At 58.7% G+C, this 56,937-nt stretch carries 47 protein-coding genes, 1 pseudogene and 1 riboswitch; of the genes and pseudogenes, 16 read left to right on the top strand and 32 right to left on the bottom strand.

All coding sequences use genetic code 11. The features are described from left to right. The 4 genes and pseudogenes from HA46_RS14685 to soxR form a co-directional block, all read right to left on the bottom strand. The coding region (locus HA46_RS14685; RefSeq protein ID WP_084885083.1) for a Na+/H+ antiporter at positions 1 to 1,181 on the bottom strand (1,181 nt) is incomplete at its 3' end. A 149-nt stretch (positions 1,182 to 1,330) separates the two neighbouring features. Beyond that, entirely contained in the window at positions 1,331 to 2,680 is a 1,350-nt protein-coding gene (locus HA46_RS14680) for an NCS2 family permease (protein WP_084885080.1), read from the bottom strand. Between the two features lie 302 nt (positions 2,681 to 2,982). Further along, a pseudogene (locus HA46_RS14675) lies at positions 2,983 to 3,656 on the bottom strand (glutathione S-transferase family protein). Between the two features lie 47 nt (positions 3,657 to 3,703). Further along, complete coding sequence (soxR, locus tag HA46_RS14670; RefSeq protein ID WP_033749168.1) at positions 3,704 to 4,189, bottom strand: redox-sensitive transcriptional activator SoxR; 486 nt, start codon at positions 4,187 to 4,189, stop codon at positions 3,704 to 3,706. 83 nt (positions 4,190 to 4,272) lie between these two features. On the opposite strand from soxR, the gene soxS reads away from it, so the two are divergent. Continuing rightward, positions 4,273 to 4,698 (top strand): superoxide response transcriptional regulator SoxS, encoded by a 426-nt coding sequence (gene soxS / locus HA46_RS14665; RefSeq protein ID WP_033793204.1) that lies wholly within the window; start codon positions 4,273 to 4,275, stop codon positions 4,696 to 4,698. Positions 4,699 to 4,959: 261 nt separating this feature from the next. Then, on the top strand, positions 4,960 to 5,241 hold the full coding sequence (locus tag HA46_RS14660) for a YjcB family protein (RefSeq protein ID WP_033749166.1): 282 nt from the start codon (positions 4,960 to 4,962) through the stop codon (positions 5,239 to 5,241). A 236-nt stretch (positions 5,242 to 5,477) separates the two neighbouring features. On the opposite strand, the gene HA46_RS14655 is transcribed toward HA46_RS14660, so the two are convergent. Then, complete coding sequence (locus HA46_RS14655) at positions 5,478 to 6,428, bottom strand: ATP-grasp fold amidoligase family protein (protein WP_033749165.1); 951 nt, start codon at positions 6,426 to 6,428, stop codon at positions 5,478 to 5,480. A gap of 8 nt (positions 6,429 to 6,436) precedes the next feature. Next, positions 6,437 to 7,693: an MATE family efflux transporter gene (locus tag HA46_RS14650; RefSeq protein WP_033793203.1), complete on the bottom strand. Its 1,257-nt coding sequence runs from the start codon at positions 7,691 to 7,693 to the stop codon at positions 6,437 to 6,439. A 525-nt stretch (positions 7,694 to 8,218) separates the two neighbouring features. On the opposite strand from HA46_RS14650, the gene HA46_RS14645 reads away from it, so the two are divergent. Further along, positions 8,219 to 8,614: a transposase gene (locus HA46_RS14645; RefSeq protein ID WP_033749162.1), complete on the top strand. Its 396-nt coding sequence runs from the start codon at positions 8,219 to 8,221 to the stop codon at positions 8,612 to 8,614. A 924-nt stretch (positions 8,615 to 9,538) separates the two neighbouring features. Here the strand turns inward: HA46_RS14645 and HA46_RS14640 are convergent. Both HA46_RS14640 and HA46_RS14635 read right to left on the bottom strand, forming a co-directional pair. Continuing rightward, positions 9,539 to 10,498, bottom strand: a complete 960-nt coding sequence (locus HA46_RS14640; protein WP_033793202.1) for a DMT family transporter — start codon at positions 10,496 to 10,498, stop codon at positions 9,539 to 9,541. Between the two features lie 80 nt (positions 10,499 to 10,578). Further along, positions 10,579 to 11,406 carry an AraC family transcriptional regulator gene (locus tag HA46_RS14635; protein WP_033793288.1) on the bottom strand — a complete coding sequence of 276 codons (828 nt, stop codon included), beginning with the start codon at positions 11,404 to 11,406 and terminating at the stop codon, positions 10,579 to 10,581. Positions 11,407 to 11,532: 126 nt separating this feature from the next. Here HA46_RS14635 and HA46_RS14630 point away from each other — a divergent pair, with 126 nt between their 5' ends. Then, entirely contained in the window at positions 11,533 to 12,057 is a 525-nt protein-coding gene (locus tag HA46_RS14630) for an isochorismatase family protein (protein ID WP_084885078.1), read from the top strand. Positions 12,058 to 12,205: 148 nt separating this feature from the next. Here the strand turns inward: HA46_RS14630 and ssb1 are convergent, their stop codons facing one another. Then, the gene (gene ssb1, locus HA46_RS14625; protein WP_033749160.1) at positions 12,206 to 12,760 is read right to left on the bottom strand and encodes a single-stranded DNA-binding protein SSB1; all 555 of its coding nucleotides are present in this window, start codon (positions 12,758 to 12,760) and stop codon (positions 12,206 to 12,208) included. Positions 12,761 to 12,985: 225 nt separating this feature from the next. Here ssb1 and uvrA point away from each other — a divergent pair, with 225 nt between their 5' ends. Next, positions 12,986 to 15,823 (top strand): excinuclease ABC subunit UvrA, encoded by a 2,838-nt coding sequence (gene uvrA, locus HA46_RS14620; protein WP_084885075.1) that lies wholly within the window; start codon positions 12,986 to 12,988, stop codon positions 15,821 to 15,823. 443 nt (positions 15,824 to 16,266) lie between these two features. Further along, positions 16,267 to 17,331, top strand: a complete 1,065-nt coding sequence (locus tag HA46_RS14615) for an NAD(P)-dependent alcohol dehydrogenase (protein ID WP_033793196.1) — start codon at positions 16,267 to 16,269, stop codon at positions 17,329 to 17,331. 39 nt (positions 17,332 to 17,370) lie between these two features. Here the strand turns inward: HA46_RS14615 and HA46_RS14610 are convergent, their stop codons facing one another. The 6 genes from HA46_RS14610 to dnaB all read right to left on the bottom strand — a co-directional run bounded on the left by HA46_RS14610 (position 17,371) and on the right by dnaB (position 22,413). Then, positions 17,371 to 17,706, bottom strand: a complete 336-nt coding sequence (locus tag HA46_RS14610) for an MmcQ/YjbR family DNA-binding protein (RefSeq protein ID WP_033793195.1) — start codon at positions 17,704 to 17,706, stop codon at positions 17,371 to 17,373. After that, the gene (locus HA46_RS14605) at positions 17,703 to 18,125 is read right to left on the bottom strand and encodes a secondary thiamine-phosphate synthase enzyme YjbQ (RefSeq protein ID WP_033749156.1); all 423 of its coding nucleotides are present in this window, start codon (positions 18,123 to 18,125) and stop codon (positions 17,703 to 17,705) included. Before HA46_RS14605 ends, HA46_RS14610 begins: the two co-directional genes overlap by 4 nt. A gap of 169 nt (positions 18,126 to 18,294) precedes the next feature. After that, a complete protein-coding gene (locus HA46_RS14600) occupies positions 18,295 to 19,488 on the bottom strand; it encodes an amino acid aminotransferase (RefSeq protein WP_143807642.1) in 1,194 nt (397 codons plus the stop codon). Positions 19,489 to 19,536: 48 nt separating this feature from the next. After that, a complete protein-coding gene (locus HA46_RS14595) occupies positions 19,537 to 20,151 on the bottom strand; it encodes a YitT family protein (protein ID WP_033793193.1) in 615 nt (204 codons plus the stop codon). Between the two features lie 240 nt (positions 20,152 to 20,391). Continuing rightward, positions 20,392 to 20,883, bottom strand: coding sequence for an Lrp/AsnC family transcriptional regulator (locus tag HA46_RS14590; protein ID WP_033749153.1), 492 nt, complete (start codon positions 20,881 to 20,883; stop codon positions 20,392 to 20,394). A 123-nt stretch (positions 20,884 to 21,006) separates the two neighbouring features. Further along, positions 21,007 to 22,413: a replicative DNA helicase gene (gene dnaB, locus HA46_RS14585; protein WP_033793192.1), complete on the bottom strand. Its 1,407-nt coding sequence runs from the start codon at positions 22,411 to 22,413 to the stop codon at positions 21,007 to 21,009. A gap of 95 nt (positions 22,414 to 22,508) precedes the next feature. Between dnaB and HA46_RS14580 the strand changes: the two genes are divergently transcribed. Then, positions 22,509 to 23,492, top strand: coding sequence for a quinone oxidoreductase (locus HA46_RS14580; RefSeq protein ID WP_084885070.1), 984 nt, complete (start codon positions 22,509 to 22,511; stop codon positions 23,490 to 23,492). Positions 23,493 to 23,681: 189 nt separating this feature from the next. Here HA46_RS14580 and pspG read toward each other — a convergent pair whose 3' ends face one another. The 3 genes from pspG to HA46_RS14565 all read right to left on the bottom strand — a co-directional run bounded on the left by pspG (position 23,682) and on the right by HA46_RS14565 (position 26,482). Next, entirely contained in the window at positions 23,682 to 23,948 is a 267-nt protein-coding gene (pspG, locus tag HA46_RS14575; RefSeq protein ID WP_033793190.1) for an envelope stress response protein PspG, read from the bottom strand. Between the two features lie 176 nt (positions 23,949 to 24,124). Beyond that, the gene (gene dusA / locus HA46_RS14570; RefSeq protein WP_033793189.1) at positions 24,125 to 25,120 is read right to left on the bottom strand and encodes a tRNA dihydrouridine(20/20a) synthase DusA; all 996 of its coding nucleotides are present in this window, start codon (positions 25,118 to 25,120) and stop codon (positions 24,125 to 24,127) included. A 111-nt stretch (positions 25,121 to 25,231) separates the two neighbouring features. Continuing rightward, entirely contained in the window at positions 25,232 to 26,482 is a 1,251-nt protein-coding gene (locus HA46_RS14565) for a conjugal transfer protein TraF (RefSeq protein WP_084885067.1), read from the bottom strand. Between the two features lie 445 nt (positions 26,483 to 26,927). Here HA46_RS14565 and zur point away from each other — a divergent pair, with 445 nt between their 5' ends. Further along, a complete protein-coding gene (gene zur / locus HA46_RS14560; RefSeq protein WP_033793187.1) occupies positions 26,928 to 27,449 on the top strand; it encodes a zinc uptake transcriptional repressor Zur in 522 nt (173 codons plus the stop codon). A gap of 48 nt (positions 27,450 to 27,497) precedes the next feature. Here the strand turns inward: zur and HA46_RS14555 are convergent, their stop codons facing one another. The 4 genes from HA46_RS14555 to HA46_RS14540 all read right to left on the bottom strand — a co-directional run bounded on the left by HA46_RS14555 (position 27,498) and on the right by HA46_RS14540 (position 30,433). Then, positions 27,498 to 27,710 (bottom strand): CsbD family protein, encoded by a 213-nt coding sequence (locus HA46_RS14555; protein ID WP_033749146.1) that lies wholly within the window; start codon positions 27,708 to 27,710, stop codon positions 27,498 to 27,500. A gap of 180 nt (positions 27,711 to 27,890) precedes the next feature. After that, the gene (gene dinF, locus HA46_RS14550) at positions 27,891 to 29,213 is read right to left on the bottom strand and encodes an MATE family efflux transporter DinF (RefSeq protein WP_084885065.1); all 1,323 of its coding nucleotides are present in this window, start codon (positions 29,211 to 29,213) and stop codon (positions 27,891 to 27,893) included. A 130-nt stretch (positions 29,214 to 29,343) separates the two neighbouring features. Then, the gene (gene lexA, locus HA46_RS14545) at positions 29,344 to 29,958 is read right to left on the bottom strand and encodes a transcriptional repressor LexA (RefSeq protein WP_033749144.1); all 615 of its coding nucleotides are present in this window, start codon (positions 29,956 to 29,958) and stop codon (positions 29,344 to 29,346) included. A gap of 106 nt (positions 29,959 to 30,064) precedes the next feature. After that, positions 30,065 to 30,433, bottom strand: coding sequence for a diacylglycerol kinase (locus HA46_RS14540; RefSeq protein ID WP_033749143.1), 369 nt, complete (start codon positions 30,431 to 30,433; stop codon positions 30,065 to 30,067). Positions 30,434 to 30,561: 128 nt separating this feature from the next. On the opposite strand from HA46_RS14540, the gene plsB reads away from it, so the two are divergent. Beyond that, positions 30,562 to 32,985: a glycerol-3-phosphate 1-O-acyltransferase PlsB gene (plsB, locus tag HA46_RS14535; RefSeq protein ID WP_084885063.1), complete on the top strand. Its 2,424-nt coding sequence runs from the start codon at positions 30,562 to 30,564 to the stop codon at positions 32,983 to 32,985. Between the two features lie 212 nt (positions 32,986 to 33,197). Here plsB and ubiA read toward each other — a convergent pair whose 3' ends face one another. The 3 genes from ubiA to psiE all read right to left on the bottom strand — a co-directional run bounded on the left by ubiA (position 33,198) and on the right by psiE (position 35,087). Continuing rightward, positions 33,198 to 34,064 (bottom strand): 4-hydroxybenzoate octaprenyltransferase, encoded by an 867-nt coding sequence (gene ubiA, locus HA46_RS14530; protein ID WP_208857420.1) that lies wholly within the window; start codon positions 34,062 to 34,064, stop codon positions 33,198 to 33,200. Positions 34,065 to 34,094: 30 nt separating this feature from the next. Beyond that, a complete protein-coding gene (ubiC, locus tag HA46_RS14525) occupies positions 34,095 to 34,607 on the bottom strand; it encodes a chorismate lyase (RefSeq protein ID WP_033749141.1) in 513 nt (170 codons plus the stop codon). 69 nt (positions 34,608 to 34,676) lie between these two features. Then, positions 34,677 to 35,087: a phosphate-starvation-inducible protein PsiE gene (gene psiE, locus HA46_RS14520; protein ID WP_033749140.1), complete on the bottom strand. Its 411-nt coding sequence runs from the start codon at positions 35,085 to 35,087 to the stop codon at positions 34,677 to 34,679. Between the two features lie 288 nt (positions 35,088 to 35,375). Here psiE and HA46_RS14515 point away from each other — a divergent pair, with 288 nt between their 5' ends. After that, complete coding sequence (locus tag HA46_RS14515) at positions 35,376 to 37,001, top strand: Na/Pi cotransporter family protein (protein WP_033793198.1); 1,626 nt, start codon at positions 35,376 to 35,378, stop codon at positions 36,999 to 37,001. Positions 37,002 to 37,026: 25 nt separating this feature from the next. Here HA46_RS14515 and panS read toward each other — a convergent pair whose 3' ends face one another. After that, on the bottom strand, positions 37,027 to 37,944 hold the full coding sequence (gene panS, locus HA46_RS14510; protein WP_033793183.1) for a ketopantoate/pantoate/pantothenate transporter PanS: 918 nt from the start codon (positions 37,942 to 37,944) through the stop codon (positions 37,027 to 37,029). 240 nt (positions 37,945 to 38,184) lie between these two features. Beyond that, the gene (gene lysC, locus HA46_RS14505) at positions 38,185 to 39,537 is read right to left on the bottom strand and encodes a lysine-sensitive aspartokinase 3 (protein WP_033793182.1); all 1,353 of its coding nucleotides are present in this window, start codon (positions 39,535 to 39,537) and stop codon (positions 38,185 to 38,187) included. Between the two features lie 110 nt (positions 39,538 to 39,647). Further along, positions 39,648 to 39,840: riboswitch (Lysine riboswitch) on the bottom strand. Between the two features lie 363 nt (positions 39,841 to 40,203). Here lysC and pgi point away from each other — a divergent pair. The 5 genes from pgi to HA46_RS14480 all read left to right on the top strand — a co-directional run bounded on the left by pgi (position 40,204) and on the right by HA46_RS14480 (position 46,157). Further along, entirely contained in the window at positions 40,204 to 41,850 is a 1,647-nt protein-coding gene (gene pgi, locus HA46_RS14500; protein WP_084885062.1) for a glucose-6-phosphate isomerase, read from the top strand. 513 nt (positions 41,851 to 42,363) lie between these two features. After that, positions 42,364 to 42,612, top strand: a complete 249-nt coding sequence (yjbE, locus tag HA46_RS14495) for an exopolysaccharide production protein YjbE (protein ID WP_033749135.1) — start codon at positions 42,364 to 42,366, stop codon at positions 42,610 to 42,612. A gap of 73 nt (positions 42,613 to 42,685) precedes the next feature. Next, positions 42,686 to 43,333, top strand: a complete 648-nt coding sequence (locus tag HA46_RS14490) for a YjbF family lipoprotein (protein ID WP_084885061.1) — start codon at positions 42,686 to 42,688, stop codon at positions 43,331 to 43,333. Further along, complete coding sequence (locus HA46_RS14485) at positions 43,330 to 44,067, top strand: capsule biosynthesis GfcC D2 domain-containing protein (protein WP_084885060.1); 738 nt, start codon at positions 43,330 to 43,332, stop codon at positions 44,065 to 44,067. The genes HA46_RS14490 and HA46_RS14485 overlap by 4 nt, the downstream gene beginning before the upstream one ends. Beyond that, the gene (locus tag HA46_RS14480; RefSeq protein ID WP_033793178.1) at positions 44,067 to 46,157 is read left to right on the top strand and encodes a YjbH domain-containing protein; all 2,091 of its coding nucleotides are present in this window, start codon (positions 44,067 to 44,069) and stop codon (positions 46,155 to 46,157) included. The genes HA46_RS14485 and HA46_RS14480 overlap by 1 nt, the downstream gene beginning before the upstream one ends. A 29-nt stretch (positions 46,158 to 46,186) precedes the next feature. Here HA46_RS14480 and metH read toward each other — a convergent pair whose 3' ends face one another. After that, positions 46,187 to 49,918: a methionine synthase gene (gene metH, locus HA46_RS14475; protein ID WP_084885059.1), complete on the bottom strand. Its 3,732-nt coding sequence runs from the start codon at positions 49,916 to 49,918 to the stop codon at positions 46,187 to 46,189. A gap of 147 nt (positions 49,919 to 50,065) precedes the next feature. Here metH and iclR point away from each other — a divergent pair, with 147 nt between their 5' ends. Next, positions 50,066 to 50,893 carry a glyoxylate bypass operon transcriptional repressor IclR gene (gene iclR, locus HA46_RS14470; protein ID WP_033793176.1) on the top strand — a complete coding sequence of 276 codons (828 nt, stop codon included), beginning with the start codon at positions 50,066 to 50,068 and terminating at the stop codon, positions 50,891 to 50,893. Here iclR and aceK read toward each other — a convergent pair. From aceK to metA, 4 genes are all read right to left on the bottom strand, one after another. Continuing rightward, the gene (gene aceK, locus HA46_RS14465) at positions 50,890 to 52,608 is read right to left on the bottom strand and encodes a bifunctional isocitrate dehydrogenase kinase/phosphatase (RefSeq protein WP_084885057.1); all 1,719 of its coding nucleotides are present in this window, start codon (positions 52,606 to 52,608) and stop codon (positions 50,890 to 50,892) included. The genes iclR and aceK overlap by 4 nt on opposite strands. Positions 52,609 to 52,665: 57 nt before the next feature. Continuing rightward, entirely contained in the window at positions 52,666 to 53,967 is a 1,302-nt protein-coding gene (gene aceA / locus HA46_RS14460) for an isocitrate lyase (protein ID WP_048785046.1), read from the bottom strand. Positions 53,968 to 53,983: 16 nt separating this feature from the next. Continuing rightward, positions 53,984 to 55,555: a malate synthase A gene (gene aceB / locus HA46_RS14455; RefSeq protein ID WP_084885054.1), complete on the bottom strand. Its 1,572-nt coding sequence runs from the start codon at positions 55,553 to 55,555 to the stop codon at positions 53,984 to 53,986. Positions 55,556 to 55,817: 262 nt separating this feature from the next. Continuing rightward, the gene (gene metA, locus HA46_RS14450; RefSeq protein WP_033793172.1) at positions 55,818 to 56,747 is read right to left on the bottom strand and encodes a homoserine O-acetyltransferase MetA; all 930 of its coding nucleotides are present in this window, start codon (positions 56,745 to 56,747) and stop codon (positions 55,818 to 55,820) included. Between the last annotated feature and the right edge of the window lie 190 nt (positions 56,748 to 56,937).

Genomic DNA, 56,937 nt, shown 5'->3' with positions numbered 1-56,937 from the left:
CGCGCCGGAAACGGCTCGCCGGACGTCAGGAACAGCGGGATAGAGAGCACGCCCGCAAGGGTAATGGCGCCGCGCACGCCGGCAAAAGTGGCGATCAGCAGTTCACGCAGCGAGTAGTTGGCAAACTCCATCGGCTTCTTCTTCAGCACGCGCTTGCTGAGACGCTGCATGATCCAGAGCCAGCCGAAGCGCACCACCATCAGCGCACCGTAGACCAGGATAATGTCGGTAAACAGCATCCAGAGTTCGACGTTGGGATCGGCGTTGGCAGCGTCAATCGAGGTGCCGATAATATCCGGCAACTGCAAGCCGAGCATCAGGAACACCATGCCGTTGAAGACGAATTCCAGCATCTGCCAGACGCTGTTGGCGCGCAGGCGCATCGCCAGCGGCGCCTGACGAATAATGCCGGAGCGGGTAATGGTCATGCCCGCTGCGACCGCCGCCAGGATGCCGGAGACGCCGAGATGTTCAGCAATCAGGTAGGAGGCGAACGGCAGCAGCAGCAGCAGCACGGTTTGCGTCGCCGGATCGTCGCCGCTCCAGCGGCTCAGCAGACGCAGCGATTTGCCGTAGAGCCAGCAGACCGCCACGCCCGCAATCAGGCCGCCGATCGCCACTTTAAGGAACTCGACGCTGGCGCCGCCCCAGGTAAAGACCATAGTGCCCATCGCCACCGCAACGGCGAACTTCAGCGAGACCAGGCCGGAGGCGTCGTTCATCAGCGCCTCGCCCTGCACGATAGACATGATTTTTTTCGGGATGCGCCCCTCGCCGACGATGCCGGAGAGCGCCACGGCGTCCGTCGGCGACAGCACGGCTGCCAGCGCGAAGGCCGGAATCAGCGGAATGCCCGGCACCGTCCAGTAGATAAGGTAGCCGATGCCGACCACGGTAATCAGCACCAGCACCAGCGCCAGGCCGATAATTTCTCGGCCGTGGTGCAGAAACTCGCTAATCGGCGTTTTCCAGCCGTCGGCAAACAGCAGCGGCGGAATAAACAGCACCAGAAAAAGTTCCGGGTCGAAATCGACATGCAGGCCGAATGTCGGCCAGGCGAGCAGCGCGCCGGCGAGAATCTGCACCAGCGGCAGCGGGATCTGGAACGGCAAGATGCGCGCGGCCACTCCTGAGAGCGACACCACCAGCGTCATAATGAGAATAGTGAAGAAGATTTCCATGCTTTCCTTAGGCGAATCGTAAAGTCAGTAAAAATGTTGTGAGCGCTAAAGTGTAAAGCAAAGTGCGCAGAGAATGACAAGTCACGCGTGCGGCGCGGCAAAAATCAGAAGAACATTCCGGGCGAGGCGGCGCTCGCCCGGTTTTACAGCTAAATCGCCCAGCCGCCAGCGTAAAAAATCACCAGCGCGGCCGCAATCACCACCGTGCCGACGTTCAGCCTGCGCCACTCGCCGGCGAACAGGCGACCCACCACCAGCGTGGCGAAACCGAGCATGATGCCGGTGACGATATTACAGGTCAGCACGATAAAGACCGCGGTCACCAGGCCGGACATCGCATCGACGAAGTCGCCGAAGTCGATTTTCGCCACGTTGCTCAGCATCAGCAGGCCGACATACATCAGCGCGGGCGCGGTGGCATAGGCGGGCACCAGGTAAGCGAGCGGCGACATAAACAGAATCGCCAGGAACAGCAGGCCGACGACAATCGCCGTCAGGCCCGTCTTGCCGCCCGCCGCCGTGCCGGCCGCGGATTCGATATAGACCGCCGCAGGCGACGCGCCGACCAGGCCAGCGAACAAGCTGCTGACCGAATCGGTGGTCAGGGCGCGTCCGCCGTTGATGATCTGGCCCTTCTCATCCAGCAGGTTCGCCTGCCCCGCCACCGCGCGGATGGTGCCGGTGGCGTCGAACACCGCCGTCATCACCAGCGCCAGCACGCTCGGCAGTACCACCGGCTGTAGCGCCCCCATAATATCCAGGCTAAACAGCAGCGACTCGCCATGACTGTCGCGCAGGCTGGGCAAGGCGAACAGCCCCTGAAACTTCACCGCCGGATCGAAGATCAGCCCGAGAATCGAGATGGCGATAATGGTGAGCAGAATGCCGCCCGGCACCCGGCGCTTCTCCAGCCCGACGATCGCCGCCAGTCCCAGCAGCGACATCATCACCGGAAACGAAGTGAAGTGACCCAGCGCCACCGGCATGCCGGGCGCGGGATTCTTCACCACCAGCCCGATACCGTCGGCGGCGATCAGCAGCAGAAACAGGCCGATGCCCACGCCGGTGCCGTGCGCCACGCCCATGGGTAGATTGCGCAAGATCCAGGCGCGGATGCCGGTCAGGGAGATAAAGGTAAACAGCAGCCCCATCAGGAATACCGCGCCGAGCGCCACCGGCACGCTGATATGCTGGCCGAGCACCAGGCTAAAAGCGGTAAAGGCGGTGAGCGAGATGGCGCAGCCGATGGCCATCGGCAGGTTGGCCCAGAGTCCTATCACGATAGAGCCGACGCTGGCGACCAGGCAGGTGGCGACAAAAACCGCCGTAGGCGAAAAGCCCGCTTTGCCCAGCATGCCGGGCACCACAATGACCGAGTAGACCATCGCCAGGAAGGTGGTCAATCCCGCCAGAATTTCCTGCCGGACGCTGCTGCCGCGTGCAGAAACAGAGAACCAGGCGTCCAGCTTGCCAGCGGACGAGCGTGATTCGTATGACATAGTTGAGCCTCAAGAATTTTTTGTTGTGTGAAACGCCCTGCGTCGCTGCCTGCAAAATCCCTGGTTATCAACCCGGCACAATGGCGCGCCAGGCGGCAGGCAAACGTTTACTTCGCGGCGGATAACTCTCCGCTATGCGGAGAGATAAAAGGCAAGGGATTATCCGGCGTTTGGCAGCAGATTTTCAACTGCTTCCTCGCCTTAATTCAGGATAAAGAAGAGCGTCCATGGACGTTGCTGAAGGCTTGTGCGGCGTCGGCGCCCGGGCCGTCGCCGCGTTACTTGCTGATGCCGCGGCCTTTTTACGTCGCCTGCCCGCCTGGCATCACCTCGCCGCCCTGCTGAACGGCGCGCTGCCAGGCGGCGCGCTGCTGTGCGCTTTCAAGCCAGGCCGCCGTAGCGGGCATATCCTCCAGTCCGCCGCGCGACTGCAGCGCCAGCAGAGGAAAACTCATCTGGATATCGGCAATGCTAAAGCGCTTGCCGGCGAACCAGGGGTGAGCGGCCAGATGGTGCTCGATCATCTGGCGATGCGGCACCAGCTGCTTATCGAGCCAGGCCTTCTGCATGCCCTTGCCCAGCGCCGCCCCGCCGGACGCAGCAGCCAGGGCACCGGTGCCTTGCCGAGGCGGCCAAAGACCAGCTTCATCACCAGCAGCGGCATCAGCGACCCTTCGGCGTAGTGCAGCCAGTAGTTCGCCTGCAGACGCGCCTGCTCGTCGAGAGAGGTGAGTCGCTGTTCGCTGTCATATTTGCCTTCCAGATAAGAGAGGATGGCGCCTGATTCGGCCACCACCTGATTACCGTCGGTAATAACCGGCGACTTGCCGAGCGGATGAACCTTTTTCAGCGCTTCCGGCGCCAGCATCGACGCCTCGCGCTGATAGCGTTTGATTTGGTAAGGCACTTCCAGCTCTTCCAGCAGCCACAGCACGCGGTGCGATCGCGACTGCTCAAGATGGTGGACGGTAATCATAGTGAATTCCTGTTATGAACTTCAGGCAAGTATAGCGCTCATCTTCTTTAGCGCGGCGGCTCGCCTTTATCATCCTGTTCGGGATCGAGCAGTACCGCGCCGGACCCCTGCTGCGCCAGCCGGTCGCCGGGGTTGCGCAGCGGACAGTCGCGCATCGACAGGCAGCCGCAGCCGATGCAGCCGTCGAGGTCGTTGCGCAGGCGCGTCAGGGTTTCAATGCGCTTATCCAGCTCCTCGCGCCAGTGCTGCGTCAGGGCGTCCCACTCATGGGTCGACATGCGCTTGTTGGCGGGAATATGCATCAGGCTGTCGCTGACGGTGGCGAGCGGGATGCCGATGCGCTGAGCGATTTTGATAATGGCGACGCGCCGCAGCACGTCGCGGCTGTAGCGGCGCTGATTGCCGCCATTGCGCGTGCTGGAGATGAGCCCTTTGCTCTCATAAAAGTGCAGCGCGGAGACCGCCACGCCGCTGCGGCGTGCGACTTCGCCCGGCGTCAAAACCGGTTTGGGGTAGTTGCGATCTTTTTTCATCTGGCTCTTTACCTCAAGTTAACTTGAGGAATTATACTCGCCTCCGTCAAATAACGAATCCCTCAGAACTAAAGGACGAGATTATGATGCAAGAAGAGATCATTCACTCCCTGACGCGCTGGATCGATCAAAACCTGGATAAGACGCTGTCGATCGATGAAGTGGCGGCCAGGTCCGGCTATTCAAAATGGCACCTGCAGCGTATGTTCCGCACCGTGACGAAACAGACGCTAGGCGGCTATATTCGCGAACGTCGCCTGACGCTGGCGGCGGAAGCGCTGCGCCAGACGCAGCGTCCGGTATTTGATATCGCGATGCAGTACGGCTATGACTCGCAGCAAACCTTTTCCCGCGTTTTCCGCCGTCAGTTTTCACAGACACCGACCGCCTATCGCCACTATATGCGTCGCCAGGCGATTCAGCGTCCACGTATGCTGAGCTTCGACTGCAGCGAACCTGCGGCAAGCTACACTCAGCGCACGACCGGGGAATGCTGCCCAGTTCGCTAAGCCTCAGGCGCCCTCAGCGGGCGCACCTTTCCGCTTCCCTCGCCTGATGCCCGATTTTCTGGCCCGCGTTTCGATAAAAAAATTTCTACCATACCAGGTACAAATTTTGTTCAAAAAATCAAATCCAGTGATATAATGTGACTCAGCTCACATATTGCACCCTTTATGACGGCGAAAAGCCTTTCCCTGACCACGCTTTTCGTCGCCAGTAATGTCCGGTAACCGTCAGGGATAATCACTCAGATTCAGAGGCTTAAGTCGATGGCGACCATAACCACCAGCTTGATTGTCATGCGTTGGGAACTGCTCAGCGCAATCATGATGTTCTTTGCCAGCACCCTTAAAATTAAGTTCCGTCAGAGCAGCCATCACGTCATGGCGTTTATGTGCGGCGGCGTGGGTCTCGGCATGACCTGCTGGTTCGTAATGGGGCTGCTGGGCATCTCCCTGAGCATGGAAAACGTGCATCACTTTATGCTGGTGACCAAAGATACCTTTATTCAGGTGATGAGCCAGACGCCGCCCGACTGGCCGATGCCTTGATTTTCATTCAATAAAAAACCCCACATAACGGGGTTTTTTATTACAGGCGGTTTACGTAGCTGAAAATGGCAGGCATAGCCCGAAGAGCAAAGCGTCCCGCGCCAGGGACGGCGCGGGCCGAGCGAGCATGGATGCGTTAAGCGACTTTGCGATCGGGCCATGCCTGCCGCGCTAGCACCTTGCTTAAAGCCAATAAAAAATCCCGCATAGCGGGGTTTTTTATTTTGCTGTGTGACTCAAACTTTCTTCAACAGCGCAGGGATATTCACGTCCTGCACCGAAACGCCCGGTATCTGCGTGCCGCGGCGATCCTGAATCCACATATCTCCCATCATCTGGTTAAGTCCGCGATCCAGCCCTGTCACCAGACCTGCGCCCGGCGTAAAGGTCAGTTCGCCGAAGTAGATGCGGCCTTCATGGATATACCAGTCCACACGAACATAGTCGAAATCGCTCGCCAGCTTCTTGCTCAGATCGAGCGCGTGCTGCAGAGAGTCAGCGATTTTCGTCACATCCAGGCCGGTATCGCGAATCTTGTGAAACGCTTCGGTCAGGTTATTGACGTAAAAATTCATCGACAGCTGCGGCTGGCAGCGGTTGTAGATCACCTGCAGCACATATTCAAAGCGGCCGTCGCGCTTGTTGAACATATGGAACTTGTAATCGATCGGCGCCGTTTTGCCGTCGCCGATATATTTTTCGACCAGAATACGCGGCTTGATATAGCGATAGTGGATCTCGCGCGCCTCGTTGGCGAAGTCGGTCTTGAGCCACTTATAGCAGCTGTTGATAATCTGCTGCTTGCGCAGCGCGTCCGGCTCTTCCAGCAGGATCTCTACCATGTTGGAAGCGTGATTCGGCTTGATGACCGTGCCCTTCCAGCATTGCAGACTGTTCAACGATGCCGGATCGGTCGACTCATGCACCAGCGGAATCAGGTACTCGTTGCCAATTTTCTCAGCGATATAGTCGCGCACCGAATACTTGTCCGAAAGGCGGCCGTAAATCTGGTAGTCGCCATAGACGAATTTGCGGTACAGCACCTTTTCGTTGAAGACCTTGGGTTGACGCAAATTAGGCAATTTTTTGAACTTGTGGAAGTAGTAAATGCGGTCCTGGTACGCCCAGGGCATCTTCTTAATGAAGTACTGCACACTTCTTCTGAGTTCATCTTTCAACTTAAACATATCTGACCTCATTTGTAGGTTTTGTAGTTGAGTGAGGAAACCTGAATTCTTTGAATGACGCCGTTTTTGAAGAAGTAATTCATTACGGTAAGGGACAAGAGTTCCGACACGAAGACGCTCCATGCGGCGCCCATAATGCCGTAGCCCTGGATCAGCCACCATGAAAGCGGCAGGCTGATCACCATCAGGCAGATGATTTTCTTCAACAGATAGTTGAAACCACCCTCTTTCACCATGTAGCGGTAGGCTACGGTGCCCATAGCGGAGAAACAGGTCGCCATTGACAACAACGTAATGAGACTTCCTGACTGTGTGTATTCTGAACCGTACAAAGCGATGATGATTTTCTCGCCGAACAGCGCGATGACCAGCAACATCATCAGTGAAACTCCCATGACATAGCCGTTAAGCCGCGCTGCCAGCTTAATAGCCACTTCGCCGCGTTCCCTGAAGATTTCAGTGAAGCATGAAGTTATGAGCGCCACGGGGATAAAGATCCACGAAGCCGCGATAGTGTTGGCCGCCGCAAACAGCCCGAGGTCGCTTGCCGACGCGATGCCGGCTAAAAACATTTGCGCTGCTTTAACCTGCACTGAAATAAAAATGCTGGAGATCGCCAATGGCAGACCGGCGTACATCAAATAGCGCAGATAGGCGCTGCGTTTTTCCTGCGGCGGAGCAATATCCTGCGTTTCGCGGTAAAAGTTGTATCGCTTGATAACGTAAGGCACCAGCGTCACGGCCACGATAGAGAGCGTCAGCCATGCCGGATTCAGGCGCAGCCAGGCGATGACGAAGCTGATGGTAAAGCTCAGCAGCATGCCGAGCGAGTTCGCAACAGTATTGAGCCGGGAGGCGAGGCGCGCGTTGTTGTAAACGCTAAAGGTATCCTGCGTCACGAATACCGAGGCGACGAACGACGCCAGCGTGAACGCCAGAAAGTTTTGCGGCATGGTGAACCACACCCAGGCCAGGACCGGCGCCGCGGTGATCAACAGTAAAATCATGCGCAGCGTGCGCGCCACGTTCATCAGGCGCAGCCCTTTCGGCGCGCTTTTGCTGATCCGCTTAAACAAGATAGTTTCGGTACCGAAGATGGCGACGGTCTGGACCATTGAAAATAAAGAGGTAGAAAACGCCATCTGGCCAAATACGGTTGGCCCGAATGATTTCGCCACGTAGGAGGTCACAAATATGACGCCAAAAACCGAGACGATCTTCTCAGACATCATCCAGGCGGCATTAGACATTACGCTTAATTTCATTGACTCATCCTTTGCATTACTTACTTCAACCGCTTCGGTACAACGTCCCTGTAACGAATTAACAAGCGCTCAGTGGGCCTGGCGTTATTTAAAGATTTCAAACCAGGCTGGTCCGAAAAATGAGAATCAGAACACGATTCGGTGAATATTTTCAGGATAATTCTGATTAAATTTGGCTCAGAATGGCAAAACTGGAATCGATTTCACGATGAAAACAGAACCCATTCGCAAGCCATTTCCCTGCGAATTTAGCAAGCACGTTATGCTAAATATCAAATGTACGTAGAAATTTTTCGTATTTGGGATGGGAAGAATCTATAACAAAAATCCCTGGCCAGGAAGGTGCGCCCATCCGATAAGAATAAAATAAGATTTATCCCATGATGATATTTATTCTAAATATCTTAATTTAACCCACGCAATTCTAATCGCGCACTTTAATACTGCATTAATAGTTTATTTACAGTGCCAGATATTAATACAGTACATCTCATCCATTAATCGATAAGAAAGGTAAGAGCATTTATGAGAAAGTCACGATATAGCGAAGAGCAAATCACAAATGCCATTAAAGCTTCTGAATCAGGAGTTAAAGTCAGGGAGATTTGTGACGAGCTAGGGATCTCCGAGGCCACCTTCTATAGCTGGAAAAAGAAATTTTCCGGCCTCTCTTCAGAGGAAGGCAGAAGGATCAAGGAGTTAGAGGACAAACTACAGACACTTACCCGTGAGCTGCAAACGCTCAACTCAGATAAGGAGATGCTGCAAAGCGTATTGAAGAACTTCTTTACTACCAACGAAAAGCGTCAGGCAGTCAACTTCCTGCAGAGCACGTTTGACATCGGCACGCGCCGCAGCTGCCGCCTGCTCGATATTAGCCGCAGCGTTTATCACTATCCGTCAGGCTCGGAAAATCGATAAAACCAATAATACTGCCCTAAACTGACTTAGCGCTGAGATTGTTCTTACCAGAAGAGATGATGACACTTTAAGATACCATTCGTGGCTTTAATTTTCGCTCCATGCATTCCTGATGGGTTTGCAGCCGGATCGATTTTCATTTTTTGCGGTAATATTGATAAGCACCAGCAAAAGTCTCGCATTTCTCGCTACTTCTCCTCTCGCCCAATCTCATTTCGATGAGATTGGTGCTTCTTGCTTTTCATCAGGCATGTTAATGCACGGCGCTAAAATGCCTTCCTTTCATTAAGCCGCCCTGAACAGCTTTTCCAGCAGAGGTCACTTTTACTTCAACATAGACTGGCACTAAGCTTGCATCCAGTGGAGATTATTTAATCAACTTTGAATAAGCGAAGCGGTGAAAAAATGCCAGGAATTTTCCTAGCGGAATGGTTTATCAATACTTATAGCTTTTCTTATTCAGGTGCTCACTCATATAAGATTATTCAGCTTAAAGATCGCCAAAGCTAAAGTTTCGTAAATTTTCTCATTGGGAATTATTCTTAATAGCCATCTCCTTTCTGGAAAAAAAGGTGGTTTATCAGACGCTATTCTCAGGGCCAAATGCCAATAAAAACGCGCCGGCAGACGATAAATATGCAGCAAAATGGCGAATTGATCGCCACTGGGCAGGCCTTAATGCCTGTCTGGGATGGAATATGAGCCGTCTGAAGAGATAATTACGGCCTGCGAAAGAGGTGAAGCGCTGTTTAAAGAGAGGAAAAAATGCGATCGCGATCGCTTTTTATTGCGCTTATCACTCCGCCTTTAGCGATTTAATAGCAAAAGAGCGGCAAATTCTGCCGCTCCGCTCTGCGTATTATTCTTAAAACGGTGTGAAATCAACGGGTCAGCGCCTGTTAAATGGGGGGCTGGCCGGCGAGTTTAATGCTCAATCGAGGTCAGCATCGGCTCAGGCTTGATGCGCATCGCCCAGAGCACGCCGAAGATCAGGCAGAGAATACCGGTCAGCGTCAGCAGCGGCGGCCAGCTTTGTCGCCAGAGAAAGGTCCACAGCAGGCCGGACAGCGTTTCGAATACGATAAGCGGCCCCATAAAAACCGTCGGCAGTCGCTGGCTGGCGGCATTCCAGCAGAGGGTGCCGAGCCAGGAGCAGAGCAGCCCGATCATTAGCATCAGCGGCAGAAACAGCTGCGGTTGCGGGCCAAACGGCAGCGCAAAGCTCGGCTGCTGCCACGCTAGCTGGGCAGCCACCAGCGCATACATCATCAGCGCCAGCGGCAGCGTCACGATCCCCTGCGCCGTCGCCCAGGTGGCGGGCCTATGCTGCGGATGGGTGCGCAGCCAGCGCGCGTTGCGCAGCGGATACCAGGTCCAGCACGCCACCGCCAGCACCGCCAGCGCGATGCCGCTCAGGTAGCGGGTTAAATCCCACTCGCCCTCCTGCCCGCGCAGCTCGGCGATATTGACGCACGCCAGGCCGGCGCCGATTGCCAGCAGCGCAGGCGCCAGCCGACGCCAGGCGAGGCGTCCTTCAAGATGGCCGTAACAAAGATTGGCGGTAATCGCCATCACCACCGGCAGCGTGCCGATAATCATGGTGGATACCGGCGCGCCGGTGCGCTGAATCGCGCTGGCGAGAAAGGTGTAATAAAGAAGGTTGCCCACCAGCGACAGTTTTAGCGCCTCACGCCAGTCAGCCGACAGTAGCTTGCGCAGGCGACGGCGATCCAGCCAGGCGAGCGGCAGCGCGATCAGGCCAAACGCGACATAGCGTCCGGCAGACTGCAGCGCGCCAGGATAGTCCGGCACCAGCAGCGGCCCAACGAAAATCAGTCCCCACATCAGCCCCGCGGCAAGGGCAAACAACACGCCAGCTAACATTGTCTCTTCCTTTATTAAAGTGCGTAAGGAAGTGTGGCGTAAAAAGCAGAGAAAAATCTTGTAGCAGATTGCGGTTCGTTCTAAGCGCCGCGCACCTGTTTTTGATAGCGCACCGGCGTAATGCCGTAACGCTGGGCGAAGGCGCGGGTGAGATGCGCCTGGTCGCTCAGGCCGACGCTCGCCGCCACGCTGGCGGCTGACAGCCCGCGCGCCAGCAGCAGCTTGGCTTCGTATAGCCGATATGCCATCAGCATCTGATGCGGCGTAACGTGAAAGTGGGCGCGGAAGGCGCGCAGAAAATGCCACGGCGAGAGTCCCGCCAGCGAAGCCAGCTCTTCCAGCCTCACCGACTCGGCCAGGTTGTCGCGCAGGTAGTCGCGCACCTGGTCGAAGCGGTGACGCCCCTCTTCTTTGCCTTTTTGCGCCATGCGCGCCAGCGGCCGCAGCTGCGCCAGCACTTCGCCCAGCAGGCTTTGCCGCGCCAGCGGGCTGTCGGCGAGCCACAGCGCCGATAGCGCCTGCGATAGCGGCAGCGCCAGATGCGAGTCGGTGCGCAGCGCTTCGCTGAACCACCAGCCGCGGTCGCCGGTAAGCTGCGCCATTTCATCTGGCTGGATATAGATCATCTGGTAACGCCAGCCCTCTTCGCAGGCGGACTCGCCGGTGTGCAGCTCATCGGGATTCATCATGACCAGTGAATGGGTCGGCGCCGTGTACTGCGCGCCGCGATAGCGAAACCGCTGCGCGCCCGATTCGATAGTGCCGATGCCGAAAGCTTCATGCGTATGCGGCTCAAAAGCATAGCGGGTGATATGCGCCTGATAGAGTTCTACGCCTGGCAGCTCGGCAAACTGGCGAAACTGCGCGCGATCTTTTTCGCAGGGAAAAATAGCTGGAACGCCCTCCACCTCAATCTCCTCGTTAACCAGACAGGCTTTCAGCATGCCAGCGATGGCTGGCCAATTGCAAAAGAGTTTTGCCCTTTCGCCACGGCTGGTTGACACTGAAGCGCACCGTTCGCAAAGAGAAAGAATATGACCCAGCGAGTTATTGTTGTTGTCGATATGCAAAACGGCGTTTTCGCCACGCCGCGCTTCGATCGCGCCGGACGTATAGCGCGCATCAATCAGCTGACTGACGCAGCCGACAGGGCAATCTTCATTACTCACCGTGAAGGCGAGATGCAGCCAGGCACCCTGGCTTTTGAACTGCTGCCTGAACTGCGCCAGCCGGCGGGTTCGCTTTACGTGACGAAAACCGCATGCGACAGCTTCTGGCAAACCGGACTGGCCGCCGCCCTGACGCAGCTCGACGTTGATAGTTTCGTGATTTGCGGTTGCGCGAGCGATTACTGCGTCGATACCACGATTAAAGTCGGCGCGGGCTTAGGCTATCGCATTATCGCCGCCGCCGATGCGCACACCACGGCGGATCGCACTTACGCCAGCGCGGAGCAGCTGATTGGGCAACACAATGAGGTGTGGGCGGGTTTGTCTCTGCCGGGAAATGTGCCGCGGGTCGTCAGCACGGCGGAAATTTTAACCAGATGGGACGCTTAGCCCTGTCTCGGCAGGCGCGCAAAGGCTTCCCGCAGGCATTTTGCAGAGGCTTGCATGACGCTGACGATAGCGCCTTTGTCGCCGGTTGAGAGGCGAAAAAAAGCCCCGCGTAAACGGGGCCTGAGATCCTGATGCGATGGCGCAACAATCAGAACGGGATATCGTCGTCGAAATCCATCGGCGGTTCGTTGTTGTTGCTCGCCGGGGCGCTCTGCGGCTGGGGACGCGACTGCGCGCCGCCGCTGAACTGATTTCCGCCCTGCGGCTGCTGCGGCTGGCCCCAGCCGTTATTGTTGCCGCCGCTCTGCTGGCCGCCGCCCATCGGCGCGCCGCCTGCGCTGGCGCCGCCCTGCTGACGGCCGCCCAGCATCTGCATGGTGCCGCCGACGTTGACCACCACTTCCGTGGTATAGCGATCCTGGCCGCCCTGGTCCTGCCATTTGCGGGTGCGCAGCTGGCCTTCGATATAGACCTGCGAACCTTTACGCAGGTATTCGCCGGCGACTTCCGCCAGCTTGCCGAACAGCACGACGCGGTGCCACTCGGTGATCTCTTTGTTTTCACCGGTCTGCTTGTCACGCCAGCTTTCCGAGGTGGCCAGCGTAATGTTGGCAACCGCGCCACCATTCGGCATGTAGCGCACTTCCGGATCCTGACCCAGATTCCCGACAAGAATCACTTTATTTACGCCACGACTGGCCATGTTGCTCTCTCCCGATGAGTTGTTACTTAAGAGTCTAAACGATCAATTCTACCACGTCCTGCTAAGCGTTCCCACTTTCGAGCCGCCTCGCAGAAGCGCTCATTTTACCCCCAAAACGCAAAAAATACTGGATATTTAATCAGTCTATTTTTTGTGCCATAATACCCTGTTTACGCTAATCGTGTCCGCAAGACACGGGCGTGCTGCTCAATCCGGGAAAGGTGAATGGATAAGATCGAAGTTCGTGGTGCCCGCACCCATAATTTGAAAAACATCAACCTGATCATCCCTCGCGACAAACTCATAGTGGTCACCGGCCTGTCAGGCTCCGGCAAGTCCTCTCTTGCGTTTGATACGCTCTATGCGGAAGGTCAGCGCCGCTACGTAGAGTCGCTCTCTGCTTATGCGCGTCAGTTTCTTTCTCTGATGGAGAAGCCGGACGTCGACCATATCGAAGGTCTGTCGCCCGCTATCTCTATCGAGCAGAAGTCCACTTCACACAACCCGCGCTCGACGGTCGGCACGATCACCGAGATCCACGACTATCTGCGTCTGCTGTTCGCTCGCGTAGGCGAACCGCGCTGCCCGGATCATGACGTGCCGCTGGCGGCGCAGACCGTAAGCCAGATGGTGGACAACGTGCTGGCGCAGGAAGAGGGCCGGCGCCTGATGCTGCTGGCGCCGGTGGTGAAAGATCGCAAGGGCGAGCACACCAAAACGCTGGAGAACCTTGCGGCGCAGGGCTACATCCGCGCGCGTATCGACGGCGAAGTGTGCGATCTTTCCGATCCGCCGAAGCTGGAGCTGCAGAAAAAGCACACCATCGAAGTCGTGATCGATCGCTTTAAGGTGCGCGAGGATCTGGCGACGCGTCTCGCCGAGTCCCTTGAAACCGCGCTGGATCTCTCCGGCGGGACGGCGATCGTCGCCGATATGGACGACGCGAACGCGGAAGAGCTGCTCTTTTCCGCCAACTTCGCCTGCCCGATCTGCGGCTACAGCATGCGCGAACTGGAGCCGCGTCTCTTTTCGTTCAATAACCCGGCAGGCGCCTGCCCGACCTGCGACGGTCTGGGCGTGCAGCAATATTTCGATCCTGACCGCGTGGTGCAGAACGGCGAGCTGTCGCTGGCCGGCGGCGCGATACGCGGCTGGGATCGCCGCAACTTCTATTATTTCCAGATGCTGCGCTCGCTGGCCGAGCATCTCAATTTTGACGTCGAAGCGCCGTTCAACACCCTGAGCGAGAAAGCGCGCCAGGTGATTCTCTACGGCTCCGGCAAAGAGAACATTGAGTTCAAGTACATCAACGATCGCGGCGACACCTCAGTGCGTCGTCATCCGTTCGAAGGCGTGCTGCACAATATGGAGCGCCGCTATAAAGAGACGGAATCCAACGCGGTGCGCGAGGATCTGGCGAAGTTCATCAGCAACCGCGCCTGCGCCAGCTGCGAAGGCACCCGCCTGCGTCGCGAAGCGCGCCACGTGTTTGTGGAGAACACCACTCTGCCGACCATCTCCGATATGAGCATCGGCCATGCGATGGATTTCTTCCGCAACCTTAAGCTGAGCGGCCAGCGCGCTAAAATCGCGGAGAAAGTGCTGAAAGAGATTGGCGACCGTCTGAGCTTCCTGGTGAACGTCGGCCTGAACTACCTGTCGATGTCGCGCTCCGCAGAGACCCTTTCCGGCGGCGAAGCGCAGCGTATCCGCCTGGCGAGTCAGATCGGCGCCGGGCTGGTGGGCGTAATGTATGTGCTGGATGAGCCGTCAATCGGCCTGCATCAGCGCGATAACGAGCGCCTGCTTAGCACCCTGATCCACCTGCGCGATCTCGGCAATACCGTGATTGTGGTCGAGCACGATGAAGACGCCATTCGCGCGGCGGATCACGTGATCGATATCGGCCCCGGCGCCGGCGTGCACGGCGGCCAGATCGTGGCGGAAGGCACGGTGCACGAAATCATGGCGGTGGAAGAGTCGCTGACCGGCCAGTTCCTCAGCGGCAAGCGCGAGATCGCGGTGCCGCAGGAGCGCGTGAAAGGCGATCCGACCAAAACGCTGAAGCTCAGCGGCGCACGCGGCAACAACCTGAAAGATGTGACGCTGACGCTGCCGGTCGGGCTCTTTACCTGTATCACCGGCGTTTCCGGCTCGGGCAAATCGACGCTGATTAACGATACGCTGTTCCCGATCGCGCAGCGTCATCTGAACGGCGCGACCACCGGTGAAGCGGCGCCCTATCGCGAGATCAACGGGCTTGAACACTTCGATAAAGTGATCGATATCGACCAGAGCCCAATCGGCCGCACCCCGCGCTCCAACCCGGCGACCTACACCGGCATCTTTACGCCGGTGCGCGAACTGTTCGCAGGCGTGCCGGAAGCGCGCTCGCGCGGCTACAATCCGGGCCGCTTCAGCTTTAACGTGCGCGGCGGCCGCTGCGAAGCCTGTCAGGGCGACGGCGTGCTGAAGGTTGAAATGCACTTCCTGCCCGATATCTACGTGCCCTGCGACCAGTGCAAAGGCAAGCGCTATAACCGCGAGACGCTGGAGATTAAGTACAAAGGCAAGAGCATCCATGAAGTGCTGGAGATGACCATCGAAGAGGCGCGCGAGTTCTTTGACGCCGTCCCGGCGCTGGCGCGCAAGCTGCAGACCCTGATGGATGTCGGTCTCTCCTATATACGTCTCGGCCAGTCGGCGACGACCCTCTCCGGAGGCGAGGCGCAGCGCGTCAAGCTGGCGCGCGAGCTGTCGAAACGCGGCACCGGCCAGACGCTCTATATTCTGGATGAGCCGACCACCGGCCTGCACTTCGCCGATATCGCCCAGCTGCTGGAGGTGCTGCATCAGCTGCGCGACCAGGGCAATACCATCGTGGTGATTGAGCATAACCTTGACGTGATCAAAACGGCGGACTGGATTGTCGATCTCGGTCCGGAAGGCGGCAGCGGCGGCGGTGAAATCCTCGTCGCCGGCACGCCGGAAACGGTGGCGGAGTGCGAGAAATCGCATACCGCACGCTTCCTGAAGCCGCTGCTGGCGAAAAAGAGCGCGTAGCGTACATTTCCTACAAGCGGCTGGCGTAGGGCGAAGAGCAAAGCGTCCCGCGACAAGGACAAAAACGTTGGGAACGTTTTTGAACAACGCAGCGCGTTGGCCCGTTTACGGGCGCACCTCAGGGAAGAGGTGCGTATCCTCGCGGGCCGAGCTGGCAGGGATGCCGTCTTTTGCGTCTTTGCGATCGCCCTACGCTAGCCGCGTTAGTCCCTATCAAGTCCTCTCAGGCCCGCCGCAAGCGGGCCTTTTTTACTGCATATTCCATCCGATAAAAACAGAATCAGGCAAGATTCAGGCATGTATAGGCATAGCCGCGCTGGCCCTCTGTGACTATCCTTTTAACGTTCCTCATTGGCGCGCCCTGATGGCTGCGCCCTCTTATCACGGCGCTCTGCGCGCCGAACTCAAGATTCTATTCACGACACAACGAACCTGGAGACACCATGAATATTACGCACGCCTATGCTGCTCAGGACGCGAAATCCCCACTGGCGCCGTTCGATTACAAACCGCGCGAGCTGCGCGCGCATGATGTACAGATTGAAGTGTTGTTCTGCGGCGTTTGTCACTCTGACCTGCACCAGGCCCGCAACGAGTGGAAAAACACCCTTTTTCCGGTCGTGCCGGGACATGAAATCGTCGGCCGCGTGACCGCTGTCGGCGGCCACGCCAGCAAATATAAAGTCGGCGATCTGGTGGGCGTCGGCTGCATGGTCGACTCCTGCCGCAGCTGTCCGAGCTGTCAGGAAGGGCTGGAGCAGTATTGCGAAGTCGGCTTCGTCGGCACCTATAACGGTCAGGATCGCGAAACCGGCGATGTCACCTACGGCGGTTACTCAACGGCGGTGGTCGTCGATGAGAACTTCGTGCTGCGCGTGCCGGAAAATCTGGATCTGGCGGGCGTCGCGCCGCTGCTGTGCGCAGGCATCACCACCTATTCGCCGCTGCGCCACTGGAACGTCGGTCCGGGGAAAAAAGTCGGTATCGTCGGCCTGGGCGGACTGGGCCATATGGGCGTGAAAATTGCGCACGCGATGGGCGCGCATGTGGTGCTGTTCACCACCTCGCCGTCGAAAATCGAAGACGGCAAGCGCCTGGGCGCGGATGAAGTCGTGATCTCGAAAGATGCGGATCAGATGGCGCAACACGCTAACAGCTTCGATTTCATCCTGAATACCGTAGCGGCGCAGCACGATCTCAACCCGTTTATCGCCCTGCTGAAGCGCGACGGCAATATGACGCTGGTCGGCGCGCCGGAGCACGATCACCCGGCACCGCAGGTATTTAACCTGATCATGAAACGCCGCAGCATCGCCGGCTCGCTGATCGGCGGCATCGCCGAAACGCAGGAGATGCTCGATTTCTGCGGCAAGCACGGCATTACTTCCGATATCGAACTGATTGCGATGAATCAGATTAACGAAGCCTACGAGCGTATGCTGAAAAGCGACGTGAAGTACCGCTTTGTTATCGATATCAATACGCTGCGCGACGAAGCGGCGGCGTAAGCGAAACCCCGGCGCGCGGCTTCAGGCCGCGCGCTTCTCTCAGACGCCCGCCGCGCGGGTCGCGCCAGCCTGCTGATAAGAGGCATCCACCAGATAGTAGATCTGCGAATCTTTCAGCGATCCGTCCAGCAACAGCGTGCTCCAGTGCGTCTTATTAAGATGCGCGCTGGGAAAGACGTCGCTGTGCTCCTCGCGCAGCAAGTCCGCCAGCGCAGGCGTCGTTTTCAGCGACACCGCCGGACGCCCTTCAACTTCATGCACCATGGCGAACAGCACGCCGCCGCTTTTAATTTGCGTCGCTTTCCAGTCGCTGTGGACGCTCTGCTCCGCGTCCGGTTTGCTCATGCAGTAAGTCAGCAGATCTGACGTATTCATTTCGACTCCCCTTGTAAAGTGGCGACAATGCGCCGCGCGCCGCCGTGGATGCGGTGTTCCCCTAACCAGATGCCCTGCCAGGTGCCCAGCATCAGCCTGCCGCGCTGAACCGGCAGCAGCAGCGATACGCCCAGCGTGGAGGATTTGATATGGGCCGGCATATCGTCGCGGCCTTCATAGTCGTGCTGGTAAGGCGCCGCTTCCGGAACCTGACGCATAAAATGGTTTTCCATATCGCTGCGCACCGTGGGATCGCAGTTTTCATTTAGCGTCAGCGACGCGGAGGTGTGCTGCAGCAGCAGGTGCAGCAGGCCGGTCTGCACCTGCGCCAGCGCCGGAATTTGGCCGACGATCTCGTCAGTGACCAGATGAAAACCGCGTGATTTCTCACCGAGCGTGAGCGTTTGTTGATGCCACATGCCTTGTTCCTGAGTTGGTTACACCGTTTAAGTGTGCAATAAGTCGCGGAAAGGTAAACCTGAAGGCGAAAAAAAACCGTCAGCCTGAGCGGACGGTTTACTTTTGAAACAAGCCAGGGACGCTTTGCTCTTCGGCTCCAGTCACCCGCTTGCAGACATCATCGCTGCATCACATGACGGCGGCAAACGCCTGCGCGACCTGCTGCACGTTATTGCTGTTAAGCCCGGCGACGCAGATACGGCCGCTGCCCACCAGATAGATGCCGAACTCTTCACGCAGTCGATCGACCTGCTGCGCGCTCAGGCCGGTGTAGCTGAACATGCCGCGCTGCTTCAGCAGGTAGTCGAAGTTTTTGCCGGGCAGCGCCGTGCTGAGCACATCCACCAGGGTTTTGCGCATGGCGATAATACGCAGGCGCATCGCCTCGACTTCCGCCAGCCAGTTCGCTTTCAGAGCATCGTCGTTGAGCACGCGCGCCACCACCTGCGCGCCGAAGTTCGGCGGGCTGGAGTAGTTGCGGCGCACCGTGGCTTTCAGCTGGCCCAGCACGCGTCCCGCCTCTTCGGCGCTGTCGCACACGATAGAGAGGCCGCCGACGCGCTCGCCATACAGCGAGAAGATTTTCGAGAAGGAGTTGCTGACCAGCGCCGGCAGGCCGGCGGCGGCGATAGCGCGAATGGCATAGGCGTCCGCTTCCATTCCCGCGCCGAAGCCCTGATAGGCGATGTCGAGGAACGGGATCAGCTCCTGCGCCTTCAGCACCTCAACGGTTTGATCCCACTGCGCGTCAGTGAGGTCGGCGCCGGTCGGATTATGGCAGCAAGGGTGCAGCAGCACGATGCTCTGCTTCGGCAGCGCTTTCAGCGCGGCGAGGAAGGCGTCGAATTTTACGCCGTTGGTCTCTGCGTCGTACCACGGATAGCTCTTCACCTCGAAACCCGCGCCGTTGAAGATCGCCACGTGGTTATCCCAGGTCGGATCGCTGACCCATACGCTGGAGTTTGGGAAGTAGCGCTTGAGGAAATCCGCGCCGACTTTCAGCGCGCCGGAGCCGCCCAGCGTCTGAATCGAGGCGATACGGCCCGCCTTCAGCATAGGGTGGTCAGCGCCGAACAACAGCGGCGCAATGGCGTTGCGATACGCGTTGAGGCCTTCCATCGGCAGATAGAGCGACGCCTGCTGCGGCTCCGCCTTGAGCTGCTCTTCTGCGGCGGCGACCGCCTGCAGCTGAGGAATAATGCCCTGCTCGTCATAGTAGAGGCCGATGCTGAGATTCACTTTATTCGCGCGCGGATCCTGTTTAAAGGTTTCCATCAGCGACAGAATCGGATCGCCGGCGTAGGCATCAACGTTTTGAAACACGGTGCAGATCTCCATGTGTGGTCGTAAAAATCAGAGGTGTATGCAGCATTAAACCATGTACCGTCCGGGACGATGGTTCATGGCGATAATCAGGTTAAGGATCACTGCGCCCGCGACCGACGCCAGCAGCATCGGCCCGCTGACGACGAACAGCGACGCCAGCACGACGCAGGTATCGACGGCCATTTGCAGTTTGCCGGCGCGCAGCCCAATGCGATCCTGCAGCCACAGCGCCAGGATATTGATTCCGCCCAGGCTGGCTTTATGACGAAACAACACTATAAACCCAATGCCCATGATCACGTTACCGAACAGTGTCGCATAAAAGGGATTGAGCGCGGAAAAGTGGACAAAGAGCGGATGCAGATGGGTGAAGAGCGACACCAGCCCCACCGCGCAGAACGTTTTCAGCGTAAATTCCCATCCCATGCGGCGCACCGCCAGCCAGTAAAACGGCAGGTTGATCAGAAAAAAGGCGCTGCCGAACGAGAGCGGCGACAGGTAGCTAATCAGGAAAGCGATGCCGGCGGTGCTGCCGGTTAGCGCGCCCGCCTGTTTCAGCATAATGACGCCAAAGGAGACCATCAGCGTGCCGAGCACAATCGCCAGCGCGTCTTCTATGCGCGAATGGGGAATGCGGGTAGGTTCTACGACGTTATCCATAGGTAATCTTATTGCACTCTAAGGGAAGAAAAGCGTGGCTTTTAGATGCAAAAAACGCACCATACCGTCGGCTTATAGCCGCCTTCGGCAGGTGCCAGTGATTATCCAGTTGATAACTAAGGCGCTTTTGTTGCTTGTTTTGCGCACGCCTTGCGGATAAACCGTCAATTCATGCACAAATTCTAATTCTTACGCATATCTCTTGCATTATCTGGCGCACTATTGCACCAATTAAGCACATCACGCACTCTTTTGGCGCATTTTGTGCGCCGGCGCCATCATGAGTCCGTTCTCTTTCAGGCGGCCCAGCACCACCGAGGTTTTCACATGCGACACGCTTTGATGGCCCGCTACCAGCTGGCTTATCAGCGCGCTCAGCGAAGCGAGATCCGCTACGGCGACTTTCAGCAGATAATCGGCGTCGCCGGTGGTCTTGTAGGCGTCGACGATCGCCTCTTCCTGCTCCACCATGCGGTGAAAGCTGTCAACGTATTCGGCGGTGTGGTTAATCAGCCGCACCTCGATCAGACCAACCATGCCCAGCCCGATCGCATCAGGTGACAGACGCGCATGATAGCCAAGAATCAAATTCGCCTGTTCAAGGTTGATGCGGCGGCGCGAACATTGCGATGCCGACAGGCCCACTAAATCGCTCAGCTCCTGATTGGTCAGGCGGCCGTTAGATTGTAATAAAGTCAGTATTTTCAGGTCGTAATCATCTACGTGAGTCATGCTGCTTCCAGTGCGTAATCGTGCGCTGTGATACAGATAACCCGATTAACGGCGGGGTTGTCCAACACTATTTTCTGATGATGCGAGGCGGCATGCACAGATCGTGCATGCCGGCAGAGGCGGTTATTCGTCGTCGTAAGCCGGACCGGCATAATTGTCGAAGCGCGACCACTGGCCGTTGAAGGTCAGGCGCACCGTACCGATAGGACCGTTACGCTGCTTACCCAGAATAATTTCGGCGATGCCTTTAAGATCGCTGTTCTCATGGTAAACCTCGTCGCGGTAGATAAACATAATCAGGTCGGCGTCCTGCTCGATAGAGCCGGATTCACGCAGGTCGGAGTTGACCGGACGCTTATCGGCGCGCTGCTCCAGCGAGCGGTTGAGCTGCGACAGCGCCACTACCGGCACGTTAAGCTCTTTCGCCAGCGCCTTGAGCGAGCGAGAGATTTCGGCGATCTCCAGCGTACGGTTGTCGGAGAGCGACGGCACGCGCATCAGCTGCAGGTAGTCGATCATGATCATGCTCAGCCCGCCGTTTTCGCGGAAGACGCGCCGCGCGCGCGAGCGCACTTCGGTCGGCGTCAGGCCGGAAGAGTCGTCGATATACATATTCTTCTTCTCCAGCAGGATGCCCATGGTGCCGGAGATACGCGCCCAGTCTTCATCGTCAAGCTGGCCGGTACGGATGCGCGTCTGATCCACGCGCGACAGCGACGCCAGCATACGCATCATAATCTGCTCGCTGGGCATCTCCAGACTAAAGATCAGCACCGGTTTGTCGTGCAGCATGGCGGCGTTTTCGCACAGGTTCATAGCGAAGGTGGTTTTACCCATCGACGGACGCGCCGCGACGATAATCAGATCCGACGGCTGCAGGCCGGCGGTCTTTTTATTCAGGTCCTGATAGCCGGTGTCGACGCCGGTCACGCCGTCGTGCGGCGTCGAGACCAGGGATTCGATACGCGAAACCGTGGCTTCCAGCACCTCCTGAATGTTCTTCGGCCCTTCATCTTTGCTGGCGCGCGACTCGGCGATTTTAAAGACGTTGGACTCGGCAAAGTCGAGGAGTTCGTCGCTGTTGCGCCCCTGCGGATCGTAACCGGCGTCGGCGATCTGATTCGCTACCGAGATCATTTCGCGCACGACCGCGCGTTCGCGCACGATATCCGCATAGGCGCCGATGTTCGCCGCGCTGGGGGTGTTTTTCGCCAGCTCCGCCAGATAGGCGAACCCGCCGGCCATCTCCAGCTCGCCGCGCGTTTCCAGCGACTCGGAGAGCGTGATCAGGTCGATGGGCTGGCCCGCTTCCAGCAGACGCTGCATCTCGGAAAAGATCAGACGGTGCGAGCGGTTGAAGAAATCTTCCGCCACGACGCGTTCGGAGACGTTGTCCCAGCGTTCGTTATCCAGCATCAACCCACCCAGCACCGACTGCTCCGCTTCAATCGAATGCGGCGGCATTTTAATACCTTCCAGCTGCCGGTCGGGCGTGTCGTTCGATTTGTTGGTGGGTTTATTTCCTGCCATAGTGAATGCAATACCGATCTTCTGAGGGGACGCGCCAGTATACCTTATGGCGGCGCGCCTCTCACGCCTCATGTTGAACAATCACAGGAGTAAAAATGGCAAAGCGTATTCAGTTCACCGCGCAGGGCGGGCCTGAGGTTTTGCAGTGGATGGATGTCGATCCTGCCGATCCTGCTGAACGCGAAGTGCAGGTAGAGAACCGGGCCATCGGCATTAACTATATCGACACCTACGTGCGCGGCGGCCTTTATCCTGTTCCCGCGCTGCCGTCGGGCCTCGGCACCGAAGCCGCGGGCGTGGTGAAGCGCGTCGGCAGCGCGGTCACGCGCTTTAAGCCGGGCGATCGCGTGGTCTACTGCCAGGCGACGCTGGGCGCCTACAGCGAGCTGCACAACGTGGCGGAAGATCGCCTGATGCTGCTGCCGGACGCCATCAGCTTCGAACAGGCTGCCGCCAGCTTTTTGAAGGGGCTGACCGTGCACTATCTGCTGCGCCAGACCTACCAGGTGAAGCCGGACGAGACCTTTCTGTTCCATGCGGCGGCGGGCGGCGTCGGCCTGATCGCCTGCCAGTGGGCGAAAGCGCTCGGTGCGCATCTTATCGGCACCGTCGGGTCGGCGGAAAAGGCGAAGCTGGCGAAAGCGGCGGGCGCCTGGGCGACCATCAACTACCGGGAAGAGAATATCGCCGAGCGCGTCAGCCAGCTGACCGACGGCAAAAAAGTCGCGGTGGTGTATGACTCGGTAGGCAAAGATACCTGGGAAGCGTCGCTGGATTCGCTGCGTCGTCAGGGACTGATGGTGAGTTTTGGTAATGCTTCCGGGCCGGTTACCGGCGTGGATTTGAGCATCCTCAACCAGAAAGGCTCGCTGTTCGTCACGCGTCCTTCGCTCTACGGCTATATCACCAACCGCGAAGAGCTGGAGCGGGCGAGCAACGATCTCTTCTCGCTGCTTGCCAGCGGCGCAATTAAGGTTGAGGTGCCGGAGCAGCAGAAGTTCCCGCTGAAAGAGGCGGAGCGAGCGCACCGCGCGCTGGAAAGCCGCAGCACCCAGGGATCGAGCCTGCTTATTCCCTGATGCCTGAATGCAAACGGGGCTTCCCGTAGGAAGCCCCTTTTCTTTTTATCGTTCGCGCTGGTGTAGGGACAGCGGCGATGAATTCATGTCGACTCAACGGCGATCATCCTGGCAGAAAACATAAGTAAAAAATATGTTTAATTGCGAAACTGGCATAAGCAATCTGTCAGTCTGTGATCGCCCCCGCAATTAATAGCCGCGACGTCGTTCTAACTTGCTGATTTTCCGACGCAGCCTGCGGCGCGCTCGCTCGCGGCTGTCGCCGCAAAAGTTGCGATACGCCCAGGCGGCAACCAGCGCCAGCACTAGCCACGGCAACAATTTGATTACAAGCGCAAAAAGGCCACCGATAAACATTACCGCAGTCGCGACCACCAGCGCCGCCAGCACGCCCAGCAGCGAGACGCCCGTAACCAGAAGCATCAGGAAAAAGCCCAGCACAAATAGAATTTCCACGTTGTTACTCCTCTTGTTAGTTCTACAGCTTTATTACAAGAAGCGTGCCAGAATGTATCTCGTTGAATTAACGCAAAAATAGCCATGCTGAACGCCATAGTAATGGCGAATTTCATCGATTTTTGGCGTAAAAAAAACCAGCGCTCAGGCTGGTTTTTTTCCGCTGCCGCAGGTGGTCAGGCTTCCTGCGGGATCTTATCCGCTACCAGCGCCAGCGCGGCTTCCAGCACGCGTACGTCGGCGCCTGGCTTATGCGCGTTTTCACTCAGATGGCGACGCCACTGACGCGCGCCGGGAATGCCCTGGAACAGGCCGAGCATATGACGCGTGACGTGACCGAGATAAGTGCCTTTCGCCAGCTCCGCCTCTATATAGGGATACATGCTGCGCACCACCGCGACCGGATCCGCAGCCGGAGCGTCACGGCCGAAAAGCTCGCGATCGACCTGCGCCAACAGGCCGGGGTTCTGGTAGGCCTCGCGCCCCATCATCACGCCATCGAGATGCTGCAGATGCGTTTTGGCCTCTTCCAGCGACTTCACGCCGCCGTTAATGGCGATCGTCAGCTGGGGAAAATCGCGCTTCAGCTGATAGACGCGCGGATAGTCGAGCGGCGGGATTTCACGGTTCTCTTTCGGGCTCAAGCCGGAAAGCCAGGCTTTACGCGCGTGAATGATAAAGGTGTCGCAGCCGCCGCGCTGCGCGACGGTGCCGACAAAATCGGTCAAAAATGCGTAGCTGTCCTGCTCGTCGATGCCGATACGGGTTTTTACCGTCACCGGAATCGACACCACCTGACGCATGGCGTCGATGCACTCGGCCACCAGCGACGCTTCCGCCATCAGGCAGGCGCCGAAGCGTCCGTTCTGGACGCGATCGGAGGGGCAGCCGACGTTGAGGTTTACCTCGTCGTAGCCACGCTCTTCCGCCAGCTTCGCGCACTGCGCCAGCGCCGCCGGATCGCTGCCGCCAAGCTGCAGCGCGACCGGATGTTCCGCCTCGCTGTAGGCCAGGTAGTCGCCCTTGCCGTGAATAATGGCGCCGGTGGTCACCATTTCAGTGTAGAGCAGCGTGTCGCCGGTCAGCTGACGATGGAAATAGCGGCAGTGTCGGTCGGTCCAGTCGAGCATCGGCGCGATGGAAAAACGTTGCGAGGAGAAAGAATTGCTCATGAAGCGCAGAAAATCCGTTAAGGGTGATGATAATCTGCGCAATGATAGCACATTAACACGGTGCCGGGCGACTCCGCATCGCCCGGTTTAGAGCCGGCTGAGAATCGCCGATCAGAAGTTAAACCCGAGCTGCATCATCGCGCCCCAGGTATTGTTGTCGCCTACCGAACCTGCCAGATCCAGATGCACCGCATTGTTGAACGGCGACACGCCGAAGCCGGCGGTGAAGACATTTTCGTCGTTGGATTTCATATCCGCGCGGTAGCCGGCGCGCAGCGCCAGCCAGTCGAGCACGCGGTATTCGCCGCCGACGCCGGCGTACTGGCTGCTCTCTTCCGATTTAAAGCGTTTCGTTTCGGTAAGATCCACATCCAGCGCGGCGGTAAAGGGGCCGCCGTTCCACGACAGGCCAGAGGTCACCAGCGGACGGATCTGGTAGGTGTCGCGATAGCCGTTGGTCTCTTTGGTCTTCAAATCGCGCGACACCAGGTTCTGTCCGGTGACGCCCAGCGTCCAGCTGTCGCCCAGCGGCGTCGCTAAACCGGCGTCGACGTTGAAACCGGTATTGTCGTTGCGGTAGCGGCTGCCGTTGAGGTCGTTTTTATCGTAGTTGTAGATGCTGGCGGTGTAGTTATAGAGCCAGGTTTTCTGGATCTTCGGCGTGACGCCGACCGAAACCGGATGTCCCGCTACGCTGAACTCGCGCGCTACGGCGATGCCGTAGTCGGTGACCAGCGCCGCCAGTCCGTTTGCGCTGGAACGCAGGTTATTCTGGTCGCCCGGAACGGGAATAACGGTGCCGTTCGCCACGCCGTCAAGATAGGCGATGTCGCTCTGCGCCACGTTGGCGCGCAGGTGCACCGTGCCGTACGCCTTGGTAATAAAGGCGAAGGGCAGCGTTTCGTTGGGAACGGTTACCGCCAGCGCGACGCCCGCCGTGCCGTTGGCTTTGTTGCCGCGCAGGTCGCGCAGCTGGTTCGCCACATCGCTTGATGCCGCCTTCAGCTGAGGATAGCCGTTCAATAAATCGCGGGGACCCAGATTGTTAATAACATTCCGATAGCGGTCAACGGTATCGCTGATGTCATCGACTTTATCGACCATTTTGTCTTTATCGGTAATCTGCAGGCCAGCAGAAGGAAAAATAATGCCGACGTTATCGTCCGGCTGCGCGCGCGTCATTAGCGCCGGGTTCGCCAGCACGGCGGAGCTCCACGTAGAGGACGCGACGCCTGTACCGCCCATCGCGTCGTTGCGCGCGTCATACCAGGTCCCCGCAGCCATAGCGGAAGAAGAGATAAAGAGCGCGTTTAAAACAGCAGGATATAAAAGCGCAGAGCGCCGGGTGGTTTTGTTCGCCATTTGTCTGCCATCACCTTGATCAGGAAAACATTCATCATCGGAATTTGTCGTTAGCGCTATTGTGAATCTCGGCTAACGGTTCATTGCTGTGAATTCAGTCGAAACAGCACTGTTATTCGCCGGATTGGATGTTTTAGCTACAAATCGGCGCTTTTATTATTTAGCGGGGTAGTCAAAAAGGATATTAAGGCCAGCAGTTGCTTAAGGCCTCATGAACATTAGTGCTTAACCTGGTGAGTTGTAAAGCAAAACCATATTTTTGTTATTTTATGTCTCACTGACGTTGGCACTGATTAGCGTCAAAGAAACACATTTATTCACCCTGTATCAGCCTAATGCTTTGATATTAATGGGTCATGACAGGCACTGTGCTGAAAGCGCGCAACTTAAGCGCAAGCGCGTCTGCTGTGATAAGATAACATCTCGTTTTCAGCGGAGAATCACCATGTCGACAATGACGCCAGAAAAAATCATGACTCAGGCGGAAAAACTCTGCCTGCAACGCGGCGTGCGACTGACCGCGCAGCGCGCTGAGGTGTTACGTCTGATGGCGGCGCAGCATGGATCGATTAGCGCTTACGACCTGCTGGATCAGCTACGCGCCAGCGAGCCGCAGGCGAAGCCGCCGACAGTGTATCGCGCGCTCGATTTCTTGCTGGAGCAGGGATTTATCCATCGGGTGGAATCAAACAATAGCTACGTGGTTTGCCATCATTTTGAGGCGCCGGCACATACTTCGGTGATGCTGGTATGCGACCGCTGCGCGGCCGTCACGGAAAAGCAGGCGCAGGGCGTCGAGAATATTATTGCCGATTTGGCTGGCGAAGCGCGCTTTACGCTACGGCATAGCGTGATTGAGGCGCATGGGCTCTGTACCCGCTGTACGGAAGTCGAAGCCTGTACGCATCCGGATAGCTGCAGTCACGATCATGATTCTGAAGGGAAAAAGCGCGGAAAAAGAGGGTGAGCGGCACTTCCCTGTGCCGGTCGCTCAGGTCAATCCTGAGCGAAGGGATTACCAGCGGTAATCTTTATTCTGGGTTTCCCAGTCTGAGACTTCTTTCTCTGCCTCATCCTTAGCGTAACCGTAGCGTTCCTGGATTTTGCCGACCAGCTGATCGCGTTTGCCTTCGATAACCTGCATGTCATCGTCGGTCAGCTTGCCCCATTTTTCTTTGAATTTGCCTTTGAACTGCTTCCAGTTACCGCTCGCTTCGTCTTTGTTCATGTCAGACCTCCACGTCATCCTTAGTTTTACATACCACCCTATATTGGCAGTACGACAATACAAAGCGCTGCTGTGTCGCGCTGTTGTAAGATAATTATAGTAGACGAATCGGCAACTGGCGGGTAAATACAGAATAATCCGTCAGGCGCAGCGCTTTACGGCAGCCGCTGTGCGCGTAAATTAACTTTGAAACCAGCGGTTTAAGCGCCATTCACGCCGCCAGATCAGCCAAAGCGAAACGCCACGCAGCGCAAGAAAAACCGTAACCGCCAGCCATAAGCCGTGATTGCCTAACCAGGGGAGAGTCAACAGCGTCAGGAAGTAGCCAAGCGCGGCCATCGCCATACTGTTGCGCATTTCGCGTCCGCGCGTCGCGCCGATAAACAGGCCGTCCAGCAGATAACACCATACGCCCGCCAGCGGCAGAACGATCTGCCAGATGAGATAGCGATCCACCAGCTGCCGCAGCGACTCCAGCGAAGTAAGCATTGATACGATAGCGTCGCCGCTCGCCGCGTAGATGAGCGCAAAGGCCAGCGCGACCATGCCCGCCTGTCGGCAGGCGGCGTGCCATACCGACAGCAGTCGCTCTCCGTCGCGCGCGCCATAGGCCTCGCCAGAGACGGCTTCCACCGCATAGGCGAAGCCGTCGAGCGCATAGGCGGTAAAGGTGATGAACATCAGCAGAACGGCGTTAGCGGCGACAATCTCCGGCCCCAGCCGCGCGCCGATAAGCGTCAGCGATGCAAAGCAGAGCTGCAGCAGCAGCGAGCGGAGCATAATGTCGCGATTGAGGCGCAGCAGGCGGCTGATATCGCCGCGCCAGCTCTCTTTCAACATGGCTATCGAGATGCCGCGTAGCTTCAGTACGCGCCACACCATCGCCAGTCCAACCGCCAGCGTGACATATTCCGCCAGCGCCGTGGCGCTCGCCGCCCCTGCTACGCCCCACTTCAGCCCGAGCACCAGCCAGAGATCGAGCAGAATGTTGACCGCGTTGCCCACCACCAGCAGCACGACCGGGGCGCGGGCATACTGTACGCCCAGCAGCCAGCCGAGGATCACCATGTTCGCCAGCGTCGCCGGCGCGCTGAGCCAGCGGATATTAATAAAGATCGCGGCCTGCTCCTGCACCTGCGGATCGCCGCCCGCCAGCCGACCTGTCAGCGCGCTGAGCGGTTCACGCAGCAGGATAAACAGCAGGCCCGCAAACAGCGCCATCAGTAGCGGCTGCGTCAGGGCACGCGCCAGCGCCTGCGTATCGCGCGCGCCAAAGGCCTGCGCAGTAATGCCGGTGGTGCTCATGCGCAGAAACAGCAAAAGCATAAAAACGAAGCTGGTCGCGGTCGCGCCAATCGCGACGCCGCCAAGGTAAACCGGACTGTCGAGATGGCCGATAACGGCGGTGTCCACCAGGCCAAGCAGCGGCACGGTGATATTGGAGAGGATCATTGGCAGCGCCAGCCGCCAGAGTTGTCGGTCGTCAGCAGAGAAGAGACGCATCAGCCGGTCCATGCCTGAAAACGTAAAAAGAAGCGAGGCGGCCCCGGCGCGACGTTAGCCGCAGGAGGCGCGTGAAAAGACTATCGTACAGACGCCTGACGAAGGGATGCAGGCGTCTGAAGGCCAGCGGTCAGAGCCACTCGCCGTTGCGCACCACGCCTACCGCCAGACCTTCGACGGTCAGCGACTGCGTGCGGGTGTCGACGATAATCGGCTCGAAGTCGTTGTTCTCCGGCAGCAGATGAACCACGGTGCCCTGTTTTTTCCAGCGCTTTACCGTAACTTCGTCATCAATGCGCGCCACGACGACCTGACCGTTACGCACATCCTGCGTTTTATGCACAGCCAGCAGATCGCCATCCATAATGCCGATATCTTTCATCGACATACCGGCGACGCGCAGGAGGAAGTCAGCAGAGGGCTTGAACAGGTCGGGATCGACTTTGTAGTGCGTTTCAATATGTTCCTGCGCCAGCAGCGGCTCGCCGGCGGCGACGCGGCCGATTAACGGCAGCCCGTTGGACTCTTCCTCTTCCATCAGCAGGCGAATGCCGCGCGATGCGCCGGAAACGATCTCGATAACGCCTTTACGCGCCAGCGCTTTGAGGTGTTCTTCGGCGGCGTTGGGGGAACGGAACCCCAGCTGCGAGGCGATCTCCGCACGCGTTGGCGGCATGCCCGTCTGGTTGATATGGTCGCGAATCAGGTCATAAACCTGTTGCTGCCTGGTGGTTAATGCTTTCATCCCGCCCCCTGGTTGTTTATACAGTCGCTGTGAGTATATACAGGTATTGGCGAAATGAAAACCAAAACCCAGGGAAATAACAGCCGTTTGGGCAATTCTGGAAAGGCTACCGCAAGTGGGTCCAGAGCAGCGCGATCCAGACAAACAGCGCCAGTATGATAGCGAGCAAGACGGCGGCGGAGCCCATATCTTTCGCCCGCCCCGCCAGCGGATGACGCTCCTGGCCGATGCGGTCGACTACCGCTTCAATGGCGCTGTTGAGGATTTCGACGATGATCACCAGCACCACCGATCCGATCATCAGGATGCGCGCGACGGTGTCGACATCCAGCCAGCAGGCGATGACGATCGCGACGATGGCGGCCGTGGCTTCCTGACGAAACGCGGCTTCATGCTGCCAGGCGGCGCGTAGCCCCTGCCATGAGTAGCCTGCCGCTTTCACTATCCTGAGTAAGCCGGTGGTATTACTTGCCATTGCGAGGGAACCCTTTTAGTTGTTTGACGTCAATGTCTGGGCCAGGTGCGTTTGGCACCACCACAGATCTTCGCAGCACTTTCTGATATGCTTGCGGCGCTTTGCTAACAAGAGGCTTCATGTTGTCTATGTCAGGTTGGCGTAAACTTTATTATAAATTGTTGAATTTACCACTTTCCATTCTGGTAAAAACGAAGGCTATTCCGGGCGATCCCGTTTCCGAACACGGACTCGATCCGACGCGGCCGATTATGTACGTGCTGCCATACGATTCCAAGGCGGATTTGCTGACGCTGCGCCAGCAGTGTCTGAAGCATAATTTGCCCGATCCGCTGTCGCCGCTGGAAATCGACGGCGCGCTGCTGCCGCGCCACGTGTTTATCCACGACGGCCCGCGCGTATTCCCCCATTTCGGGCCGAATACGGAATCGGTGAAGATTTTCCACGAGTACCTCGATCTGCACCGCAACAATCCTCAGCTCGATATCCAGATGCTGCCGGTATCGGTAATGTTCGGTCGCGCGCCTGGCCGCGAGGTTCAGGGCGACGATGCGCCGCATCTGCGCGAGCTTAACGGGGTTGAGAAGTTCTTCGCTATTATCTGGCACGGCCGCGACAGCTTCGTGCGCTTTTCTCCGACGGTTTCGCTGCGCTGGATGGCGACGCAGCACGGCACCGATAAATCGATCGCGCAGAAACTGGCGCGCGTGGCGCGAATTCATTTCGCGCGCCAGCGTTTAGCCGCGGTCGGCCCACGTCTGCCGGCGCGTCAGGATCTCTTCAACAAGCTGCTGCAGTCCAAGGCGATTGAAAAAGCGGTGGAAGAAGAGGCGCGCAGTAAAAAGCTTTCCCATGAGAAGGCGCAGCAGAACGCCGTCGAGATGATGGAAGAGATCGCCGCCGACTTCTCCTATGAGGCGATCCGCGTCACCGATCGCGTGATGGGCTGGCTCTGGAGCCGTCTCTATCAGGGCATCAACGTCAACGGTGGCGAACGCGTGCGCCAGCTGGCGGAAGATGGCCATGAGATCGTCTATGTGCCCTGCCACCGCAGCCACATGGATTACCTGCTGCTCTCCTACGTACTTTATCATCAGGGTCTGGTGCCGCCGCATATCGCCGCGGGCATCAACCTGAACTTCTGGCCAGCCGGCCCGATCTTCCGCCGCCTGGGCGCGTTCTTTATTCGCCGCACCTTCAAAGGCAACAAACTTTACGCCACCGTGTTCCGCGAATATCTCGGCGAGCTTTTCAGCCGCGGCTATTCGGTCGAGTATTTCGTTGAAGGTGGGCGCTCACGTACCGGTCGTTTGCTCGATCCGAAAACCGGCACGCTGGCGATGACGCTGCAGGCGATGCTGCGCGGCGGCAAACGCCCCATTACGCTGGTGCCGATCTATATCGGCTATGAGCACGTGATGGAAGTGGGCACTTACGCCAAAGAGCTGCGCGGCGCGGCGAAAGAGAAAGAAGGCTTTATGCAGATGGTGCGCGGCCTGCGCAAGCTGCGCAATCTGGGCCAGGGCTACGTTAACTTCGGCGAGCCGCTGCCGCTGGTGAACTACCTTAATAAGCAGGTGCCGGAGTGGCGCGACGCCATCGATCCGATTGAACCGCAGCGTCCCAGCTGGCTGACGCCAACGGTGAACGATATCGCGGCGCGTCTGATGGTGCGCATCAACGAAGCGGGCGCCGCCAACGCCATGAACCTGTGCGTGACCGCGCTGCTCGCCTCGCGTCAGCGTTCGCTAACCCGCGAGCAGCTGATCGAACAGCTTGAGTGCTATACCGAGCTGCTGCGCAATGTGCCCTATTCGCCGGAATCGACCGTGCCGCCGCTTTCAGCGGAAGAGCTGCTAAATCATGCTATGAGCATGAACAAGTTCGAAACCGAGCAGGACAATATCGGCGACATCATCATTCTGCCGCGCGAGCAGGCGGTGCTGATGACCTATTATCGCAACAATATTCACCATATGCTGGTGATGCCGTCGCTGATTGCCGCCATTATTCAGCAGCACCCGAACCTGAGCGAAGCCGAACTGCTGCGCCAGGTGCGTCTGATTTACCCGATGCTAAAAAGCGAGCTATTCCTGCGCTGGGAAATCGACGCGCTGCCGGCGCTGCTGAGCGCCCTCTGTCAGGAGCTGGCGCGTCAGGGGCTGATTACGCTGCAAAATGGGCAGCTGCGCCACACCGCCGCGCGTTATCGCACGCTGCAGCTGCTGGCCGCCGGCATCCGCGAGACTCTGCAGCGTTTCGCCATCACCTTCTCGATCCTCAGCGCGAAGCCGACCATCAACCGCGGCACGCTGGAGAAAGAGAGCCGTATGCTGGCGCAGCGTCTTTCGGTGCTGCACGGCATTAATGCGCCGGAGTTTTTCGATAAGGCGGTGTTTACCACGCTGGTGCTGACGCTGCGCGATGAGGGTTATATCAGCGACACCGGCGACGCCGACGTCGAGCGTACGCAGGCTACCTGGCATATTCTGGCCGATCTGGTAACCAGCGATGTGCGGCTGACCATCGAAAGCGCGGTGGCGCACGAGTAGCCCGCCGCGGGCAGCAAAAACAGAGGGCGACAGAGATGTCGCCCTTTTTTGTTGCCTGGACGGTGCCTGCGCGGTGGGCATGGCCCGATCGCAAAGACGCAACAGCGGCATCCATGCCAGCTCGGCCCGCGTCATCTCTGACGCGGGACGCTTTGCTCTTCGGGCCATGCCCACCGCTTGTTTCAGCATGGGTGCCCGTTAAAAAACGGCGTTCAAAACAGCTGGCTAAACGGCGGCGTATTGAGCACTACGCCGATAAATACCACCAGGCCGACATAGTTATTGTTGAGGAACCCCTGAAAACAGGCGTCGCGCTCGCGGCGAACGATCAGCTTTTGCTGGTAGAGAAACAGCGCGGCGGCGGCGAGCAGCGACCAGTAAAAGAAGGCGTTAAGCTGCATCAGCAGGCCCACCAGCGCCAGCAAGCCTAGCGTTGCGAGCTGCAGCAGGCCGATAATCAGCTTGTCGTAGCGGCCGAACAGAATCGCCGTCGATTTGACGCCGATCTTGATATCGTCATCGCGATCGACCATGGCGTACTGCGTATCATAGGCGACGGTCCAGCAGATATTGGCCAGGAAAACCAGCCAGCACTCGAGTGGTAAGGACTCACTAACCGCAGCCCAGGCCATCGGAATCGCCCAGCCGAACGCCGCGCCTAATACCACCTGCGGCAGATGGGTATAGCGCTTCATAAAGGGATAGCACCAGGCCAGCGCCAGGCCGCCGAGCGAAAGCAGAATCGTCATCAGGTTCATGGTCAGCACCAGCGCGAACGCCAGTAAGCCCAGCAGCACAAACAGGATTTTCGCCTCTTTCTCGCTGACCGCGCCGCTGGGCAGCGGACGGCCTGCGGTGCGCTTCACGAAGCCGTCGACCTTGCGGTCGGCGAAATCGTTAATCACGCAGCCCGCCGCGCGCATCACAAACACGCCGAGCACAAACACCACCAGCACCGACAGCGGCGGCACGCCCATATCCGACAGCCAGAGCGCCCACAGCGTCGGCCACAGCAGCAGCAGCGTGCCGATCGGTTTATCAATACGCATCAGGCGGCTATAGGCCTGAAACTTACTCATCTGTACGCTTTTTTCCACGTTCAATCGTCCTCAGGCCAGGTCGCGGTAGAGCGGCGAGGCAGGTAAAAACAGTTCCGTCAGCAGCAGCGGCTTGCCCGACAGCCGCAGGCGCGAGCGGCGCCCCCAGAGCGCCCCAACGCTGCCCGGTTCGATAAAATCGCGGCTTAACGTCGAAGAGGAGAAAAGATAGCGGCCAAGCGGGCGCGTCCCGAGCTGTTGCAGCATCTGCTCCGGGCCGTTGAGCGTGCTTTCCGGCACCAGCGTGCGGCCGATAAGCCAGGGTTCGTCATCGCCGCACAGTACGATCTCGCGCAGCCAGAAGCGCGCATCGTCCGGCAGAAGCGCCCTTTCATCGGTGAGCTCATCGGCGTTGATAAAGCCTTCGCGCATCGGCCGCACCGTCACCTGCCGACAGTGCTGCTCGAAACGGCGCGTCATGGAGTCCTCCTCCATCAGCCAGTCCAGCAGCGGCGCGGTTAGCGTCGGATGCGTGGATGGCAGCCAGTTGAGCGCGCGTAATAAGCTGAGCGCCTCTTGCGACATATCACCACTCCCGTCAATTTTGAGGGCAACAGTGTAGCGCAGAGGCGCGGCGGGCACACCTGGCGGCAGCTATTCGCGCTTCAGGCGGTTGCTGTTCGCCAGCCACAGGGTCACCACCAGAATCAGGATGGCGCCAGAGTAGCAGAGCGTATCGAAGGGGTTTTTATGGTCGACGATGATCAGCCGGATAATCGCCGTAATGCCGATATAGACAAAATAGCGCAGCGGAAAGTGATAGCCAGACTGGAAGTATTTAACGATCAGCGCGATAAATTCGAAGTAGAGGAAATAGATAACGATCCCCTCAATCAGCAGATAAGAGGAGGCCTGCTCCCCAACGTTCAGCAGCACGTTGGCAAGGTGTAGCGTCTCTTTGCCCAGAAACACCGCCAGAATAACCGCCAGCGCCAGCAGTCCCAGGTTCAGCACCCATTGCAGCGCCAACGCGATGTACTGACCGCCAGTGGGTTTAACGTTCATGTTTTGCCTCGATAATGGCTTTTTAGTAAAGGATCGCCATCATGCTGTAATGTGATGTATATCACAAGATACCGCCGACGCTCCCCTCGCCGCTGCGGACAAAAATCCAGCATGGTTCCCCTTCCCGTATCAGCGAACTGGTCTACAGTTAAAAGGTCGGCAGCGCGCGCAGGTCGCTTAAAATTCAGGAAAAATTGCGCTCGTCCGGCCGTTCGTTTCGCAGATTGCTCTTTCCGTCAGGCTGGCTCTCTGCTGCTTTTTAGCCTGACGGTTATGGAGTGGCATGACGTGTTGACCCTGCTTAATCTTCTCTCCGCCGTTGCCCTGCTGGTCTGGGGCACTCATATCGTGCGCTCCGGCATTATGCGCGTCTTCGGCGCCGACCTGCGCCGCGTGCTCAGCCGCAGCATCGAAAAGAAACCCATGGCTTTTCTGGCAGGCATCGGCGTAACCACGCTGGTGCAGAGCAGTAACGCCACCACGCTGCTGGCGACCTCGTTTGTGGCGCAGAAGCTGATGGGCCTGACGCCTGCGCTGGTGGTGGTGCTGGGCGCCGACGTCGGCACCGCCATCATGGCGCGTATTTTGACCTTCGATCTCTCCTGGCTGTCGCCGCTGTTTATCTTTTTCGGCGTGGTCTTCTTCCTGTCGCGCAAGCAGACGCGTATCGGCCAGATGGGCCGCGCCAGCATCGGGCTGGGGCTGATTTTGCTGGCGCTGCAGCTGATTGTCAGCGCTGCCCGGCCGATTACGCAGGCGGCTGGGGTACAGGTGCTCTTCTCCAGCCTGACCGGCGATATTCTGCTGGATGCGCTCATCGGCGCGGTCTTCGCCATTATCAGCTACTCCAGCCTGGCGGCGGTGCTGATTACCGCCACGCTGACCGCCGCAGGCGTGATTTCGTTTAAAGTCGCGCTCTGTCTGGTAATCGGCGCCAACCTCGGCAGCGGCCTGCTGGCGATGCTGAACGCCAGCGGCTCCAACGCCGCCGGCAAGCGGGTGGCGCTCGGCAGCCTGCTTTTCAAACTGCTCGGATCGCTGGCGGTGCTCCCCTTTATCAACCTGCTGGCGCCCTGGCTGGATAAGATGCCGGTCAACGACGAAGAGCTGGTGATCTTCTTTCACGTCTTCTACAACCTGATCCGCTGCCTGATTATGGTGCCCTTCGCCGACCCGATGGCGCGGCTCTGCACCCGCCTTATCGGCGACGATGCCGAGGCGGAGATGGCGATGAAGCCTCGCCATCTCGACCGCAGCGCGCTGGATACGCCGACGCTGGCGCTGGTCAACGCCGCGCGCGAGACGCTGCGCATCGGCGACGTGCTGGAAATGATGCTGGAGGCCTTCAATAAAGTGGTGCACGGCGAAGTGCGCGAAGAGCGCACGGTGCGGCGGCTGGACGATGACGTAGACGTGCTCTATACCGCTATCAAGCTCTATCTGGCACGTATGCCGAAAGAGGATCTGTCGGAAGAGGATTCGCGCCGCTGGGGCGAAATTATCGAGATGTCGCTAAATCTTGAGCAGGCGGGCGACATTATCGAACGCATGAGCGGCGACGTGGCGGATAAGGCGCTGACCCCGCGCCGCGCCTTCTCGGCGGAGGGCATCCAGGAGTTGGAGACGCTGCATGAGCAGCTGCTGGCGAACCTGCGCCTTAGCCTGTCGGTGTTTCTCTCGCGCGACGTCACCAGCGCGAAACGGCTGCGCCGCGCCAAGCATCGCTTCCGCATTCTGATTCGCCGCTTTTCGCATGCGCATGTCGAGCGACTGCATCAGAAGAATGTCCAGAGCATTGAAACCAGCTCTCTGCATCTCGGACTGCTGGGGGATATGAAACGCCTGAATTCGCTGTTGTGCAGCGTGGCCTATACGCTGCTGGAGCAGCCGGACGACGAGCGGGACGAGGAGTGAAGCGGGGGCGCAGGCCCCCGCTCTGTTACTGCTTGTCGACCGGTTTGCCTGACCAGTAGCCAGCCAGCAGCGAACCCGAGAGATTGTGCCAGACCGAAAAGAGCGCGCCCGGCAACGCGGCCAGCGGTGAGAAGTAGAGCTTGCCCAGCGTCGCCGCCAGACCGGAGTTCTGCATGCCCACCTCCAGCGCCAGCGTGCGGCAGGTCGACTCGTCGAAGCCGAACAGCTTGCCGCCCCAGTAGCCGCCCAGCAGGCCGATGGCGTTATGCAGCACCACGGCGGCGATCACCATCAGGCCGACCGAACCGATAAAGCTTTGGCTGCCCGCCACCACGGCGCTGATGATCAACAGAATGCATACCATAGAGAAAGCCGGCAGATAAGGCTCGACCCGGCGCACCACGCCGTTAAAGCTGTGATGGACGATCAGCCCCAGGCTAATCGGGATCGCCACGATCTTCACGATGCTGAGCAACATGCCCACGACGTCCACCTGAATATGCGTATCGACGTAGAAGCGCGTCAGCAGCGGCGTCGCGAAAACGCCCACCAGCGCGGAAACCGAGGAGATGGTCACCGACAGCGCGACGTCGCCCTTCGCCAGATAGATCATTACGTTCGAGGCGGTGCCGCTGGCCACGCTGCCTACCAGGATCATGCCTGCCGCCAGATCCGGTGGCATCTGGAACAGCTTCGCCAGCGCCCAGGCGGCAAGCGGCATCACCAGATAGTGCAGAAAGGTGCCGGCGATGACCGGCGCCGGACGCACCAGCACGCGTTTGAAATCATCGATATTAAGCGTAACGCCCATACCAAACATAATCAGCATCAGCAGCCAGGAGACCCAGGGTCCGATGCCGAGAAAAGTGCCGGGCGAGTAGTAGGCGGCCACCGAGAGCAGCACGGCCCACAGCGGGAACAGGCGGGTTAATTTGGCGAGCATAGCCAGACTTCCTTCTTTGAATGTTGTGTTTTTTCGCGGGTTTGCCATAGAGAAACGCGACGCAGGAACGGGTGCGCCAGCGGAGCGGGATCATAACATTTCGTTATCGCAAGGTGAGGCCAGAAGGGAAAATGGGGATCGACTGCTGCCGATCCGCCAGATAGTGCCGGAAATACGCTGGCTTTTACGCTAAAAAGCGGTCGATCGCACCAGCCGGATCCGATCCGGCCGGGCGGATCGTTATTCGAACAGGTTTTTATGCAGCGCGCGCACGACGCTTTCCGCATCTTCGCCCGGCACCAGGAAACAGAGGTTGTAGCTGCTGGCGCCGTAGCAGATCAGGCGCAGGTTAAAAGGCTCAAGCGTGCCGAACACCTCTTTGCCGACGCCGCGCGCTCGGGAGAGGTTATTGCCGATGATCGCTACCAGCGCCAGGTTCTCTTCCACTTCGACGCGGCAGAGCGACGACAGCTCCGTCAGCAGCGCCTGGGTCAGCAGGCTGTCGCCGGTGGAGGTCGAGCCGGTGGTGTCGAGCGTCAGCGCCACGCTCACTTCCGAGGTGGTAATCAGATCCACGGAGATATTATGGCGCGCCAGAATAGTGAATACTTCGACGAGGAAGCCGCGCGAGTGCAGCATGTTCAGGCTGTGCAGCGTCAGCAGCGTCTGACGACGACGCAGCGCCAGCGCGCGGAACAACGGCGGGTTGGCGGTTTCGCGATGCACGCGCGTGCCGCCGGCGGCGGGATCTTTGCTTGAGCCGACAAACACAGGAATGTCGCTGCGCACCGCCGGCAGCAGCGTCGCCGGATGCAGCACCTTGGCGCCAAAGATCGCCATTTCGGTCGCCTCTTCGAAGGTGATGTCGTCGATACGCTTCGCGGACGGCACTACGCGCGGGTCAGTGGTGTAGATCCCCGCCACGTCAGTCCAGATATCGACACGTGCCGCTTTCAGCGCCTCGCCCAGCAGCGCGGCGGTATAGTCGCTGCCGCCGCGTCCCAGCGTGGTCGTGCGGCCCTTTTGCTCGCTGCCGATAAAGCCCTGAGTAATCACCAGCGACTGCGCCAGACGCGGCGTCAGCAGCGCGGCGGCCTGGTCGGCCAGCGTCGCGATTTCCGGCTCGGCGCGGCCGAAACGGTCGTTGGTGCGCATCACTTTACGCACGTCGAACCACTCCGCCTCTACCTGACGCTCGCGCAGAATCTCCACGAACAGCAGCGTGGACATCAGCTCGCCGTGGCTGACCAGTTCGTCGGTAAGGGCGTTGGAGGTCGCCAGCGAGGCGGCGTCGGAAAGCATGGTGATGTTTTCGATCATGCGGTCGATTTCATCACGGATAACGGCCGGGTTTTGCAGGCGTTCGACAATCGCATACTGGATGCGGCGAATTTCATCCAGCAGGTAAGCGCGCTGCGCCTGCTCCTGGCCTTCCGCCAGCGAGACCAGCAGATTGGTCACGCCCGCCGAGGCGGAGAGCACCACCAGACGCGTGTTGGCATTGGCCAGCACCACATCGGCGCTGCGGTTCATAGCATCGAAATCGGCAACGCTGGTGCCGCCAAATTTCGCCACGATCAGAGTTTGAGACATGTACGACCTCGTGTCAGGTTATCTTCTCCCGCGTGTATGGGACGGGAGACATTGTATCAGCCTTGGCACAAGGGAAGAGCAGAATTGGGCAGACAAGATCAGGAGACGAGTCACCCAGAAGCACTTCACCTTGCGAAGCGACCGACTGTGGACGCCTCTGGTGACAACCCAGGGGATTCAGCCCCTGCAGCCGACAGGCAACACTCCGTGTGTTGACCACCTCGGCGTCGCTCCCCCTGATGTGTTATCCCCGGATACGGTTCCTCCAACACACTGCCTGGGCGACGCGCCTCTTCTGGCTTGCGCACGGGTGCGCAAGTAGCCGCATAAAAATACCGGGTCATAAGGTTGCTGTCTACGTCTGTCGGCGATTTGCTGCGCCCGCAGAGCTAAATGGCCTCTCTCAGACCGGTTTATTCTGATTCGGCACAAGGTTCGACGGCGATATTAGCGGCACAATACGCGCCGCCTGAACTGAAAATCGCCCGCGGCGACAGGCTAAAACGGCGCGCGGTTTCCGGCGCGCGATCCGCTGTCGCCTGCCGCAAAGGTGACGACGCCGACAAAATTTTTCCTTTCAGCGGACACTATTGTCATACTGAAACGCTATACGGGTGTGGTTGCCCACGATGGAATGACGGTTCTTAAATCAACAAGAGTGTTGCCATGAAAAATATCAATCCGACCCAAACCGCAGCCTGGAAAGCGCTGCAACAGCATTTTGAACAGATGAAATCGGTGACTATCGCCGAGCTGTTCGCCCAGGATGCCGATCGTTTTGCTAAATTCTCCGCCACCTTTGACGACCAGATGCTGGTGGACTTTTCGAAAAACCGCCTTACCCAGGAGACGCTGGACAAGCTGCAGGCGCTGGCGAAAGAGACCGACCTGAGCGGCGCGATTAAGTCGATGTTCTCCGGCGAGAAGATCAACCGCACCGAAGATCGCGCCGTGCTGCACGTCGCGCTGCGCAACCGCAGCAATACGCCGATTCTGGTAGACGGCAAAGATGTGATGCCGGAAGTAAACGCGGTGCTGGAGAAGATGAAGCACTTCTCCGAGCGCATTATCGGCGGCGAGTGGAAAGGCTATACCGGCAAAGCGATCACCGACGTGGTGAATATCGGCATCGGCGGGTCGGATCTGGGTCCGTTTATGGTGACGGAGGCGCTGCGCCCCTATAAGAACCACCTCAATATGCACTTCGTCTCCAACGTGGACGGCACGCATATCGCGGAAACCCTGAAAGATCTCAGCCCGGAAACCACGCTGTTCCTGGTGGCGTCGAAAACCTTCACCACCCAGGAAACCATGACCAACGCCCACAGCGCGCGCGACTGGTTCCTGAAAACCGCCGGCGACCAGCAGCACGTGGCGAAACACTTTGCCGCGCTCTCCACCAATGCGAAAGCAGTGGGCGAATTCGGCATCGATACCGCCAATATGTTTGAGTTCTGGGACTGGGTCGGCGGCCGCTACTCGCTCTGGTCCGCCATCGGCCTGTCGATTATCCTCTCTATCGGCTTCGACAACTTCGAGCAGCTGCTGAGCGGCGCGCATGCCATGGACCAGCACTTCTCCACCACGCCAGCCGAGCAGAACCTGCCAGTGCTGCTGGCGCTGATCGGCATCTGGTACAACAACTTCTTCGGCGCCGAGACCGAAGCGATTCTGCCTTACGATCAGTACATGCACCGCTTCGCGGCCTACTTCCAGCAGGGCAATATGGAGTCTAACGGCAAGTACGTCGATCGCGACGGCAACCCGGTGGATTACCAGACCGGCCCGATTATCTGGGGCGAGCCGGGCACCAACGGCCAGCACGCGTTTTACCAGCTGATCCATCAGGGCACCAAGCTGGTGCCGTGCGACTTTATCGCGCCGGCCATTACCCACAACGCGCTGGCGGATCATCACCAGAAGCTGCTCTCTAACTTCTTCGCCCAGACTGAAGCGCTGGCGTTCGGCAAGTCGCGCGACGTGGTAGAGAAAGAGTTTGCCGATGCCGGCAAGTCTGCCGAATCCGTCGCGCATATCGTGCCGTTCAAAGTGTTTGAAGGCAATCGACCGACCAACTCGATCCTGCTGCGCGAGATCACGCCCTATAGCCTTGGCGCGCTGATTGCGCTTTATGAGCACAAGATCTTCACGCAGGGCGCGATCCTGAATATCTTCACCTTCGATCAGTGGGGCGTAGAGTTAGGCAAGCAGCTGGCTAACCGTATTCTGCCGGAGCTGGAAAACAGCGACGATATTACCAGTCACGACAGTTCCACTAATGGCTTAATTAATCGCTATAAATCCTGGCGTTAATCAAGTCTCAATCCTGTAAAGGCGGCCGTGCGGCCGTCTTTTTTTTGCCGTTGCGAACAAAATAGCGGCGCTAGCGCAGAGAGCATGCCCGATTCAGACGGGATAATTCTTAAATTTAAGTGAGATTCTTCTGAAGCTGCAGGAGGAAACCCCGCCTCTCTCGCGTATTAAATGGACCTTATTCATCCGCTGGCAATAGCTTTCCGTATGTTTTTTAAGGCAATTCTGTTTTCAGGCAGCCCGGCAAATTCTGATAATTTCTTTTCCGGTCCATTCATTAATAAAAAAGCGTAAAACGCTTTGCATTTAATTTTCGACCAGCAATAAATCCTGACCTCTGGTAAATCTTACCAATAAAAAGGATGTTATCGCTGTTTAGCCCTCTTTTTAGCCAAAATAACCCCCCCTCTGCGACCGCTTTTTCCCACGCTGAACTCTGGTAATTTGTTGCCCTATACTGAACGCGCCCGAAAACGGGTACATCCTTCATTCACTCAATGCAGGACAAGCTGTATGAAAAAAATCATGGTTGCCGGAGCAGCCGTACTATACGTCGCAGCGCATTCCGTGGCTTTTGCCGCTCCGGAAGAAGCGGGTGCCGCAGCGGGCGCGCAGGCGGGAGCTATCTCCGCCGGCACCTCGACCGCTGTTGGTATCGGCGCGCTCGGCGCATTAGTCGGTGTCGGCATTGCCGCTTCTGGCGGTGGTGACGGCGCGAATACCGGTACAACAACCACGACCACAACGAGCACCACTCGTTGACGTAGCACCTTTAAACATAACCACACGGCCGTGTGGTTATTTTTTGCTTTGGCTTCTTTTACAGGGACACACAGTGCGCCAACTTCCTTTGTTGCTGGCTTGCCTGCTGCTGCAGGCCTGCACGCAGACGCAAAAAGGGCTGGAACAGACCGTCATGATGGCGGTTTCCGGCCCCGATGACGTCATCAAAACCAGCCAGCAGATCGCCGATTTGCCCTACGCCAGCCTCTACGCGCGGATTAATGAAGGCCCGCAGATTTTCGTGGTGCTGGGTTATAACGAAAATGGTCAGCAGAAGTGGATCACCCAGGACCATGCCATGCTGGTGACCAGGCATGGTCGTCTGGTGAAAACGCTCGGCCTGCCGGATAACCTGCAAGAAGTGAGCAATCTGCCGCAGGATCCGCTGGCGGATGCGCTTCATCTGCGCGACGGCGCCAGCTGGACGCGCATCGCGCAGTGGACCGAACATGGCGAGACGCGCGCCGCGACGGTGAGTTCGCGCTTTACGCGCGGCGCTGACGAGGTACTGACGCTGGCGGGCCGCCGCGTCGCCTGCCGCGTCTGGATCGAGCAGGCGCGCATCGAGGCTACCGGCCGCGCGTGGGAGAACACCTTCTGGATCGATAACAGCAGCGGCGATGTGGTGCAGGCGCGCCAGATGCTGGCTGCGGACGACTTCCCTGTTGCCACTACCCTTCTGAAGCCGGCGAAATCATGAAAACAACACTCTTATTGCTGGCCGCCCTGATGATGGCCGGCAGCAGCGCCGCGTGGGCGGCGGGTCAGGTTACGGTACATAGCGCCCAGGGCAGCGCCACGCTCGAAAACGTGCAGGATCTGGCGCAGCTGACGACGCAGCCTGCGCTGATGGACGCCGTCTGGTGGCGCGGCGCGGTTATCGCGGAGCGAAACGCCAGCGCCGCCGCGCAGCGCCAGCAGCAGCAGACGCTGGCCGATCTGCGTGCCTGGCAGGCGCAGAGCAGCGGCGATCGCGCCGCCGCCATCGGCGAGGTGCTGCGCCAGCTTAGCGCCGTCAAGGTCGCTGGCCGCCAGTTCGTCTCGCTCGATCCCGACGAGATCCGGCTCAATCCCGAGGGCAACCGTCGGCTGGAAGGCCGCTACGACCTCTGGCTGACGCCGCCGTCCGACGGCGTATGGCTGCTGGGCGCGCTGCGCGGCGCAGGTAAAGTCAGCTGGCAGCCGGGCCAGACGGTGCGCGGCTATCTGGCGCAGCATCAGCCTCTTTCTGGCGCAGAGAACAGCTACGCCACGGTGATCGCGCCCTCCGGCGAAACGCAGCGCGTACCGGTGGCTTACTGGAATCAGCGCCACAGGGAAGTCGCGCCCGGCAGCATTATCTGGCTGGGCTTCTCCTCCTGGAGCCTGCCTGACGCATATAACGATTTGAACCAGCGCATGATTTCTGTTCTGACTCACCGGGTGCCAGAGTGATGAATAAACGACTTCTTTTCAGCCTGCTGGCTGTTTCCGTGGCCGCCGCATGCCAGGCGCAGGCCGATACCTTTCCCGATCCGGTGGGTCCGTCGCAGTCTGACTTCGGCGGCGTCGGCCTGTTGCAGGTGCCGACCGCGCGCATGGCGCGCGAGGGCGAGTTCAGCCTTAACTTCCGTGATAACGATCAGTACCGCTACTACTCCGCCTCGCTGCAGCTGCTGCCCTGGCTGGAGACAACGGTACGCTACACCGACGTGCGCACGCGACGCTACAGCGCCGTAGAGAGCTTCAGCGGCAACCAGAGCTACAAAGACAAGGCGTTCGACCTTAAGCTGCGCCTGCTGAAAGAGAGCTACTGGCTGCCGGAGGTCGCTCTAGGCTCGCGCGATCTCGGCGGCACAGGCCTGTTCGACAGCGAATATCTGGTGGCGAGCAAAGCCTGGGGACCCTTCGACTTTACCCTCGGACTCGGCTGGGGCTATCTCGGCAACAGCGGCACGGTTAAAAACCCCTTCTGCTCCTACAGCGACAGCTACTGCCAGCGTCCCGGCGTCGGCGAAGCGGGCTCCATCAACGGCTCACAAATGTTTCACGGCCCGTCGGCGCTGTTCGGCGGCGTGGAGTATCAGACGCCGTGGCAGCCGCTGCGCCTCAAGCTGGAGTATGAAGGCAACAACTATCAGGATGACTTCGCCGGCAGGCTCGAGCAGCGCAGTAAGGTCAACGTCGGCGCGATTTATCGCGTTACCGACTGGGCCGATATCAACGCCAGCTACGAGCGCGGCAACACCTTTATGTTCGGCGTGACGGTGCGTACCAACTTCAACGATCTGCGCCAGACGCATATCGACAGCGCGAAGCCCGAATACCGCCCTCAGCCGCAGGAAAGCATGCTGGAGCCGACCGTGGTCGCCAGTCAGCTGAGCGATCTGAAGTACAACGCCGGACTGAGCGGGCCGCGCATTCAGACCCGGGGCAGCACGCTGTTCGTCTCCGGCGAGCAGACCAAATACCGCGACACGCGCGAAGGGGTCGATCGCGCCAACCGCATCATCATGAATAACCTGCCGGCGGGCATCGAAACGATCGAGGTAACCGAGTCGCGCTTCAATATGCCGCAGGTCACGACGCGCACCGACGTCAACAGCCTGCGCAACCAGCTGGCGGGCTATCCGCTTGGCCAGGAGCAGCCGCTGCGCCAGACGCGCGAGAACCCGGTGGATGCGGGCGAGACCGAGCAAGGCTTCTTTATTCGTAAAGAGCGTCTCAACTACAGCCTGTCACCGGTGCTGAACCAGTCGGTCGGCGGCCCGGAAAGCTTTTACATGTATCAGGTCGGCGTGATGGGCAACCTGGACTACTGGTTTACCGATCATCTGCTGGTGGGCGGCAGTCTGTTCGGCAACCTCGCCAATAACTACGACAAATTCAACTACAACGGCGCGCCCGCCGACTCGACGCTGCCGCGCGTGCGCACCCATATTCGCGACTATGTCGAGAACAACGTCTACGTTAACGATCTGCAGGCTAACTACATGGGTTACCTCGGCAACGGCTTCTACGGCCAGATGTACGGCGGTTACCTTGAGACCATGTACGGCGGCGTCGGCGGCGAGATGCTCTATCGACCGATCGACAGCAACTGGGCCGTTGGCGTCGACGCCAACTATGTGCGCCAGCGCGACTGGGACAACATGATGCAGTTCACCAACTACAAGGCGCCGACCGGCCATGTAACGGCGTACTGGCGTCCGTGGTTTATGCAGGATCTGCTGGTGAAGGCGAGCGTCGGACAATACCTGGCCAAAGACAAAGGCGTGACGATCGACGTGTCGAAGCGCTTTGACAGCGGCGTCATGGTGGGCGTCTATGCCACCAAAACCAACGTCTCGTCGGAACAGTATGGCGAAGGCGATTTCACCAAAGGTTTCTACCTGTCGATTCCCATGGATCTCTTTACCGTCACCCCGACGCGCGGCCGCGCGCAGGTGAACTGGGTGCCGCTAACGCGCGACGGCGGGCAGATGCTGGGACGTAAGTATCAGCTGTATGACCTGACGTCCGATCGCGACGCGCGCTTCAACTAACCCCGGTTTAGCTGAAGCGATCGCGCTTTTTAATCCGCGTCATACCCGAGGTTGGGCGCCAGCCAGCGCTCAACCTCGCTCACCGCCATGCCTTTACGCGCCGCATAATCCTCTACCTGATCGCGCTGGATCTGCGCCACCGCGAAGTAGCGGCTATCGGGATGGCTGAAGTACCAGCCTGAAACCGACGCGCCCGGCCACATGGCGAAGGATTCGGTGAGCTTCATGCCGGTGTGGGTTTCCACATCCAGCAGCTGCCAGATAGCCGCTTTCTCGGTATGCTCCGGACAGGCGGGATAGCCCGGCGCGGGGCGAATGCCCTGATAATTTTCGCGGATCAGCTCCTCGTTGCTCAGATTCTCATGGGCGGCAAAGCCCCAGATCACCTTGCGCACCCGCTCGTGCAGATACTCGGCGAAGGCTTCCGCCAGCCGATCGGCCACCGCTTTGACCATGATTTTGTTGTAGTCGTCGTGCTGCGCGTCATACGCCTCCGCCAGCGCATCCTCTTCAAGGCCGCCGGTTACGGCGAAAGCGCCCAGATAATCCGCTTTGCCGCTCCCTTTCGGCGCGACATAATCGGCCAGACAGTAGTTGGGAAAATCGGTTTTCTCCGTCTGCTGGCGCAGATGATGGCTGACAGCGACCACCTCGCGGCGGCTCTCGTCGCGATAAATCTCGATATCGTCCCCGACGCGGTTAGCCGGGAAAATGCCCACCACGCCGCGCGGCGTCAGCGCTTTTTGCGCGCTCAGCCTGTCCAGCATGGCGTTGGCGTCAGCAAACAGACGCTTCGCCTCTTCGCCTACCACCTCATCTTCCAGAATGCGCGGATATTTGCCTGCCAGCGACCAGGTCATAAAGAACGGCGTCCAGTCGATATAGTGACGCAGCGTGTCGATGCCGACCGCTATCTCGCTGACGCCGAGACGATGCGCCGCCGGCGGCGTATAGCTTTCCCAGTCGATGGGGACCGCGTTATCGCGCGCAGCCTGCAGCGATACCGGCGGCGTGCGCGGTTTTTTTCGCGCGTGCTGGATGCGCACGGTCTCGTACTCTTTCCGCGTGCGCGCCACGAAATCCTCTTTCAGCGTCGAGGAGAGCAGCGACGACACCACGCCCACGGTGCGGGAGGCGTTCTGCACATAGACCGTCGGGCCGCTGTAGTTTTGCTCGATCTTCACGGCGGTGTGCGCCTTCGACGTGGTCGCGCCGCCAATCAGCAGCGGCAGCGTAAAGCCCTGACGCTCCATCTCTTTGGCGACGTTGACCATCTCATCCAGCGACGGCGTAATCAGGCCCGACAGCCCGATAATATCGGCCTTCTGTTCGATGGCGGTTTTCAGGATCTTATCGCTCGGCACCATTACGCCGAGATCGATAATCTCGTAGTTATTGCACTGCAGCACCACGCCGACGATATTTTTCCCGATGTCGTGCACGTCGCCCTTTACCGTCGCCAGCACGATTTTGCCGTTGCTGCGGCCCGCCTCTTTGCTGGCTTGAATATAGGGTTCAAGGTAGGCGACCGCCTGCTTCATCACGCGCGCCGACTTCACCACCTGCGGCAGGAACATCTTCCCTTCGCCGAACAGGTCGCCCACCACGTTCATACCCGCCATCAGCGGTCCTTCAATCACCTCGATCGGCCGCGCCGACGTCTGGCGCGCCTCTTCGGTGTCCTGCTCGATAAACTCGGTGATGCCTTTTACCAGCGAATATTCGAGACGCTTAACCACGTCCCAGCTGCGCCATTCCGCCTGCTGCTTGTCCTCGGCGCCGTCGCCTTTACTGGCGCGATACTTCTCCGCCAGCGCCAGCAAACGCTCGGTGCCGTCGTCGCGGCGGTTAAGGATCACGTCCTCTACCGCATCGCGCAGCTCGGCGGGGAGATCGTCGTAAATCGCCAGCTGACCGGCGTTGACGATGCCCATATCCATGCCGTTGCGGATGGCGTAGTAGAGGAACACCGCGTGGATGGCTTCGCGTACCGGATCGTTGCCGCGAAAAGAGAACGACACGTTAGAGACGCCGCCGGAGATCATCGCATGCGGCAGCTCGCGCTTGATATCTTCGCAGGCGCCGATAAAGTCCATCGCGTAGTTGTTATGCTCGTCGATGCCGGTGGCGACGGCAAAGATATTCGGGTCAAAGATAATATCTTCCGGCGGAAAGCCGACCTGTTCGGTCAGGATTTTGTAGGCGCGGCGGCAGATCTCGATTTTGCGCGCGCGCGTATCCGCCTGCCCCTCTTCATCAAAGGCCATCACCACCATCGCCGCGCCGTAGCGGCGCACCAGCCGCGCATGGTGGATAAAGATCGCCTCGCCCTCTTTCATCGAGATCGAGTTAACGATGCCTTTGCCCTGAATGCACTGCAGTCCCTTTTCAATCACCTCCCATTTCGAGGAGTCGATCATGATCGGCACGCGCGCGATATCGGGCTCGCCGGCGATCAGGTTAAGGAAACGCACCATCGCCGCTTCGGCGTCGAGCATCCCCTCATCCATATTGATGTCGATAACCTGCGCGCCGCTCTGCACCTGCTGCAGTGCCACTTCCAGCGCCTCGTTGTACTTCTCTTCTTTGATCAGGCGCTTGAATTTGGCTGAGCCGGTGACGTTGGTGCGCTCGCCCACGTTGACGAACAGCGTGTCGCCGCTGATGTTAAGCGGCTCAAGCCCGGAGAGACGACAGGCGACCGGCAGTTCAGGCAGTTTGCGCGGCGCCACCCCGGCGACGATATCCGCCATCGCCCTGATATGCTGCGGCGTGGTGCCGCAGCAGCCGCCGATAATATTGAGAAAACCGGCGCGCGCCCATTCGCCGATCTGATCGGCCATGACGTCGGCATCGAGATCGTATTCGCCGAAGGCGTTGGGCAGTCCGGCGTTCGGGTGCGCGGTGACATAGCACTCGGCGATGCGCGACATCTCCGCCACGTACTGACGCAGCTCGTCCGGCCCGAGCGCACAGTTGAGGCCGAACGACAGCGGTTCGGCGTGGCGCAGCGAGTTATAGAAAGCTTCCGTGGTCTGGCCGGAGAGCGTACGGCCAGAGGCGTCGGTAATGGTGCCGGAGATCATTAGCGGCAGGTTGACGCCCAGCGCTTCCATCTCGGTCTGCACCGCGAAAATCGCCGCTTTGGCGTTCAGCGTGTCGAATACCGTTTCGATCATGATGATATCGGCGCCGCCTTCGACCAGCGCGCGCGTCGATTCGCGATACGCCTCCACCAGCTGATTAAAGGTGACGTTGCGGTAAGCGGGATCGTTGACGTCCGGCGAGATCGAGCAGGTGCGGTTGGTCGGGCCGAGCACGCCGGCGACGTAGCGCGGACGATGCGGGGTTTTCGCCGTCCATTCGTCGCAGCAGGCGCGCGCCAGCCGGGCGGCCTCGAAGTTGATCTCCGCCGACAGCGCTTCCATCTGGTAATCCGCCATCGCAATGGTGGTGGCGTTAAAGGTATTGGTTTCCAGAATATCGGCGCCCGCTTCCAGATAGGCGTGGTGGATCTCGCGGATCACTTCCGGCTTGCTGAGCACCAGCAGATCGTTGTTGCCTTTGAGATCGCAGGGCCAGTCGCCGAAGCGGCTGCCGCGAAAATCCTGCTCCTCCAGCCTGTAGCTCTGGATCATCGTGCCCATGCCGCCGTCCAGCACCATGATGCGTTGCGCGAGCTGCTGATGCAGCGCTTCGATTCTGTTGCTCACTCTTGCCTCGTTTAGCTCAATATGCTGGCTAAAACGCCAGCGCCTCATACTGTCATAACTTACGCAAGGGAGAAAGCCGCAGCAGGTGAGACATTTTCAGGCAGACCGCGTAACAGATCGGACCAGAACGCATGGGTTTGCAAATTGCGCAATTAAGCTGAAAATGATTTCCACTTTGCGCAAGGAGATACCTCAATGGTTACGCCCGTTCCCGCTAAACGCGGCAAAAAACCGCGCGGCACCCCCGCCGCGCCGCCGGCCAGCGGTCAGGTGCAGTCTCTGCAACGCGGCCTGCATCTGCTGGAGCTGATCGCCGACTCCCACGGCAGCGTGGCGCTGACCGAACTGGCGCAGCAGGCTGGCTTGCCTAACTCCACCACGCACCGTTTGCTGACGACGATGCAGCAGCAAGGCTTCGTGCATCAGACGGGGGATCTCGGGCTGTGGACCATTGGCGCGCACGCCTTTGTGGTCGGCAGCAGTTTTTTGCAGAGCCGAAATCTGCTGGCGCTGGTTCATCCCGTGCTGCGCACGCTAATGGAAACCTCTGGCGAAACGGTCAATCTGGCCGTGCTGGATCTCAGCGATTATCAGGCGGTGATCATCGATCAGGTGCAGTGCACTCAGCTAATGCGCATGTCGGCGCCGATCGGCGGCAAGCTGCCGATGCACGCCTCTGGCGCGGGCAAGGCTTTTCTGGCGCACCTGAGCGATGAGCAGGTCACCGCGCTGCTGCATCAGAAAGGACTGCATTACTACACGCCCAATACCCTGATGTCGCCGCAGAGCCTGAAGGCCAATCTGGCGCAGGTGCGCAAAGGCGGTTTCGCCTTTGACGATGAGGAACATGCGCTGGGACTGCGCTGCGTCGCCGCGCCAATCTACGACGAGCACGGCGAGCCCTTTGCCGCCCTGTCGATATCGGGGCCAATCGCGCGCATGACGGACGATCGCATAACCGAACTGGGCGCGCTGGTGATCCGCGAGGCGCGTCAGGTGACGCTAGCCTACAGCGGCCGCTAAGCCAGCGCGCGGGCGTACCGCACGCTGAAGCGCTGCGCCTGGCGCCAGGCAATCACCTCTTCCACATGCCCCTGCCGGATGCGCTGCTGCTGTGCACGCCACCAGCCCGCATCGAAGAGTTCAGGATGCAGCTGTTGCAGCAGCGCGCCGGTAGCGGCTTCGCTGCACAGCGCATAGCGAAAGGTTTCAGGGAAGACGTCGTCCGGGCCGACGCTGTACCAGGGTTCGGCGCTCAGTTCATCTTCGTCGTAGCGCGCCTGCGGCACGTCGCGAAAGTGCAGCTCATCCATCGGCCGGATTTCATCGTAGTCGTAAAACACCACGCGTCCGTGCCGCGTCATGCCAAAGTTTTTAAACAGCATATCACCAGGAAAAATATTGGCCGCCGCCAGCTGTTTGATGGCGTTGCCATACTCCTCAACCGCGTGCCGCCGCTCTTCGCTGTTCGCCTGCGCCAGATAGAGGTTAAGCGGCTGCATACGCCGTTCCAGCCACAGATGGCGGATAATCAGGCGGTCGCCGTCGATATGCATCTTCGTGGCAATGCTGGCCTGGAACTCCGCCATCAGCGCAGGCGGGATACGCGCCAGCGGTAGCGCAAACTGCTCGAACTCCAGCGTGTCCGCCATGCGTCCGACGCGGTCGTGCTCTTTGACCTGCTGATAACAGGCGCGCACCTGCGCCTCCGTCACCTCTTTCTGCGGCGCAAAGCGATCGCGGATCACTTTGAAGACGCGATCGAAACCGGGCAGCGTAAAGACCAGCATCACCATGCCGCGCACGCCGGGCGCGATTTCGAATGCCGCGTCGCTGCGCGCCAGCGCATGCAGATAGTCGCGATAGCTTTCGGTTTTGCCGTGCTTCTGGCAGCCGATCGCCATATAGCGTTCAGAGAGCGTTTTGCCTGGCAGAATCGGCTGAAGCCAGGCCACCAGCGCAGCGGGCACCGGCGCGTATACCATAAAATAGGCGCGGGCGAAGCCGAACACGATGCTGGCGTCGTTGGCATCCGTCAGGCAGGTATCGATCCACAGCTCGCCCCGGGCGGTGCGCTGAACCGGTAGCAGGCAGGGAAAAATGGCGTGCGGCAGGTGCAAACGCGCCACAATCCAGGCGGTTTTATTACGGAAAAAGAGCTCGCTGGCCACCTCCAGCCAGCCGCCATCTAGCCTGAAATGCTGTTGCAGATGGCGCAGAATATAGCCGGCGTCGCGCGCGCGGTCCTGCCAGGGCAGCGTCAGCGTGGTATCGCTCAGCACCTGCTCCAGCATCGCCTGCCAGCCGCGCTGCGGCTGGTAGCGGCGCGCCAGCGGTCGTGCAGGCTGCGCGGCGCGCTGCTGGGCCGAGAAGATGAACAGCCGCTTCGGCTGCAGGTGGGTATGCCCATGCAAACGGCAGTAGACTGAATTGAAAAAGCTTTCGGCTATTTCCGCGCGCGGATAGTCCGGCAGCAGCGCTTCATAATCCTGTTTGACCTGTAGCCAGAACGCATCGTCCCAGTGCGCCGCGTCGTTGAGGATGCGCAGCTGATCCACCACCAGCGCGACGTGGCTATCGTAAAGGCGGATGCGCGTTTTCATCGCCTGCTGTACCGCCTGCCAGTCCGCCTGTTCAAAGCGCTGCTGCGCGCCGGCGGTAATATCAAGAAAGCGGCCATACTGCGCGTCAAAGCCCTGCAGGATGGTATGAGCAATTAAGGATTCGCGTGGTGGCACAGGCAGCTCCCAACAGAAGCCTGCCCTAACGCGCAGGGCAGGCAATCTGATATGAGGTTAAAACTGGTGCTGTTCGGTCGAGCCGGTCAGCGCCGTCACTGACGAATGGCCGCCCTGGATCAGAGTGGTGACGCGATCGAAGTAGCCCGTCCCTACCTCCTGCTGATGGGATGAGAAGCTGTAGCCTTTATCACGCGCCGCAAATTCCGGCTGCTGCACTTTTTCCACATAGTGGCGCATGCCCTCTCCCTGGGCATAGGCGTGCGCCAGGTCGAACATGTTGAACCACATGCTGTGAATGCCCGCCAGGGTGATGAACTGGAAGCGATAGCCCATCTCGCTCAGCGCCTGCTGAAACCCTGCAATGGCGCGATCGTCGAGGTTCTTTTTCCAGTTAAAGGAGGGCGAGCAGTTATAGGCCAGCAGCTTGCCGGGATAGCGTGCGTGAATGGCTGTGGCGAAGCGCTGCGCCAGCGCCAGATCCGGCGTCGAGGTTTCGCACCACAGCACATCAGCGTAGGGCGCATAGGCCAGCCCGCGGCTGATCGCCTGCTCAATGCCCGCGTGCGTGCGAAAGAAGCCTTCTGCCGTGCGATCGCCGCGAATAAAAGGCCGGTCATACTCGTCACAATCGGAAGTAATCAGATCGGCCGCATCGGCGTCGGTGCGCGCTAACAGGATGGTCGGCACATCCATCACGTCAGCTGCCAGCCGTGCCGCCACCAGTTTCTGTATCGCTTCCTGCGTCGGCACCAGCACCTTTCCGCCCATATGGCCGCACTTTTTCACCGCCGCCAGCTGATCTTCGAAATGTACCGCTGCGGCACCGGCGCTAATCATCGCTTTCATCAGCTCGAAAGCGTTGAGCACCCCGCCAAATCCCGCTTCGGCATCAGCGACAATCGGCAGGAAATAGTCAATGTACTCCTCATCGCCCGGTTCAGCGCCGTTCGCCCACTGAATCTGATCGGCGCGCTGAAAAGTCTGGTTGATGCGCTGTACTACTTCCGGCACCGAATTCACAGGATAGAGCGACTGATCGGGATACATCTGCCCGGCAAGATTGGCATCCGCCGCCACCTGCCAGCCGGAAAGGTAGATCGCTTCAATGCCCGCTTTCGCCTGCTGCAACGCCTGGCCACCGGTGAGGGCGCCGAGGCTGTTAATGTAGCCTTTGCGCGCTGCGCCGTTGAGCAGCGTCCAGAGCTTTTCCGCGCCGCGCTGCGCCAGCGTGCAGGCCGGATTCACCGAGCCGCGCAGTTTAACGACCTCTTCAGCGCTGTAGGGACGCGTGATGCCTTCCCAGCGCGGTGCACGCCAGGCTTGTTCAAGCTGCTGAATCTGTTGGGTACGAGTCATGGCAACGGCTCCTTTTTCAGGGGATCAGGCGATAGCCCGGCAGAGTAAGAAATGAAACCAGTTCGTCTTCAGTGGTGATTTGCGCCATTAGCCGCGCCGCGTCGTCGTAACGCGCATCGTTGAGCTGGCATCGTTCTTCATCCAGCATGCGCAGAAAGCTTTCTGCGCTGACGGGCTGACCGTCGCTCAGGGTTTGCTGATGATGGATCCACTGCCAGATGGAGGTGCGCGCAATTTCCGCCGTGGCGGCATCCTCCATCAGACCGTCGATCGGCACGCAGCCGTTGCCACCCAGCCAGGCTTCCAGATAACGCAGCGCGACGCGGATATTCGCGCGCATACCGGCTTCGGTGCGTTCGCCTGCGCAGGGTGCCAGCAGCTGTGCGGCGTCGACAGGCGCATCGTTTTCGCGCAGCACGTCGAGCTGGTTTTGCCGCTCGTCGAGTGCGGCGTCAAAGACGGCCATTGCCGTATCAGCCAGTCCGGGATGGGCTATCCAGGTGCCGTCGTGACCGTTATCCGCTTCACGCTGTTTATCCTCGCGCACGCGCTGCAGTACCCATTCATTGCGCGCGCGCTCTTTGGCTGGGATCAAGGCCGACATACCGCCCATCGCAAACGCACCGCGACGATGGCAGGTTTTCACCAGCAGTCGCGAATAAGCATCCAGGAAAGGCTGCGCCATAGTGATCGACTGGCGATCGGGCAGGATACGGTCGCCATGCTGACGCAGCGTTTTGATATAGCTGAAGATGTAATCCCAGCGGCCGCAGTTAAGGCCGACAATATGGTCGCGCAGGTTCCACAGGATTTCATCCATCTGGAATACCGCTGGCAGGGTTTCGATCAGTACCGTGACTTTAATGGTGCCGCGCGGGAGCTGGAAGCGATCTTCAGCGAAGCAAAAGATCTCGCGCCACCATGCTGCTTCCTGCCAGCTTTCGCTTTTCGGCAGATAGAAGTAAGGCCCGCTGCCTTTGCTGAGCAGCGCAGAAACGTTGTGGAAAAAGTAGAGGGCAAAATCGAATAATCCGCCGGGGATCGCTTTGCCCTGCCACTGCACATGTTTTTCATCCAGATGCAGACCGCGTACGCGACACATAAGCACCGCAGGAGCGGCGCGCAGCTGGTAGATCTTCCCGCTTTCGCTGGTAAAGCTGAGCGTCCCTTTCACCGCCTCACACAGGGTTTGCTGCCCCTCCATCAGCTTGTCCCACTGCGGCGTCAGCGAATCTTCAAAATCCGCCATATAGACCTTCACGTTAGCGTTCAGGGCGTTAATGACCATTTTGCGTTCCGGCGGACCGGTGATTTCCACGCGCCTGTCCAACAGGTCATCAGGTATGGTGCCGATACGCCATGCACTTTCACGAATGGAAGCAGTTTCCATATCGAAATCGGGAAGCTGGCCGGCGTCATAACGCTGCTGCCGCCGCTGCCTGAGCACAAGCAGCCTTTCGCGCTCAGCGGAGAAATGAGTGACAAGCTCGAGCAAAAACTGCTGAGCCTCTGGAGTTAGCAGCTGCTTTTCCGCATGGGAGAAGGGTTGTGTGAAGGTAAGATCGCTATGAATTATCGTGTCGGTCATGCGAGATCGCTCCTGTCGCCGATCGGATCCTGTTATAGCGATCCGGTTAAAGGATAATTTTTGAGCTACAGGATCCAAGCATATACTCGCCATTTTCAAAATCAAAAACTATTTCCATTTTTAGTAAAATGTTCAACTAACCATATGATTAAAAATAAATTAAAGTTTTTTATCTAAAGAGAGTCGTTTTCGAAATGAGGCGGGTATAAAAAAACCGTGACAGCTTTGCAGCTGGCACGGTAAGGACAAACGAGGAAAATGATTATTCGAGCGTGGGATTCATGCGGCGCAGATCGAATGGCGTAATCTGGTAAACATAGTAATTCAGCCAGTTAGAAAACAACAGATTGCCATGACTGCGCCAGGTGGCGCGTGGCGGCAGCTCCGGGTTGTCCTGCGGGAAGTAGTTGAACGGTAGCTCCGGCTGCAGGCCCGCCTCGTAGTCCCGATGGTATTCGCCTGACAGGGTCAACGCGTCATATTCAGGATGGCCGGTGACGAAGACCAGACGCTTGTCTTTGCTGGCCATCAGATAGGCGCCGGTCTGTTCAGATTCGGCGAATAGCTCCAGATCGGTGTAATCGGTGATGAGCTGCGTCGGGAAATCGGCGTAGCGCGAATGGGGCGCCAGAAAGTTGTCGTCAAAACCGCGCGTCAGCAGCGCGTGCGGATGCAAAATTTGATGTTCATAAACGCCCGACAGTTTGTTTTGCCGGGTCTGTTTCGGGATGCCGTAGAGAATATTAAGCGCTGCCTGCACCGCCCAGCAGACAAAGAGCGTCGAGGTAACGTGCTCTTTCGCCCAGTGCAGCACGCGCTGGATCTGCGGCCAGTAGGCGACGTCGTTGAAATCGACCAGGCCCAGCGGCGCGCCGGTGACGATCAGCCCGTCGAAGTTATCGTGCTGGATATCGTCAAAATTGCAGTAGAAGTTGTTGAGATGTTCTGTCGGCGTATTACGCGATTCACGGCTGTCAATGCGCAGCAGCTGAATATCGATCTGTAAAGGCGAGTTGGACAACAGACGCAGGAACTGGTTTTCCGTCTCAATCTTTTTCGGCATCAGATTGAGTACCAGGACTTTCAACGGACGGATTTCCTGAACACTGGCGCGCGATGAGGTCATGACGAAGACGTTCTCATCACGCAAGAAATTTACTGCCGGTAATTCGTCGGGAACCCTGATTGGCATGTGGGACTTTCCTCTTTACAACCGTATACACGTTTAGACATCCAGATGCCCAACAATAGCCTGGCGTCCCGATGATGTCGAGTCTTCATGCGATTTATGAAAATCTTTCAACTTTAAATGGCAAACAGGAGAGGAAGAATAAAAAAGGCGATAAAGAGAGGATCTGAGGCGTTTTTTTGTGGCCTGAAAT

Source organism: Pantoea septica, assembly GCF_002095575.1.
GTDB lineage: Bacteria > Pseudomonadota > Gammaproteobacteria > Enterobacterales > Enterobacteriaceae > Pantoea > Pantoea septica.
This window is presented reverse-complemented; position numbering and strand designations above follow the sequence as displayed.

Coding starts and splice junctions, on each gene's coding strand:
- HA46_RS14680 (WP_084885080.1), bottom strand. CDS start 2,680: ATGTCATACGAATCACGCTCGTCCGCTGGCAAGCTGGACGCCTGGTTC.
- soxR (WP_033749168.1), bottom strand. CDS start 4,189: ATGAAAAAAGATCGCAACTACCCCAAACCGGTTTTGACGCCGGGCGAA.
- soxS (WP_033793204.1), top strand. CDS start 4,273: ATGATGCAAGAAGAGATCATTCACTCCCTGACGCGCTGGATCGATCAA.
- HA46_RS14660 (WP_033749166.1), top strand. CDS start 4,960: ATGGCGACCATAACCACCAGCTTGATTGTCATGCGTTGGGAACTGCTC.
- HA46_RS14655 (WP_033749165.1), bottom strand. CDS start 6,428: ATGTTTAAGTTGAAAGATGAACTCAGAAGAAGTGTGCAGTACTTCATT.
- HA46_RS14650 (WP_033793203.1), bottom strand. CDS start 7,693: ATGAAATTAAGCGTAATGTCTAATGCCGCCTGGATGATGTCTGAGAAG.
- HA46_RS14645 (WP_033749162.1), top strand. CDS start 8,219: ATGAGAAAGTCACGATATAGCGAAGAGCAAATCACAAATGCCATTAAA.
- HA46_RS14640 (WP_033793202.1), bottom strand. CDS start 10,498: ATGTTAGCTGGCGTGTTGTTTGCCCTTGCCGCGGGGCTGATGTGGGGA.
- HA46_RS14630 (WP_084885078.1), top strand. CDS start 11,533: ATGACCCAGCGAGTTATTGTTGTTGTCGATATGCAAAACGGCGTTTTC.
- ssb1 (WP_033749160.1), bottom strand. CDS start 12,760: ATGGCCAGTCGTGGCGTAAATAAAGTGATTCTTGTCGGGAATCTGGGT.
- uvrA (WP_084885075.1), top strand. CDS start 12,986: ATGGATAAGATCGAAGTTCGTGGTGCCCGCACCCATAATTTGAAAAAC.
- HA46_RS14615 (WP_033793196.1), top strand. CDS start 16,267: ATGAATATTACGCACGCCTATGCTGCTCAGGACGCGAAATCCCCACTG.
- HA46_RS14610 (WP_033793195.1), bottom strand. CDS start 17,706: ATGAATACGTCAGATCTGCTGACTTACTGCATGAGCAAACCGGACGCG.
- HA46_RS14605 (WP_033749156.1), bottom strand. CDS start 18,125: ATGTGGCATCAACAAACGCTCACGCTCGGTGAGAAATCACGCGGTTTT.
- HA46_RS14595 (WP_033793193.1), bottom strand. CDS start 20,151: ATGGATAACGTCGTAGAACCTACCCGCATTCCCCATTCGCGCATAGAA.
- HA46_RS14590 (WP_033749153.1), bottom strand. CDS start 20,883: ATGACTCACGTAGATGATTACGACCTGAAAATACTGACTTTATTACAA.
- dnaB (WP_033793192.1), bottom strand. CDS start 22,413: ATGGCAGGAAATAAACCCACCAACAAATCGAACGACACGCCCGACCGG.
- HA46_RS14580 (WP_084885070.1), top strand. CDS start 22,509: ATGGCAAAGCGTATTCAGTTCACCGCGCAGGGCGGGCCTGAGGTTTTG.
- dusA (WP_033793189.1), bottom strand. CDS start 25,120: ATGAGCAATTCTTTCTCCTCGCAACGTTTTTCCATCGCGCCGATGCTC.
- HA46_RS14565 (WP_084885067.1), bottom strand. CDS start 26,482: ATGGCGAACAAAACCACCCGGCGCTCTGCGCTTTTATATCCTGCTGTT.
- zur (WP_033793187.1), top strand. CDS start 26,928: ATGTCGACAATGACGCCAGAAAAAATCATGACTCAGGCGGAAAAACTC.
- HA46_RS14555 (WP_033749146.1), bottom strand. CDS start 27,710: ATGAACAAAGACGAAGCGAGCGGTAACTGGAAGCAGTTCAAAGGCAAA.
- dinF (WP_084885065.1), bottom strand. CDS start 29,213: ATGCGTCTCTTCTCTGCTGACGACCGACAACTCTGGCGGCTGGCGCTG.
- lexA (WP_033749144.1), bottom strand. CDS start 29,958: ATGAAAGCATTAACCACCAGGCAGCAACAGGTTTATGACCTGATTCGC.
- HA46_RS14540 (WP_033749143.1), bottom strand. CDS start 30,433: ATGGCAAGTAATACCACCGGCTTACTCAGGATAGTGAAAGCGGCAGGC.
- plsB (WP_084885063.1), top strand. CDS start 30,562: ATGTCAGGTTGGCGTAAACTTTATTATAAATTGTTGAATTTACCACTT.
- ubiA (WP_208857420.1), bottom strand. CDS start 34,064: ATGAGTAAGTTTCAGGCCTATAGCCGCCTGATGCGTATTGATAAACCG.
- ubiC (WP_033749141.1), bottom strand. CDS start 34,607: ATGTCGCAAGAGGCGCTCAGCTTATTACGCGCGCTCAACTGGCTGCCA.
- psiE (WP_033749140.1), bottom strand. CDS start 35,087: ATGAACGTTAAACCCACTGGCGGTCAGTACATCGCGTTGGCGCTGCAA.
- panS (WP_033793183.1), bottom strand. CDS start 37,944: ATGCTCGCCAAATTAACCCGCCTGTTCCCGCTGTGGGCCGTGCTGCTC.
- lysC (WP_033793182.1), bottom strand. CDS start 39,537: ATGTCTCAAACTCTGATCGTGGCGAAATTTGGCGGCACCAGCGTTGCC.
- pgi (WP_084885062.1), top strand. CDS start 40,204: ATGAAAAATATCAATCCGACCCAAACCGCAGCCTGGAAAGCGCTGCAA.
- yjbE (WP_033749135.1), top strand. CDS start 42,364: ATGAAAAAAATCATGGTTGCCGGAGCAGCCGTACTATACGTCGCAGCG.
- HA46_RS14485 (WP_084885060.1), top strand. CDS start 43,330: ATGAAAACAACACTCTTATTGCTGGCCGCCCTGATGATGGCCGGCAGC.
- HA46_RS14480 (WP_033793178.1), top strand. CDS start 44,067: ATGAATAAACGACTTCTTTTCAGCCTGCTGGCTGTTTCCGTGGCCGCC.
- metH (WP_084885059.1), bottom strand. CDS start 49,918: ATGAGGCGCTGGCGTTTTAGCCAGCATATTGAGCTAAACGAGGCAAGA.
- iclR (WP_033793176.1), top strand. CDS start 50,066: ATGGTTACGCCCGTTCCCGCTAAACGCGGCAAAAAACCGCGCGGCACC.
- aceA (WP_048785046.1), bottom strand. CDS start 53,967: ATGACTCGTACCCAACAGATTCAGCAGCTTGAACAAGCCTGGCGTGCA.
- aceB (WP_084885054.1), bottom strand. CDS start 55,555: ATGACCGACACGATAATTCATAGCGATCTTACCTTCACACAACCCTTC.
- metA (WP_033793172.1), bottom strand. CDS start 56,747: ATGCCAATCAGGGTTCCCGACGAATTACCGGCAGTAAATTTCTTGCGT.